We start from the raw sequence: 50,594 nt of genomic DNA on the forward strand, positions 1-50,594 counted from the left end.
AGTATTGAAGTCTATCAAATAACCTGTGTTCCTTCTCAGACAGGGCTTTAAATCTCAGATTAATTACTACTTGAGTGTTATTCACCAGAAAATCAAGCAGTAGTTATGAATATTGCGTGATCATATACCAACCATGAAAAAGCAGTTTTGTGCCTTTTCATTGATAGCTTGTGCTGTCAATGTTACATTACCAACCCCAGTATTTGCCGTTACTTTATATGGTGCTGGTAGTTTGCGAAATAGCCTCACGGAAGTAACACAAGCTTTTACAGCAGAGTATGGCATTCCTGTAACTACATACTTTGGACCTTCAGGTTTGACGCGAGCCAAAATAGAAGATGAATTATCTAGCAATGTTAAAACCGCAGATGTCTTTGCCAGTGCTGATTTAGGAAATCCCCAACAACTATTTCAACAAGGGTTGAGTCATCCTGTCCAAAATTTCACTAGCAATCGTATGGTTGCTGTTGTCAAACCAGGGTTAGCTGGCGTGACATCAAATAACCTCTTGGACTTCCTGCTTAATCCCAACATCAAAATAGGCACATCAACACCACTAGCTGATCCTTCTGGAGACTACGCCTGGCAGATATTCGAGAAAGCCGATGTGATTCAACCAGGTAGTTCTCAAATTCTCAAAGACAAAGCCTTGCAATTAGTAGGTGGGAATCCCTCTGCACCACCAGTCCCCACTGGAGAAAATAATCTCCTTTACTTCCTGAAAACAAATCCAACGGCAGATATTTTCTTAGCCTATTACACCAGTGGTAAAACTGCTCAAGAACTAGAAGCAGGCCAGGATTTACAAATAGTAGAGTTACCTGATTATTTAGCTACTAAAGCTGATTATGGTTTAACTATATTGAAAAATGCTAATCCCGACGGTGAGAAATTAGCTGCATATATTCTCTCACCAAAAGGGCAATCAATTCTAGCGAAGTATGGATTTAGTAGTCCTTCTACCTCTATTCCAGAACATCAGAGTGCGTATGGTACTGTACTAGCTTTAAGTGTGGCTTTTGCCATTCATAAAAAGTTATCTGTTACTAAAAAATCAACGGTTACAAGCAAAGTTTAACCATAGCTTTTATAGAAAAACTATCAATCTCTCAAGGAGTAACTGTGAATCAAATTATTTGGCAAAATATCAACAAACTCAGCCTTTCTTTTATAGCAGGGCTAGCATCTAGTATTTTACTTGCTCATCCTACTCATGCTGCTACATTAGGTCAAAATTTAATTATTAATGGTGATGCAGAACAAGGATTAGGAGATCCAATAGGTGATGCAGTAGGTGCTGACATTCCTGTTATCCTTGGTTGGAATACCAGTGGTGATTTTAGTGTTATCAAATATGGAGCTACAGGTTTTAACTTTGTCAATGCCTTTGGTAATTTAGTCAGTGTGACTTTACCTGCTGTTGGTGTTCCAGGCCCAAGCAATAGAGGTCAGAATCTCTTTTTTGGTGGTGCTAGTAGAGCCTCTTCTAGTGCTTCCCAAGATATGGATGTCAATAGTCTCGCTTCAGTGATTGACACAGGTAAAGCAGCCTTTGATTTGAGTGGTTGGTTAGGTGGATATGATGATGATGATGATAGTGCAACACTTAATATTACTTTCCTTGATCAGACAAACCAATCTCTAGGAATCGCTAGTATTTCTGCGCCAAATGCAGCAGAGAGAAATAACGTTACAGGTTTATTTCTGCGAGAAACTAATGGTTTTGTTCCTGTCGGGACACGTCAAATTAATGTAGTTCTGAATGCCAATCATGCAGGAGGTCGAGTCAATGATTCCTATGCTGATAACCTCTCCTTAGTAATTACTCAAGTACCAGAACCAACAATCTCAGGTTTATCATTGCTGATTGCATCAGGTTTTATAGCTGGAAAATTGCGGAGAACCCGCCGCCAATTTAATTAATTTTTGCAGTTGAATCTGTTCGTAGTAAGGACTTTAGTCCTGAATTACTAAGCACTAAAGTGCTTAGTACAAACTTTTTGTGTGTGAGGAATTGTTTTGAAGAAGTTTTCATTGTTTTGTTTAATTAGCAGTAGTGCATTATTTGTATTTCAAGAATCTGTAAAAGCACAGGCTCAGGTTACATCTACATCCCAAGTTTCTAATGTTGAAATTCCTCACGTTAATGAATTAGCTACAGTAGTTACTACTTCTACACCTTTATTAGCACAGGTGTTAAAGGTTACAGGAGTTAAAATTGACTCCACTACTACAGGAATTGAGCTTGTTTTAGAAACATCTACAGGCATTTTACCTGAGCCAATCACTACAACTGAAAATAATACATTAATTATAGATATTCCTAATACAGTCTTAACCTTATCTGATGGTAACGAATTTCGCCGTGAAAATCCTGCGCCGGGAATTAAATTAGTTAGCATTACCCAAAATGATGCTAATAATATTCGAGTCAGCATCACAGGAGAAACATCTGTACCGACAGCACAAATTATTTCCAGTGACAATGGGTTGATATTGAGCGTTATTCCTAGTGAAAATCAGCCGGATATAGAACTGACGGTTACAGGTAATCCCAATACAGCCACAGTTAACAAAACAGACACTCCATTACAAGATTTACCTTTCTCCGTACAAGTATTTCCACAACAGCTAATTCAAGACCAACGAGCCTTAAATGTTGGTGAAGCCGTGAGAAATATCAGTGGCTTTGCGCTATCAGGACGAGGGGGAGGACGCAATGAGTCTTCCTTGGTGACACGAGGATTCACGGCTGATCAGTTTCGGGATGGTTTCAGTGAAGGTAACAATGCTAATCGAGTCTTTACAGAAGTCTCTAACTTAGAACGTATTGAAGTCTTGAAAGGCCCGACTGCAACTCTGTATGGTCAGTCTGAACCTGGGGGAATTGTGAATTTGGTGACGAAAAGACCTCTGGCGAAACCATATTATCAGGCTGAATATATTGGTGGTAGTTTTGGTTTTAATCGGGGAAATTTGGATTTCACAGGGCCTTTGGATAGCAATCGTAATGCTAAATATCGCTTAAATCTCGCCTATGAAAATACTGATAGTTTCCGTGAAGGAGTTGAGACAGAACGCTTCTTTATTGCACCGAAGTTGACCTTTAACCTCAGTTCTCAAACCACACTCAGCGTTTTTGGCGAATATCTCGAAGATAGCCGACCGGTAGATTTTGGTTTAGTTGCTGTTGGTAACAGCGTGGCTGATATTCCCATCAGTCGTTTTCTTGGCGATCCTACCCGCAAAAACGACGTTTATCAACGACGTGCTTACATTTTCTTAGACCACAATTTTAGTGATAATTGGTCAATTAGTAGTGCTTTTCGTACTACATCCAGCGACCAAGATTTTTCTGCAATTTTCGGCAGAGGTAATGCTTTACAATTTAATAATCAAGTATTACCCCTACAAGCGCAAAATAATGACCTGTCTTTTAATACCAATACTTGGCAAACAAATCTAGTTGGTAAATTTAATACAGGCTCAATTAAACATACAGCCTTAATTGGCTTTGAGTGGGGTAATGAACGGAGAACAACAGTAGTAGAAAATGCCAACGCTGGCTCGATTAATATTTTTCGACCCGTTTATAGATTTTCTGTAGGTCGTTTTAATACAATCAGAAACCAAGACGAAGAAACTAATTTATTTGGCATTTATTTACAAAATGAAATTGCCGTCACTGATAATTTAAAATTACTCTTAGGTGGACGTTTTGATACTGTTGATTTTGATTTGCAAGATAATCTGAATAATATAAAAAGTAGCACCTACAGCGATGCTTTTAGTCCACGAATTGGCATTGTTTATCAACCAAGTAAACCAATTTCACTTTACGCCAATTTTAGCCGTTCTTTTGTCTCCCAATCTGGTAGTAGTTTTGATGGTACGCCATTTCAACCAGAGCGGGGAACTCAGTATGAAATAGGGGTAAAAGCTGACTGGTTTAGTGGTCGTCTTTCCTCAACTTTGGCATTTTACCAAATCACTAAAACTAATGTTTTAGTTACAGATCCCAATCGTCCTACCTTTTTTATTCAGACTGGTGAACAACGCAGTCGCGGTGTGGAATTGGATTTGGTGGGGGAAATATTACCAGGATGGAATGTAATTACATCTTACGCTTATACTGATGCCATCATTACTAATGATACGATATTTCCTGAAGGTAATCGCTTGGCGAATGTGCCGCGTAATGCTTTGAGTTTTTGGACAACTTATACAATTCCCCAAGGTGATTTACAGGGTTTAGGTTTTGGTACTGGAGTATTTTTTGCGGATGCTCGTTCAGGAGATTTAAATAATAGCTTTACTCTACCAAGTTATAGGCGTGTAGATGCTTCAATTTATTACAATTATCGAAATTTTCGAGCAGCTTTGAATATCAAAAATCTGTTTGATACCCGTTATTTTGAATCTGCTCAAAGTAGAACCGCAATATTTCCTGGTGCGCCGTTGACTATTCTGGGGACAATTTCTTTACAGTTTTGATGATATTAGAAATTGAGAAACCTGAATAAAAAATTATTCAGGTTTCTTATATTTTAGCTAGAGCTAAGGATTAAGAATCTAGTCAATAGCTAATATTACATCGCTTGCTTTTATAACCGCATAAACTTCTTTACCTTCAGCTAGTTGAAGTTTATCTGCTGATGACTTGGTAATAATTGATGTTACCTCAACTCCAGGTGCGATTTCTAGTGTTACTTCTGTGTTAACGGAACCAGGAATAACTTTCTTTACTGTACCTTTGAGAGCATTACGTGCGCTAACTTCCATATTTTAAATTTTCCTATATTTTTTAACTATTATTGATGATAACAATTATCACCATAAAAATCTATTTCTTTAGATATGAATTCTGCATTTCTTTACTATTTCTTAAGACAGTAAAATACTAAACATAATTTTTTAGGAATAGTTAACATTCAGAAATCTGAATAATGAATTATTTCAGACTTCTGGGACGTTTGCTATGAATGAGAATTACGGCGTTTTTGCTTTGTCCACAATATCAAACCAGATCCGACAACGCCAGCGATCGCACCAAATAACAAGTGCATCATTAAAGGATATACATATCCATTGCCAAACACACCATAACCCCAAATCCCTGCAACGCTAATAACAATGCGCGTGAGAGGTTTAATCAGATGAACTAACCCAGCTATCACCGCCCAAAACCATACTTGTTTACGCCATTTTTTGAGCGCATAGGCTAGATCCAACAATTCCCCAACTACAAGTAAGAAGAACCAATCAAAAGGATCGTTTCTCACACCAAACAACCACGAAAAACCAGCAGCACTTAACCCAGTAATCGAAGCCGCACCCAAGAAGGAAGTAGATAGCCTAGTAGCAACAAGTGGTGTTAGCCAAATCAGTCCGCGCCACCCTGGTAACTTTAAAGGTAAACGCAGATTTGCTTGCACTACAGCAATCAGCAACCCCAACCCTACCAAAGCCAAAATTTCCCACCATTTGACTTGGTGTACACCCTTAATATCTACGGATGATATCTTTGGGAGCCATTTCGTATTCATAGTTTTCCTCTCCGGTTACTTGTAAATCTTCACTAGCCTTGACTACCAGCATCACGGCTTTTCCATCTATCAATACTGGACGAGGCCAAGGACTGGTTCTAATGGTGCTATTGTCAGGTATCTTAATTTTGCTATCGTCCGATATCTGTCCACCTGCTAAATCTTGAATGCAGTCAATACTGATGCTTTGATAAAGTTGACTGGCTGTATAAACGCCCGAAAGTTCATACAAACCAGGAAGCCAAATAAATCGCCCATCATTCTCAGTTTTTCGCAAACCCACCGCCGCTAAAGCCCCGATAATTCCTTGACGAGTCCCAGTTAAACCTTCTAAAAATAGTCCTGCTTGAACGGCTACGCAATATGCTTGTGACTGAGTAAGGACTGTTTCTTTGGCTTGTTTACTAAAAGCTTGAACTGTCAGATTCACCTGATCCCAATTCGCTACACATAAGCCTACATCTGATCCTGCCTCACTATATTTCATGAGGTATTCTCGGCAGAAGTCAGTCAGAAAAGTCAGCTTTTCTGGGGTAGTTTCTACCATGATGCAGGCAGAACTATTATGTGAAGTATAGGGAATTTCGGGACTGAGAAAGAGTTGATGGCGACTGATACTAATGGTTTGAGCCAACTGTTGCTCAACAATTTCCTTTCTCAGGTGTCGTGCTAAATGACCTGTAGCACCACTGGTGATATTGTCAGTATCATCTATACCAATGAGTAAACGCATATACTATTGAAGTACGCTGTAGCCGTGATTTTTGTAAAGAGGTTTTGCTTGTTCGCTGAAGAGAAACTGCACAAAGGACTTAGCAGCAGCTTGGTTTTTACTATTATTTAAAATCGCCACTGGATAAACGACTGGAGAGTGAGAGGCTTCAGGGGCGATCGCTAAAATCTTCACTTTATTTGATGCTCTCACAGTGGTATCATGAACAATCCCCACATCAACGTTACCAGATTCCACAAAGTTGACGATTTCTAAAGCACTTCTGGTATAGACCAATTTAGGTTTAACTTGTTCTGTAATACCCAGATATTTAAAAACCTCCTCAGCATACACCCCTAGAGGTACACTACGAGGTTCACCGATGGCGATTCTTTTCACAGTCGGTTTTGTCAAATCTTGAAAGCTAGAAATACCCGTAGTATTTTTAGCGGTGATTAAAGCTATCCTACTTTTGATGAGATTTTTACGAGTTCCTGGTAACAACAATCCTTTTTGTTGCAACTCATTCATATTCTTGTTCGAGGCGGAGATAAAAATATCTATATTTGCGCCTTGTTCAATTTGTCGTTGCAAAACACCAGAGGCCGCAAAGTTGTAAGTAATATTAATATTCGGTTGCTGTTGTTGATAAGCTTTTTGAATATCCTCTAATACTGGTTTCAAACCTGCACCTGCTGATACTGTCAGAGTCACCGTATTAGGCTGTTGGGCAATACTCGGAGCTAAATTTGGTACAAGCCCTGCTATCACTGTCAATGCTACAGTAACTACTACCAAGCTTAAGTATAAAAAACGACGACCTAGATAATTACTCAATAATTTCATTTCAGACATCTAAAATTACCTACTCAGAAAATACCAAAAAAGTAGGTGTATAAATACATGAAAAACAATGTATTAGTAAATATTTTTGTTGTTCACATCATTGCTTGCGCCTAAAAGCTTTGTAAATAAAGAATTACAGCGAATAAAACAGTAAAAATGGAAATACCTTTTGTCATCATTTTTTTACCAATTAGGTTGGTAAAGTTACATAGCCTGAGTCCTTATTCTGACAAATTGCTATCGAATTTCAAAAATCTGTAACAATAGTAACATTTTCATGAATTTAATTGCTATACCCTTTTACCAATAAAGTTGGTAAAAATCTCAGGTATTAGTATCCAGCTTGCGTTAGCCTGGCTTGAGATGAAATCAAAAGCCGCTACCTCCTCTCCTACTTGTGTGTTTGGCGCAGATGGACTATTTCCATCTGCCAATTTTCTTAAAAATGCAGAGATAAATAATATGAAAGAGCAATCTGATTTTCTCTCTAATCTTTCTGACTTTCTCTATCCGCGCAGTTGTTATTACGGTCAGTTTAAACCAGAATACCTAGTATTCAACGCTAATCTTCAGGAGTTTGCCCAACGTGTGGGCTACATTAGCAGTCTGCAAACCAATGGTAAAATTTCTCCACAAGAAGCTTATGACCAAATCAAAACCCTGTGGAAACAATTGAAACGTGCGAAGAAGGAACTTGAAGCTACTTCAATCAATTTACAGAGTTTCTAAACCGAAAAAAGTATAAGTATGCTCCAGTTAGATGCTATTCGTCAGACATCCATGCAGGAAGTTCCGTATCACTGGGCTGTGATTGAAAATCTATTGTCTCAAGAAGCTAGTTTGGAACTAGCAGCTAGCTTCCCCCAAGAAAATTTTCGCTTATCGGCTGGGGAAGGATACGGTTATCTCTGGGGCGAGATGTTGGCTAGTAGTGATGATATGGCTTTAATGTACAACTTTGGTGAACTCTGGCGAGAACGCATTGCTGAGGGAAGATTATCATCAGACTTGCATCACCTCAGTCACAATTGGCAGCAACTTATACAAGTATTATGGCAACCCCAATACCGTCAAGCACTAACACAGATGTCTGGAATCGAACTCAAAGACTGTGCAATGGTAATTGGCTTTCGTCGCTACAATGGGGGACATTTACACCGTCCACATACAGATGAACCATCCAAAGCTTTAACACATCTAGTCTTTTTTAATGAGCAATGGCCTATAGAGTGGGGTGGTTGTTTACGCATTCTTAAGGATGAACAACCTGAATCGGTGTATCAAGATATTCCCCCACTGAACAAATTGTCAGCAGTGATTGTGCGCTCCGATAATTCTTGGCATATGGTAACACCAGTGACATCCTCAGTATCACAGCCTAGGCTAGTTCTCAGGATTGCTTTTTTCCGTCATCCCAGTATTGGCTTCTAGTCAGCTATTGAGTGCGTCGTTGTCTAGCCCAATTTCATCAATCTCAATTACCCAAGTGACACCCAAATTAACTGGCGGAGTAACATTAATACTTGCTGCATTAGCAAATCGTTTTAACTTTTGAGTCAAATAGGGAATAGTTGTCATAATGTTCTGATAACTTTCTATCTCAGGACAAATCATCACTAATACGAGAGTGCCACTTTGAATTTTGAAGTACCAATGACAACTTGCTAACAAAATTCGCGTTATGCGGTTACAAGCTAGGAAGAATCTTTGTTTAATAGCTTCTTCAAGTTGTCTGAATAGTATTTCACTCAAGAGTGTAGTTTGATTTGAAGGCAAATCATCAGGATGAATATCAGGCTGATTCATAAGAATAGAGAGTAGTGAATGGGGACTAGGGAAGAATGTCTATGGACTATTGACTAATAATCCAAAACAACTCTAACCATAAATTCGGATAGTTTTGCTTCATCTGTGACATGGGATCTCGCAACAAATTTGTTGCATTTAGGGACTTCCAGAAAATAAATTATCCAATTTACGAGAGAGAATATTTTGATTTTTCCCCTGCTCCCTGCCCCCTGCCCCCCTGCTCACCACAGCGATTGTATATTTTTTTAGTTGGAAGTCCCTTAAACAGACAACCTCAACAAGCCCCAAGTATTCTGCTACTTCTTTGAGCAAATTTTTTTCCGCGATCGCAGCTGCCATTAATTGTTCAGGACAGTAAATTCCTACATATCTGGCATTGGGAAGAGACCCTTTTTTGAGTTGAGGAGTAATCACCTTGACATAACAGTGACGTATTACTTCCCAGACGCGGGGGTGAGTATGCTCAATAATTACATTAAATTGTTGGGCTAAATCTTCTTCAGTAATCATTATTGACTCCAATAAATATAAAGCTAAAAACAGTTCTGTTCTCTGATTTCTGCACATCAAGACAGATACTTAACTATGCACAAATAGAGGTGCGGCGTATTCAGATGAATGAAATCATGATTGGCAATCAAAACGAAATTTACCCACCTGTCCACATGGGTTGGTATTTTGCTCAGGGCTAGATTGCTTGTCTATCAAGCATGAAAACCGAAAGTGAGTGAATAAAACTGTATCAATCGTATCATTTTACCAATTTAGTTGGTAAAAATCATAAATAAATTTAGTCCTCTCTTGATTTCTTGTAATACGCCACACGAATAATCAAGGCTTCAAACCCTTATCAGAAGATGATTTTCATAAATTACTCAAAAATTTCTAAAACTTTTCTTCCTTGGCGCAAGTAAATTAGCAAGCTGTATGTTATGCTTGACGTATAGGGAATCAAAAAAGCAAAAGTATGAGGTAAATTCCAGCCCTTTACTGTTGCCTTAGCACAGACAAGTAAATCCGCCACGGCTTTGTGTAAATGTAGCAAGAAATCAGCTAATGAAGCAGGATAGCGGCCTCCTTAATAACTTGAAATCAATCAGAACGCGCTTAGGGATGAGCCAGCAAGATTTGGCAAACATCGCTGGTGTGACTCGTCAGACAATTAGTGGTGTAGAGTCGGGACAATATGCTCCCTCAGTGGCGATCGCACTTCGCATAGCTAAGGCTCTTGGTTGTCAAGTTGAGGATCTATTCTGGCTAGATCAAGACTTACCGGAAATCGAAGCCATACTTACAAAACCTGTACCCACTAATCAATCTCTGCGCCTGAGTTTGGCAAGGGTAGGGGGACAATGGATAGCTTATCCCTTATTGGGTAAAGATGCCTTTCGTCAAGATATGATTCCGGCAGATGCGGAGGGTATAAGCCAAACAGGTAGCGGTAAAGTGCAGGTGAGGCTGTTAGATGATAACTTGGCAGCACTGCATAACACAGTGGTGATTGCTGGTTGTGCGCCTGTAATTGCTCTGTGGGCAAGAGCTACCGAACGCTGGCATCCACAACTGCGAGTGCATTTTACCTTTGCCAACAGCATAGATGCGTTGCAGAGTCTATGCAGAGGTGAAGCACACATTGCCGGGATGCACTTGTATGATCCCAAAACTGGGGAGCATAACGTGCCGTTTGCCCGTGAAATCTTGGCAGGAAGAGAAGCTGTGTTAATTACTCTGGGCTTATGGGAAGAAGGGCTGTTAGTCCCATCCGGTAATCCCAAGGGTTTCAAAACACTCAGCGATGTAGTAGAAGCACAAGCAACCATTGTCAATCGCGAAGTTGGTGCTGGTAGTCGAATGCTCTTAGAACAACAACTGCGACAAGAAAACATACCGTTTGAAGCAGTCAAAGGATTTGAGCAGATTGCCACTAGCCATCAAGATGTTGCCCAAGCTGTCGCACTAGGGTTTGTGGATGCAGGTATTAGTACAGCATCCGTTGCTGCTACCTTTGGCTTGGGTTTTGTACCTCTGCATCAATCAAGATACGATTTAGTAATTCTCAAGGAATATTTAGAAGAAGCACCTATACAACAGTTGTTGAGTACATTAGGTCATCGCCTGGTTCACTCACAACTAGAAGTTCTCGGTGGCTATGACATTACGAAAATTGGGGAAGTTGTAGCAACTGTTTAGGAAGTGCTGAGTAATGAGTGCTGAGTGGGGAGTATAGAGTAGGTATTTTCTCTCCTCTGCTTCCCCTACACCCCTGCTTTTTGAAAGGTCGGTAATAGTTGGAATATTGTACGAGCGATCGCACCTGTGAAATGAAGATAATATTGCGATCGCCTGACCGAAAAACTTCAATCACCACTTGAATATGTTTTGGATGTTAACTGCTGTGGCAGTAGAACGCGCACCTCCTAAGACGTTCTACAAACGGTCACGTCTGAACGCTTCATATTGCAGATCCACCAAGATTCAACAACAATTGCTGGGAGACTAAATCATTATGTCTGACGACAGAATTAGACAGATAGCTTTTTACGGGAAAGGCGGTATTGGTAAATCTACCACATCCCAAAACACCCTCGCTGCAATGGCAGAAATGGGTAAGCGAATTTTGATTGTCGGATGCGATCCCAAAGCCGACTCTACCCGCTTGATTCTCCACTGTAAAGCTCAAACCACCGTGTTGCACCTAGCTGCTGAAAAAGGTGCAGTTGAAGACTTGGAACTAGAAGAAGTCGTTATTGAAGGCTTCCGTGGTATCAGATGTGTAGAATCTGGTGGTCCCGAACCCGGTGTAGGTTGTGCTGGTCGTGGTATCATCACCGCCATCAACTTCTTAGAAGAAAATGGTGCTTATCAAAACCTAGACTTTGTATCCTACGACGTATTAGGTGACGTTGTGTGTGGTGGTTTCGCCATGCCAATTCGGGAAGGGAAAGCGCAAGAAATCTACATCGTTACCTCTGGGGAAATGATGGCGATGTTTGCCGCCAATAACATTTCTCGCGGTATTCTCAAATATGCTCACTCCGGTGGTGTGCGTTTAGGTGGCTTGATTTGTAACAGCCGTAAAACTGACCGGGAATGGGACTTAATTAGTGAATTAGCAAAACGAATCAGCACTCAAATGATTCACTTCGTCCCTCGGAATAATATTGTGCAGCACGCCGAGTTACGTCGGATGACTGTGAACGAGTATGCACCTGATAGTGATCAGGCTCATGAATATCGTGCATTAGCTACGAAAATTATCAACAATGACTTCATGGCTGTTCCTACTCCTCTAGAGATGGATGAGCTAGAAGACTTGTTGATTGAGTTCGGTATCCTCGAAAGCGATGAACAAGTGCAAAAATTGACCGCCACAGCACAAGCGCAAGAAGAACAAGAAAAGATACAAGAAGATGCTGAAGGCGAAGCACTGGAAGCGTTAGCAAAAGGTAACGTCGAAATCGTTTCTGGTGACAAGAAATAGATTTAATGTTGGCTACTAGCTACTAAATCTAGATAAGCAGAGGGTAGGTTATTCCTACCCCCCTATCTACAAGCATTCATCAAAATATGGAGGTACTCTATAGCTGAAATGAAGTTTTGGGTTTTTAACTTTACCGTCTTTTCCGCCATTTTTTCATTGTTTGAATACCGAATTAGTACCTTATTTTAGCTTTCTTCTCTGCTAAGTTGGTTATTTAATTTTCAGCAAATGGGAAACAAAATTTTCCCATTGCTGTTTTTTACTATAACAATAATTTGGGTGATTTAATCTACCCAATAATTTATTAACCTCTTATTTTTCCTGCTAAATTTGTCATATATGTTTGAATCCTCAAATAGCCTTCTTGACTAATAAAATTTGGATAAATCGAGTAGCAATCTGTCATTGATGCAAGATGTTTATCCCTAACGTAAATTCATCAAATTTAATCACTTCAGAATCAGGTTTACGGGTATCAAAACGATAGCTGCTAACAGTACCTGTGCCAGTATCAAAAATACTAAAAACTGTAATATCATTGCTGGCAATATAAGGCATTGGCTTTCCATCTTCTCCCACCAAAGGATTAATAGTTGGTAAAACAGGTTCTAAACCATTAGGATCACCAACTGCGGTGTAATCTTCATGATAGCCAACTGGCACTTCCCGCTTTTTACCATTCCAAGCAGCACCATAAGAATTACCAACATTGGATGTTTCTAAAAAGTGCATCCCACTGTCACTAATAAAGTGATTCCATAAATGGGAATGACCAAAAAATACCAGTTGCACCTTAGCAGCTTCTAGTAAAGGCATAACATCACGAATAATATAATCTGAGTGCTTAGGATACTCATAACGCACAGCTTTAATTTTTCCTTCAGCATCGCTTTCTATTATTTGAACAGGCTCTGTGTAAGCAGGTACGATATTATCACCTAGCGTATGGGGGGGATGATGAAACATCACAATTTTGTATTTTGCTTGCTGAAATTCTGGGCTATTAAGTTCTGTTTCTAACCAATTATATTGCTGGCTACCTTTAGCAATGGGTTCATAAATTATCTGCCCATAACCCCAATTTTCGGGATAATTTAAATCCTGCTCTACTTCTTGATATCTACCCTTATATGGTGCATCTAATTTAGCAGTCCGCCACATATTAGTAACGTAGAGTACCACTAAACGCACATCTCCAAAACTGACTGCATAATATCTTTTACCACCCTCTTTACTTTGAGGTAAAGTAAAAATTTCTTCGTAGGTCAGTGTATTAAAAGAATTATCTATTAAAGATTTACCGCTATAAAGTCTTTGGGCAACAGCACGGGGAATCGTATCATTGAATTCATCATCTAAACTGCCCGTTCTGCCCAACCTACCCATTACTTCATGATTACCAATGCAAGTAAATAACGGTGCGTGTTGAATGATTTGCCCACCAGTGTAAGTGATTTTCTGGTCGTTATCATTCATTTCATAGTGGGCGCGACCTTGTAAACCTGGAAATAAAGCATTCCCCCGATGATCATCAAACCATTCTGAGGCGCGATCAGGAACATTAACTAAATCACCAGCAAACCAAACTGCATCCACTTGTCCCACAGTTTCTACAACTTTTTGTAGGTTAGCAGCTGTCATTGGCTTAAGTTGATGATCGGAAGTCAGGAGAATTTTTTGCGGTGTACCTGATGGGGGATTGGGTGCAAGGGTAAAAATCTCGCTGCTAACACTTTCACCATTCTCTCTCACACTTGTCACCAGATAATTAACCCGTACACCAGGGGTTAATCCTGTCACCTCTGCTTCATGTCGCCAGATATGACGTTCTACTGGTTGTTGATAAACTTGGCCGGTTTGGGTTTGCTTTCCTACTCTAGAATTTTGGTCTTCCCGTGTGCGGCTGAGTTTGCTAGTGCTAGCTTTTGCAGTTTGTTGTAAATTTTCACCGTAGTTGACTGTATGCTGATTACCAGCAAATTCAGTAAACCAAACTACCCGCACTGAGTTCGCAGTTGGTAATTGCAAAAATGGGTCTGTCAGCAGTTGGGGTGCTGAGGTCATAATTGTTTGCCCAAATGAATGCACACTTATCAGATTAAGGCATAGGGAAAACAGAATGACATACATGAGCGGTTTTGTGCGTAAAAGCATAGTTTTGCCGCTAGTAAAGCTGTAATAGTTATTTTAGGGAATGCCAAACAGTAAAGTATCCGAAATTAATAGACCTCTCGGAAAATGAATGTAGAGACGTTCTATAGAACGTCTCTACAAGGGTTTCAAACCACGCACATTTAATTACCGGAGATGTCTACTACTTCTCTTAATATACAAGGGTGCGTCAGTGTGAGAAAACTAACCATATCAAGAGAATATTCATACTGACGCACCCCGCACCTATTTTTTCACGCCAATATTAAAAATCCTGGTACGTCTGCTATGATTATCCAAAAAATCGTAAAAAAGATTACATATGGGTAATGAAGACTTTCTCATTGATGAGCCAACTATCATTGTAGAATTCGCTCCTAGTCCGGGGATGAGGTCAGTTAGCGTAACTCCAGCAGATATTGCTAAAGAATCGGCGAAAGCATTAGATAAAGCCATGCTGACTATCCGGCAAATGGCACAAAAAACAATGGACACAATCGATACATTAGCTAACAAGCCATCGGAAGTGGAACTAGAATTTGGCATCAAGTTAAATACCGAAGCAGGTGCAATTATTGCCAAAACTTCGGGAGAAGCCAGCCTCAAGGTGAAGTTACTCTGGGAGCGTAAAGATTCCAATAATGAGCCAGATTCAAAATCTGCGTAACTTTACCGTGCAGATTCGTGGTGTCAATAATGTAATTGTTGGCACCGGTTTTGTAGTTTCCCATACAGGACAGATTGTTACCTGTTGTCATGTGGTGCGGGATGCAGGGGGACAAGTCGCTGAGGGAGTAGAAATCAATGTCTACTTCCCGAAAGCGAGAAACCCAGAACAGAAAGCGCACACAGCCACAGTTACAGCCTGTTTTGTAGACCATGATGATGATGTCGTTGTGTTGCAACTGGACACGACTACATTACCAGATGGCATAGAACCAGCAATTTTGGGGATGGCTGAAGGTTCTGCCGGTCATAAATTCAGGAGTTATGGCTATCGCCGTTTAGACCCATACCAAGGATTGTGGGCAGACGGTGATATATTAGGCTTTGTTGAAGCACCGGAGGATCGCATTTTGCATAGCGATCCTGTAATGTTGAGTAGCCAGCATATCGACAGTGGTATGAGTGGTTCAGCCGTTCTGGATATTGAACGTAATTTAGTAGTAGGTGTGATTGCGGAAACTTGGGACTCTGGAGCAAGTGAAAAAGACCGAGACACCAGTTTTGCTGTTGATTGTCGAGTCCTCACTTTTGATCCCATGTGCCTACCATTAGCAGATGCACCACCTACACACCCAAATATAATGAACTCAAACCCTACAGGAGTGCCACCAGTGTCTCAACCGGGGAGAGTCCTGAACCTGAATAATGCACCAGCACCTCTACAAGAATGGGTAGGTAGGGTAGATTTTCTCAATACACTCAATCAGGACTGGGTTGATCCCCATTGCTCAATCGTGGGACTCATCGGTTTTGGTGGCGAAGGTAAAAGTTCCCTCACCCGTCGCTGGCTGGAAAATTTGCTGCAAGATTCATCACTACCGCAACCTACTGGTGTGTTTTGGTGGGGTTTTTATGAAAAAGCTAGTGTGGATGAATTTTTTGAGGCGGCGCTAAGGTTTCTCAATGACAAAATTGATCCCCGTGTATTGACCTCAACTACTATTAAAGTCCAAGTGATATTGGCAATGCTCAACAGTGGGCGATATCTCTTCATCTTGGATGGGTTGGAAGTGCTGCAACAGCAAGAGGGAGATGATTACGGCGAGTTAACTAGCATAGACTTGCGGGAGTTTTTGCGCGAGTTTGCGGCTGGGAAACATGAATCATTTTGTTTAATTAACAGCCGTGCGCCACTGGTAGACTTGATTGATTTCACCACTTACACCCATCGAGATGTCGAACAGCTAACTGTCGATGAAGGTAGACAATTACTGAAAAAATTGGGAGTCAAGGGTACAGATGCTCAGTTAAACCGAGTGGTGCAGCAGTGGGATGGTTACGCTTTGGTTTTGAGTCTGTTGGGGTCTTATCTGGTAGATAATTACGGCGGCGAGATTGAACATATCGTCGAAATTCCAGCACCAACGGCTGATGAACCTCGATATGAGCGAGTGCGGCGAGTATTGCGACGCTATGACGAAAACCTCACAGCAGTAGAACAAAAATTAATGCGGGGGTTGAGTGCGTTTCGTCTACCAGTACCAGAGTCAGCATTACAGCAGGTATTTCCACAGTTTGGGGCTGGTTTGTCCACTTCCACCCCATCAGAACATACACCGTCATTAAATAGCGACTCCTTGCTGACAATAGTGCAGCGATTGGTCAACTATCGGATTTTGCGACACAATCAGCAAGAACATTACTACACCATTCATCCCCTCATCCGCGCTCACTATTTGGAAATACTGCACAATGATCTTCAGGAAGCAGAGTTAGTTCATCAAATAATTGCAGATTATTATCTTGACTCGGCTGGCGAGACATCAGAGAACCCAACCTTGGATGATTTAGCACCATTAATTGAAGCTGTGCATCACCTCTGCCAAGCGGGGAATTATGAGCAGGCACATAGTATCTACTGGAAGCGCATTTACCAGGGCGATCGCCGTGTACTTATCCATAAACTCGGAGCCTGCGAAACCAACTTAACCCTCATGCAGGACTTTTTCCCCAACGGCGACACATCCCAAGAACCACAGGTGAGTAATTCTGATAATAAATGTTTTATCCTCAACGAAGTAGGTTTGTGTTTGATGAGCCTGGGACGTATGGAGGAAGCACCAACTTTCTATGAGCGTTCCATTGCGATCGCTCTTAGCATGGAAGACTGGAAAAACGCCAGCATCGGCTACCGAAATCTAGCAGAGCTATATGCTTATCTCGGCAAACTCACAGCCAGTGCTGATGCTGCAAGGGAAGCATTGAGCCTTGCTCGTCGTGCTGAAAGTAAGATAGGTGAAACGAATTCATTGACTCGTCAAGGGCGGGCTGCCTACTTGCAGGGTGATGTTGAAACAGCAGGTACAGTCTTTCAGCAGGCAGAGGTATTGGAACGGGAAATTGACTCCAGTGAGCTTTATCTATACAGCTTGCGGGGTATTCAGCACGCTGATTACTTGCGGCGAGTAGGAAGTAGAGGCTATGCACGGCAGGTAACAGAGGCAAACCTAAAGATTTGTCAACGCAATAACTGGGTTAATAGTATCAGCAGATGTCATCGTGTTTTAGGCGACCTAGATGCAGATGCTGGGCAACACGAAAATGCTCGCGAACATTATAACGAAGCCCTCAAAATTGCCCGTAGTATTTCTCAACGCCCCGTCCTGATTGAAGCACTATTAGCACGGGGGCGTTGGGCGGCGCGTCAGGGTGAAGTTGCGGCAGCGCGTAGTGATTTAGAAGAAGCTCTGAATTATGCCTGTGCTGGTGGTTATCGCATCCACGAAGCCGATACTCGCATCGCCTTGGCGTGGATGCACCTAGCAAACCACAATTACCCAGCAGCAAAAGCAGAGGCACAAAAAGCACAATTGATGAGTGATGTAATGGGCTATTATTGGGGTCGAGTTGATGCCGATGAAGTCTTGCAAGCTTTAGAACAGAATTCCTGAAGTTTATGTTCTTGATTAAGTCTCATAGTTAGTCGTCCGTGAGTATTAAAGGCTCGCTCACGAGTATCAAAGACTCATCCGCGAATATCTGAGATTTGCTCACGAGTATTAAAGACTCATCCACGAGTATCAAAGACTCATCCGCGAATATCTGAGACTCGCTCACGAATATCAAAGGCTCATCCGCGAGTATCAAAGACTCGCCCACGAGTATTAAAGACTCATCCGCGAATATCTGAGACTCGCCCACGAGTATCAAAACCTCGCTCACGAGTATTAAAGACTCGCCCACGAATATCAAAAACTCCTCATCCTCTCTGCACACCAGTTGCTACAAGTCGGCGGAGCCGCCCACCGCACTGGCTCGCCTTTGCGTGAGGCAAAAAAAGATTTATGCAAGAAGTCTAATAAGTCTGATCACCTGATCCCCTATTCTTTTGATCCCCCCTAACCCCCCTTAAAAAAGGGTGGAACTGGAATCAAAGTCTCCCTTTTGAAGGGGAGCCACTGCGTTGGGCGGGTTTCCCGACTTGTAGCAAGTGGCGTAGATTTAGGGGGATCAGATTTGTGTGTACACCGTAGCCTGCAAGGAGAGGGGTTTGGGGAAAGATTCATCGCATTCAAGTTTTGCTGAACACAGACACACCCAGAAGATAATAGCGATCGCCTTAATACTCAGCAGCCGAAAATCTCGGAATTTGGGAAAATAATAGATTAAGTTGAGTATCACAAAACTCACTTGATTTCCTCATTTCCTCTAGGAAAATATGACTCATCCTTTCCTGAAACGCTTGCATAGTCCGGAACGTCCGGTTATCGTCTTCGACGGTGCAATGGGAACAAACTTACAAACCCAAAACCTCACGGCTGAGGATTTCGGCGGTGTGCAGTATGAAGGTTGTAACGAATACTTAGTCCACACCAAACCTGAAGCCGTCGCTAAGGTTCACCGCGACTTTCTCGCCGTGGGTGCAGATGTCATTGAAACTGATACTTTCGGTGCTACGTCGATTGTACTGGCAGAATATGACTTAGCAGACCAGACTTACTACCTCAATAAAACCGCCGCCGAATTAGCTAAAAGTGTCGCTGCGGAATTTTCCACCCCAGAGAAACCCCGATTTGTAGCGGGTTCTATCGGCCCCACAACTAAACTACCAACTCTGGGACACATCGATTTTGATACCATGCAAGCGGCTTTTGCTGAACAAGCAGAAGCACTGATTGATGGTGGAGTTGATTTATTTATCGTTGAAACTTGCCAAGATGTGCTGCAAATCAAAGCGGCGTTGAATGGGATTGAAGAAGTCTTTGCTAAAAAAGGGGAACGTATACCCCTCATGGTGTCGGTGACAATGGAAAGCATGGGGACAATGCTGGTAGGTTCAGAAATCAGCGCCGTCCTGACAATTTTAGAACCTTTCCCAATTGATATTCTGGGGTTGAACTGTGCTACTGGCCCCGACTTGATGAAACCACACATCAAATATTTATCTGAACATTCGCCGTTTGTGGTTTCTTGTATTCCGAACGCGGGTTTACCAGAAAACGTTGGTGGTCAAGCACACTACCGCCTGACACCTGTAGAATTACGCATGGCGTTGATGCACTTTGTTGAAGATTTGGGTGTCCAAGTGATTGGGGGTTGCTGTGGGACACGTCCAGAACACATTCAACAATTGGCACAAATCACCAAAGAACTCAAGCCAAAAGTTAGACAGCCAAGTTTAGAACCTGCGGCTGCATCAATTTATTCGACTCAACCCTACGACCAAGATAATTCTTTCTTGATTGTGGGTGAACGCCTGAACGCCAGTGGTTCCAAAAAGTGCCGCGATTTGCTGAATGCAGAAGATTGGGACGGACTGGTATCAATGGCGAGGGCGCAAGTTAAAGAAGGCGCACATATTCTAGATGTTAACGTCGATTATGTGGGACGCGATGGCGTGCGGGATATGCACGAGTTGGTTTCCCGCCTGGTGAATAATGTCACCTTACCCTTAATGCTGGACTCCACCGAATGGGAAAAAATGGAGGCGGGTTTAAAGGTGGCTGGTGGTAAGTGTCTGTTGAACTCCACCAACTACGAAGATGGCGAACCGCGTTTCTTAAAGGTGCTGGAATTAGCTAAGAAGTACGGCGCGGGTGTGGTCATTGGCACAATTGACGAGGAAGGCATGGCGCGGACAGCAGATAAAAAGTTTCAAATTGCCCAGCGTGCTTACCGTCAAGCTGTAGAATATGGTATTTCTGCCCATGAGATATTCTTTGATACTCTGGCATTACCCATTTCTACGGGGATTGAAGAAGACCGAGAAAACGGCAAAGCGACTATAGAAGCTATTCGTCGCATTCGTCAAGAATTACCAGGGTGTCACGTTATTTTGGGTGTATCGAATATATCCTTCGGTTTAAACCCAGCTTCACGTATTGTACTTAATTCCATGTTCTTGCATGAGGCGATGTCAGCTGGCATGGATGGAGCGATCGTCAGTGCTAGCAAGATTTTACCACTGTCTAAGATAGAACCACAGCATCAAGAAGTTTGTCGCCAATTAATTTATGATGAGCGCAAATTCGAGGGTGATGTCTGCGTTTACGACCCCTTAGCAGAATTAACTAAATTATTTGAGGGTGTCAAAGCCAAACGCAACACAGGTATTGATGAAAACCTACCCATCGAAGAACGCCTGAAACGCCATATCATCGACGGTGAACGCATCGGCTTAGAAGCACAATTAGCCAAAGCCTTAGAACAATATCCCCCACTGGAAATTATCAACACTTTCCTCCTAGACGGGATGAAAGTAGTGGGTGAGTTATTCGGTTCAGGACAGATGCAATTACCGTTCGTTTTGCAGTCAGCCGAAACAATGAAAGCTGCTGTAGCCTACCTTGAACCCTTCATGGAAAAATCCGAGGCGGGAAATAATGCCAAGGGGACAGTAATTATTGCCACCGTTAAGGGTGATGTTCACGACATCGGTAAAAACCTAGTAGATATCATCTTGTCTAACAACGGTTACAAAGTGATTAACTTAGGTATTAAACAGCCAGTAGAAAACATCATCGAAGCCTACAACCAATACAAAGCCGATTGTATCGCCATGAGTGGCTTATTGGTGAAATCCACCGCCTTCATGAAAGAGAACTTGCAGGTATTCAACGAAAAAGGCATTACTGTACCCGTAATTTTAGGTGGTGCAGCCTTAACTCCCAAGTTTGTCCATGAAGATTGTCAAAACACCTACAAAGGTAAGGTAGTTTACGGCAAAGATGCTTTCTCAGACTTGCATTTCATGGATAAATTAATGCCTGCAAAAGCATCTAGTAATTGGGATGACTTACAAGGATTCCTAAACGAACTCAAAACGGAAGCACCGGAAAACACCAATCAAAAATCCCCACTCCCCACCCCCCGCTCCCCACTCCCCACTCCCCACTCCCCACTCCCTCCAGACACCCGACGTTCCGAAGCCATAGCGGTAGATATTGAACGTCCCACGCCGCCATTCTGGGGAAGTAAACTATTACAGCCTAGTGATATTCCCATTGAGGAAATATTCTGGCATTTAGATTTACAAGCCTTAATTGCTGGACAGTGGCAATTCCGCAAACCCAAGGAACAATCTAGGGAAGAATATCAGGCTTTCTTAAACGAGAAAGTGTATCCCATTTTAGAAACTTGGAAGCAGCGCATCATCGATGAGAATCTGTTGCATCCCCAGGTAATTTACGGGTACTTCCCTTGTCAATCCGAAGGAAATACCCTGTATATCTATGAAAGCAACAGCCCAAACGCGAAAGAGGTGGCTAAATTTGAGTTTCCCCGCCAAAAGTCCTCAAAAAGGCTGTGCATTGCAGATTTCTTTGCGCCGAAGGATTCGGGAATCATTGATGTTTTCCCTATGCAAGCGGTGACTGTGGGTGAAATTGCTACGGAGTACGCCCAAAAATTATTTGCAGATAATCAATACACTGATTATCTGTATTTTCACGGTGTAGCGGTGCAAGTAGCAGAAGCCTTAGCTGAATGGACACACGCGAGAATTCGCCATGAATTAGGGTTTGCTGCTGAAGAACCGGATAATATTCGGGATATATTAGCACAGCGTTATCGTGGTTCACGGTATAGTTTTGGCTATCCGGCTTGTCCCAATATCCAAGACCAGTACAAGCAGCTGGAGTTGTTGCAGACTGACAGAATTAACTTATATATGGATGAAAGTGAGCAACTTTATCCTGAACAGTCTACAACGGCGATTATTACCTATCACCCAGTAGCGAAATACTTCACCGCGTAACCCTATCCTCTCCTTCTCACATATGTGAGGAGGAGAAATTTATTTTTTGGTGTTCCCCATAAATCTTGCACCTGCCTGATGTCCGCTCAGTAAGTAATCAAGCAAATATTGAGACGCACCAGAAATCTGAAAATCTAGTGTGTAGCATATAACTATGTAATCCTACCTGTGGGGGAGATATAGTTGTGCCAGTGATTGTAATTCGGGAAGAACGGCAAACAGACACCGAATTTGAAGCAATACTCAAATTTGATAGTGGGGAATACCGAGTGACAATTACTGATCCCTTCACTCCGCAGGAAGAAAAACATTTAGAGTGGTATTTTGAAGACTGGATCATCTTTCCCTTTGGTGATACTGCTATTGCAGAGAAAACAGCAGCCAGTGTCAAAACCTACGGTGAACGGTTATTTAAACAAGTATTCCAGACAGATATTAACGCTTACAGCATTTATTGCCAACTCCGCAGCAACTTAAGTCAAGTACAGATTGAAATTATTGGTAACAACCCAGAATTTCAAGCCCTGCACTGGGAAGCATTGCATGATCCAGAATGGACTCGTCCTTTGGCGGTAGAGTGTGTAATGCTGCGGAAAAGTGTTAAACCTGCACCAGTGTCAGCAAATGTGCAGATATCGCCCGTGATTAATTTGCTGGTAGTGGTAGCGCGTCCAGATGAAGAAAAAGACGTGGCTTATCGCACCATCTCACGTCCTTTGCTGGAGTTGATAGAAAATAGCCATTTGCGGGTGAATGTGGAATTGCTACGCCCAGGTACTTATGAAGCTTTATCTCAGCATTTGGAAGAGAAAGGGGCGGGGTTCTATCACGTTATTCATTTGGATATGCACGGCGCATTGATGACTTATGAACAAGTGGATAACCCCAGTAAGCGGAATCGCTATATTTACAAGGGGCGTTACGGACGGGGTGATTTGCAGCCGTTTGAGGGCGTGAAGGCGTTTTTGGCTTTTGAGGGAGAAACTCAGGGTAAGGTTGATTTAGTCGAGGCGGGAGAGTTGGCGGCGTTGCTGACAGGTAAGGGAATTCCTGTTTGTATGCTCAATGCTTGTCAGTCGGGAAAACAGGTGAAAAATTCTCTTCCCGCAGGTGAGGCGGAAGCGAAAGAAAATGAGGCGACGAAAGGGGAAGGGTTACGAGAGACTAGCTTGGGTAGTCGGTTGATGACGGCTGGGATGCAGATGGTGGTGGCAATGGGGTATTCTGTCACTGTTTCGGCGGCGACTTTGTTAATGGAACAGATTTATCGTCATTTGTTTAATAATAAACCCATCACTGAGGCGATTCGTTTGGGAAGGCGAGAACTATTTAATAATAAGGAACGTAAAGCTTATCACAACAAGTTTATTAGCTTAGAAGATTGGTTATTGCCTGTAGTTTATTATTCTCAAGTGGTGAATTTTAATTTACGGCAGTTTACACCGGAAGAAGAAGAGAAATATTGGGAAGTTGTCGGGAGTCAGTACAGATTTATCTTGCCAGAATATGGATTTATTGGGCGAGATTTAGAAATTCTCAAAATTGAGAAGGCATTATTAAAACATAATATTTTATTGTTGCAGGGAATGGGAGGAACAGGTAAAACTACTCTGTTAAATTATCTGCGGGCATGGTGGCAAAAAACGCATTTTGTTCGGGATGTATTTTATTTTGGGTATGACGAAAGGGCGTGGACTTTAGAACAAATCTTGCATGAAATTGGCAATTTGGTCTATAACCGCTTTGAACAGGCGAAGTTTCAGGCGATGAATCAACCGGCGCAGGTGCAGAAATTATCAGCAACATTGCGGACTGAAAACTATGCTTTGATTTTGGATAATTTGGAGTCAGTAACGGGACAGCAATTAGCAATTCAAAATACATTACCAGAGGCAGAGCGCAATCAAATTAGGGATTTTTTGGGGCTATTAGTTGGTGGAGCAACGCGGGTGGTGTTGGGTTCTCGCAGTCGTGAGGAATGGTTGCAAAAAGCAACTTTTAGAAACAATGTTTATGAATTGCAAGGGTTAGATAGAGAAGCGCGGACAGAGTTGGCGGAGAAGATTTTAGAACGGAATGTACCCGCCCATCGTCTTGCTGCTATTCCTCAAGATACAGACTTTCAGAAGTTGATGAAACTGTTAGCTGGGTATCCCTTAGCTATGGAAGTGGTGCTGGCAAATTTGCGTCATCAGTCACCCCAGAAAATTTTAGAGGCTTTGCAAGGCGGGGATGTAGATTTAGATGCTAAGAGTGATGATAAAACTAAGAGTATTTTAAAATGTGTGGAATATTCCCACAGTAATCTGTCACCTGAAGCACAGAAGTTACTGTTGTGTTTAGCTCCTTTTAGTGGGTTTATTGACCGTACTGATATCCCTAATTATGCCAAGAAACTGCAAGAGTTAGAAGCTTTTCAGGATTATAATTTTGCTAAATTTGATGAGGCAATACAAGAGGCAATAAACTGGGGTTTATTATCGCCAATGGATGAGGAAAATAGGTTATTAACAATTCAGCCGATTTTTCCTTACTTTTTGCAGAGTAAGTTAGATGTAGTTGAGTCATCAACCCGTGAAGGCTTACGAGAAGGGTTTAAAAATCACTATATTGGTTTGTCACGTTCTTATCAGCAGTTGATGAATTTTAAAAATGCTGAAGAACGGCAATTGGGTATATTTTTCTGTAGGCTGGAATATGAAAACCTTTATAAGGCGTTGCAAATTTGTTTAGAAAAACAAGAAACTATTGGTATATTTTTCTGTTTAGATAAATACTTTGAGCTAATTAATGATATTCAAAGTAACCTAAAGTTGGCAGAACAAGTTGATCAAGCTATAGATAAATATCCATCAGAATTTTTACAAACTGAAAATGGACAGGACATAGCTATTGCTAATGATTCACTAGCTCAGTGTTATTTGAAAACGAATCAATATCAAAAAGCAGAGCAACTATACCAAAAACAATTAGAAATATTAGACAAACTTACAAATTTAGAGTTAAGAAGTAAGAAACTATTTATTGCTAGCACCTACCACCAGTTGGGAATTGTAGCCCAAGAATTACGCCAATGGGAACAAGCCAAAACCTATGATCAACAAGCTTTAGATATCTTTATTGAATATGGCGATCGCTATAGCCAAGCTACCACCTACCACCAGTTGGGAAGAGTAGCCCAACAATTACGCCAATGGGAACAAGCCAAATCCTATTATCAACAAGCTTTAGATATCAAAATTGAATATGGCGATCGCTATAGCCAAGCTCGCAGTTACCACAACTTGGGAAGAGTAGCCGAAGAATTACGCCAATGGGAACAAGCCAAATCCTATTATCAACAAGCTTTAGATATCTTGATTGAATATGGCGATCGCTATAGCCAAGCTACCACCTACTACCAACTTGGTAGGGTTGCAGAGGAATTGGGAGAAATAGCACAAGCAACAGCCTATTATCTGCAAGATTTACAGATTACGTTTGAGTTTAATGACGAGCATGGTTTAAGTATTTCGGTGAGGAATTTTGTCCGGTTTTATCAAGCTACTCAAGATGAGAGTCTGTTACAAGGGGCAGCTAATGTTTTTGGGGTGACGGTGGAAGAAGTCAGGGGGATGATTGAGAGGGCGTTGGAATAAGAACTCTCTAACCCTCTCCCTGCAAGTGAGGAGGTTATGAATATTGCTTTTAATCCATTGCGTTAGCGGAGCGGGGCGGGAGCATCGTTGCGAATTGCGAATTGCGAATTGCGAATTGTTTTAGTTGGCTGGTGGTAAAGTTCCAGAGTTGTCTGTAGGTGGTTCGGTGTAGTCGCAAAAGATGTTTAACCCGACTTTGAGGATATACAAAACAATCACAGTAGCGATCGCAGGATCAAGGGGTAATCCATTTGATGTTGCTAAACCCACTAGGGAAACTATTAACCCTGTTAACAAGGGTGAACTACCTGGATTTCTTGAGTATTCTTTAATCTGTCCACGAAAACCATCATCGTCACACAGTTCTTTACGCAGTGCTTTTAGTGTTACTTGCCATAGAGATTTACCCTCTGGCATAATCACTATCCCATTTTTCTCAATCCATAAATCCTCAAAAGCATTTGCTACTCTGCCATTATGTTTTTCTAAATGCTCTAAGGCGTGCTGGGCTGGTGCATTATTCTGCAATAATTCCCTTGCAGTGTTGATTTCGTCAATAGTTAGTTGTATTTCCATAGTTAATAAGTAAGTCGGTGGGAAAAAACAGAACTGAGTTAAGAAAGGTAAACAAAGCCATAACCCTCTTCCCTTCTGCCTCCTGCCTCCTGCCTCCTGCCTTGCCATAGCGATAATTTTTAACACTGAGCTACTTATCAGTTTAAGCCTCTATTCCCCATAAGTGCCTAAAATCACAGCTAAACGCTTTTCAAACATCCTCTCACGTCTTCTGCGATGTAAATAAGCAAAAACTGATCAAGAAAGAGAATAACTTAGGGATTGCTGAGGGCGATCGCTTGTGTTAAAGCTACAATATCAGCCTTCGTCATCAAAATTGTAAGTTAGAGAAATCCTTAACTTTTTTATCGCGACTTTTATTTGTCTTTAATGTGGAAGTAGGAATATCAATATTAGACCTTTTGCAGGAATTCTAAAAACCCCCTCAACCCCTGATAAACAAGGGAAATATTTAGTTTCCTCCCCGTGAACCTACAGCGTACACACAAATCTGATCACCTGATCCTGCATTGTTTTGATCCCCCCTAGCCTGAATGGAAAAATAGAATCAAACGCGATGTGCAACTTATTTTTGAAACCCCTCTCCAAACCTCTCCCCTGCAAGGAGGAGCCACTGCGTTGCGCGGGTTTCCCGCGTTGTAGCAAGTGGCGTTAGAGGCTTTGATTCTTGCTCCCCTTCCCACTCCTTCGGAGAAGCAAGCTATGTAGGGAAGGGGTTGGGGGTTAGGTTTGAGAGAAAATTGCACACAGCGTAATCAAAGTCTTTTTAAAGGAAATTTAGGGGAATCAGACGACATTTTGCATCGTGTATGGGGATGTGTGTACACCGTAGTCTGTTAAACATTTCCTCAAAGGAAGGCAAAGCTATGCAACTTACTTACCGCGCTGCTAGTTATGAACGCAACTCTACAGAAGTGAAACCAGCTGCTAGTTTACGTATTGGTTGCTATCGAGGTGCAAAAATTAACTTTTATCTGCCTACAGCAACATCTCAGGCTAAATCTCCTGTGCAACTAAAATATCGTGGTGCAACTTATACTACTTGGCGATAAATTTGGCTGAAGGCGATCGCTACTATTTTCTCAACCAAAAACACATTTAGTAGGAGCGTAAAATTCGGCACTCCTACTATTATTTTAAACATCAATTTATAAAGTATTAGGTAATAAAATGCACACATTAGCACCTATAAAACTAGCATATGATTTCTTTTTGCTAGGATTAAACCTTTATACAAATCTGATATTAGTGATAATTATGACCACCTTTCAATAGCAATAATTATTACATTTTTTTCAATTTTTGAATTTACTTCAGAAATCCCTATCACAAAATAAGTAATCAATCAATCTCAAATTTAAAAACCATACCTAGATATATACAGCTTAGGGTGGAATAATTTTTTTGCTATCTAGAGTTTATTATTCCTTGTCACGTTAAATAATTCAGGAGAGTATTATCTCAAGCATCATCGAGCAGTTTTTTAACCTATTAACTGCTGTAAATTGAAGTATCAAAAAACAACTTAAAACTGTATCAGCCGTACTGTAGTAGCAGTATCAATAACTCAGAATGACCTAGGGAAGATTAATTCAAAATTCTCAACGATCAATTCTGAATTATTGCCTATAGCTCGAAATTTAACTCATGAGATTTAAGTACGCACTATTCCGGAATTAATTAATTTTTTCTGTCAAAGGAATTATGGGTGATAGTGATATCAAATACGATGAATGATATTGTCCTGCTGATGACGGGCGTATTAGCAACAACGCAACCACCTCCGTCTATTTTGCCCAAACAGCCTGTAATTCAGCTTGACAATGGCGTGAACGGGTCTACACAAATTCAGTCAGATCAGTTAGTGTCATCTGCAAACATCACGCCACCTGAATTTATAGAGCAACATGAAAGTTCCCCAACTATTAAATTAGCTTTCAAACCCGAAAATCAAAAAACTCTGATAGAAAAAACACATCTTATTAAAGATGATTATAGCGTAGATGAGTTTAACAATTTTCAGGCTGTTAAGGTAAAATTTACTAATGAAGCGCGTTTTTTAACTGCACAAATTCGCGAAGATGTTGTTATTGCCAGAAGATTTGCTAGACCTACTAGAAGTCTACCAAATTTACGTTTTGGTAACTCAGGTACATCTGTCAGAGTCTTACAACGGTTGTTAGTGGCTAATGGTTATGCCATTAGAATAGATGGGGTTTATGGAGCATTGACAGAAAGTGCCGTTAAAGCTTTTCAAGTACAGCGAAATCTTAAGGTAGACGGTATCGTAGGCCCAAATACTTGGTCCTCGCTGACGAGATCCTCACGATAAGGGTATGGGGTATTGGAGGCAGAAGAGGAATTGGGGCAGGGGGTAAGGTATTTATCCCTGCTCCCCTGCTTCTTCCCAACCCAGTCCTACCGATACTGATGCTGTTCTAGAAGTTGTTGCGCTCTGGGTTTATAAATTAAATAGAATAAAGCCTCAAGGTAGCGTAGCAAGTCTTCACGGTTCTCCTTAGAAATAAAGTTCCAGAAGCCATAAATCCGTGCTAAAGATAACAGCTTAGTTGTGTGAATCTTCCATGTATATGTACTAAATACACGGTTAATTGCTTGCTGAGAAACTGTTTCCCAATATTGGGGATTTTGTTGACATTTAATGACAAATTCGAGAATTTTCTGGGCTGTTTCTTCTAAATCAGTGGGGTTAATGTAAAAGCCATTGATCTTATCTTGAATAATTTCTAATGGCCCACCAAATTGAGTAGCAAAGGTTGGTAAACCGGAAATCATAGCTTCGAGAATTGTCAAACCAAAGGCTTCAAATAAGGCTGGTTGGACAAAGATACCTTGATGGTCTGCTATCACCCGATAAATTTCTCCAGAATCGGTTTTTGATAACCGCACACCTAACCAGCGAATTTTGCCATGTAGATTGTACTCATCAATGATGTGGTAAAGTTTGACGATTTCATCGCGTTCTTCGTTATCGTCTGATTCTTCAACACGCAACTTACCTGCAACTAAAATTAAGTTGCAATGTTCTTGCAAGTCTTTACTGCGACCAAAGCATTCAGCTAAACCAGTGAGGTTTTTAATCCGGTCGAGACGCGCCATTGAGAATATTGGACGCTTACTAGGATCATCAAGTTTACCGAAGATTTGACTAGGATCTTCTAAAGTAAACAACATTTCGGCAATGCGATCGCGATCGCTCTCTACACGGTCTTCAGTCCGAGTGTAGGGAAAATAAGCATTTTCATTCACTCCAGGCGGTACAACGTTAAACTTGGGACTAAATAATTCAATTCCGTTCACTACATGGTACAACTCTGGCATGGAGAAGCATTTGTAGGATTCGTACTGTCCAATACTATCCGGTGTGCCGACAATTTCTTGGTAGGTGCTGCTGATGATAAAGTTAGCTGCATTCATGGCAATCAAATCAGCAGTGAATTGCAAGGAGAAATGATATTTATCGTCTAAATCTTGCCAGTAGAGGTTACTAAATAAGTATTTGGATTTTTCCAAAGCGTGGGCGATGTTGCACTGGGTAATTTTCATCCGTCGCGCCAACAAGAACGCTACCAAGTTGCCATCGGTATAGTTACCCACAATTAAATCTGGTCTCCCTTGGAATTCCGCCAGCAGTTCCCTTTCTGCATCAATGGCGAAGGTTTCTAGATAAGGCCAAAACTCAAACCGGGAAATCCAGTTTTGGGTCATGTTGGGGTTAAAATCCCGCAGAGGTACGCGCAAAATCCAGGCGTTTTCTGTACCGTGGACTTTTTCTAGCCGTTGGTTGCACAGAGTACCATCACTGTTGGGAATCAGACGAGTTAAAATAATTACTTTCGGCTGGACGTTTAACCCTTCTAAACCAGCTAGGATGGCATCTTCTTGCAGTTGCTTTTCTAAATTCTTGGCTTGGTCAAGCACATACACCACCTGACCACCAGTATCAGGACGACCTAAGACACCCTCTTGTCCAAACCAACCATGTGCTGACACCAGGATGATTCTAAAAATCATCGGGATGCGAGAAATGAAGGCTTCTAGGGTTTGGGGGTCAGGAGAGTCGATAAGTTCATCAAGAATATTTAAGGTTTCCTGGACACGTCCGGCTGTGTTACCCCAACCCGGTTCAAAACCCATCATTTGCAATTGCAAGCGGAATTGCTCGTAAGGTTCATCACTAGGTCTTTGGCTGACTACAGCTAAGGCTTTCTTGACTTGTTGGGAAAGCTGTTCCTGCGATTGAATATATTGGTTAATCAGCAGTTGCACACCGTTGTATTGGTGTAGGCGCAAGAAATTAAATAAGCTTTCCAGCCATTGTTTTGGGTCTTGAAACAGTTTACTAGATAGATAACGGTTGAGAAACTGCACACCCTTACCAATGTTTTTTGGGTCACGGATGACTGGGGAATAATCGTAAAAGGGGCCAAAATCGAGTTCTAGCAGATCACCTTCTTGGGGGTGGAATTTATTGACGAAGCGATCGCGCAGATCCAACAGTTCCTGTACAGTCATCGATTCCACATCTAAATCTGCTGTCAGTAGGTAAATTTCTTGACCAGCAATCTTGGAGCGAATAATGAAACAAGTATTTGAGTCTTCTTGAATAATTTCCTGAGTATAGTAAATGAGTTTACCTAAACGAGAATAAGCATAAAATGTGTCTGGTTTTTCGGATTTAGAGCAATATTCACGATACTCATGCAATATGTCATTACGCAACAAATATTTCTGCTCTTTGTGACGTAATTGACTGACAAAGTTACGCAAATCACTTCTTTCTTCGCTATCCAAGATTGCTTGAATCAATTCTGACATAGTAACCCCTAAATAATGATTTTGCTTCTAGGGTAGCGTAAGCTGAAAACCTAGAATTTAAACACGTATAAACGCGAAAAAACACAGATCAATATAAATACCTGTGTTTTTATAAGCTTGATCAATTCGTGTTCTTACTTACTTAGAATAACGATGAGTATGTATTATCGGCTCTAACTAAAGACAGACTACTTTTTATACTATTGATATAAATGTAGCAAATATTTGCTTATACTTATGTTTATTTTTTATACAAAGAATATAAAATAAGTCTCTTAAATAATGAGTAACCAACACCAGAAAAACAATATAGCTGTAGACAAGGCGATTAGGACATGACTAAAAGCTCAAACTCATTCATGACATGGATTTTACTATTGCAAGAGTGCCTATTGCCTATTGCCTTCTGCTATAAATGATAGGGTGCTTCAAAGATACAAATGCTCATTCTATTAACCAATAACTTTGTCTGACGCACCCTAAGATTTATGAGCTTTTCCATTTGTGGGGTGATTCAGAGGAATATTAACAACGTTTTAACTGTGTTAATAACACTACCATTTCATCAATAGCTTGCCGCAAGACACTGGCAGGTTGTTCTGATTGATTCACCATAATACTGAAAGCCAAAGGCTCATATTCAGGTGCATTCATATAACCCGAAAGAGAAACTGCACCCCTGAGTGTGCCTGTTTTTGCTTGTACAATTCCCTCAGCCGGAGTGTTACGAAAGCGATTACTTAAAGTCCCACTTTTTCCGGCTACAGGTAAAGATGCACGATATACATTTGCGCCTGGTGTTTTTGCTATTCCCTGCAAAGTTTGTACCAACGCTTCTGGGGTAATTAAATTCCGCCGTGATAAACCGGAACCATCTGCCAACTGATAGGATGTGGGATCAACCCCCAATTTTGTTAAATTTGTCTTGATGGCTTCTAAGCCAAGAGCCTCAGAACTTTTATTTTGTAATGTTGGCGATCGCACAGCTAAAGCTCTCAACAGAGATTCTGCAAAAATATTGTTACTATTTTGATTAGTTTCTCTGAGTAATTCTGATAAAGGTGGCGACTGCACAGATGCTAATTCCTGTTGATTATTGCCAAGACGAGCTACTAAAGTCTGTCCTAAAGTAATTTTTTCTGTGGCTAAAGCTGTACGGAAACGTCTTAAAAAGTAATAATCAGGATCAACTACAGGTAAATCTACTAAATAAGGTGTGGAATTGGCTGCTAATTGTCCCTCAATTTGCAGTATCTTGCCGGTTAAATCACGGCTAACATTAATATAGTTTGGTTGATTTTCGGCAACTGTCACTGACCGATTAACTACTAACCATTGTCGTCTTTCGTTATCATCATTCCATACTAACTGCGGAGTTTTACCAAGTGTTTGGGGGATGAGCTTCAATCCAAAAACATTTTGATTGACAATAAAACTATTAACTGGCGCACCATAATCTGACTGTACATCTTCCCATTGCCAAGTCGAGTTAACAATATCTCCTTGAACATAACTATTATCAGCAATTAACTGTTGAATTTGAGTAATACCCTGCTGTTTTAGCTGTTGGGCGAGTGCTTGTAATTGAGTATCACTGAGGCTGGGATCTCCCCTACCAACAACACTAAAAACACCATTGCCATTTTGATAAATAGAGGTACGAAAGCGAAAGTCTGCACCTAGTTGTAGTAATGCCGCAGCTGTAGTTAGTAACTTGGTATTAGAAGCAGGAATAAAATACTTCTGGGCATCCCGACTATAGAGATTTTGTACAGATGACAGAGGTTTAACTAAAACTCCCCAGCGTACTCGATTAAAGATGGGGCGATTAATGATAGCATCGATGGCTGTCCCCAATTGGGCAGGACAAATTGATTGTGTGCTAGTTGATGCTGGGGTTGGAGTTTGTGCTTGAACAACTTGTTGGTTAACACTGACTTGAACACCAACAAATAACAGCATTAACCCAAAAGTAACTTTTTTGGACATGACTAGAGTGATGAAAACTACTTGATGATGATGATGATGATAACTTGGGATTGAGCATTGAACATTGGAGATAATTTCTCCCTTATCTCCCACCCTGCGGGAAGCTGACGCTACATCTCCCCCATCTCCCCCATCTCCCCAGCCCCCAGTCCCCAATCCCCAGTCCCCAATTCCTAAACCCTATTAGCATTAAAGAATCCTGCTGAATCATACAGCCGTTTGATCATTGCTATAATTTTCGTACCATAATCTAAATCGGCTGACCAACGTCCTGACAGTTGTTCTAGTAAGGGAGCAACACCACGGGTAACAAAACGAAACCTGGGATCGACAACTTCATTCACTAGAGGTTCTAGGCTGGCGTAGGCTTTGAGGTGTTGAATATGCGCCCTAACTCCAATTCTGGCACTAGGAAAGGAAGCTGCCTCTGCACCACCGCCAATAGAACCTAAACCCGCAAAGTTATTTTGCTGGGGTTTAATATCACCACCAAAGCGCAAAAATCCCGTTTCTAAGCACATTTGGCAGAAAGCGATATCATAGTTCACTCCTTCCATAGTGGCTTCTTCTCGATAGAGTTTTGGTAAGTCGGGAAACTGATTGAGGGCATTTTCATTGTTGTTTCTCAGAAATAGTTGTAACTCTACTTCCGAAGTATTACCATTTGACATAATGCGGTCAAATTGACCAGGGCAAACTATCAAATTGGAGCGCAATATGACAGTGCGAGTTGCTGCATCCCAGCCCACCGCAACATTAAAGTCTCGTAATTCAATAGCTTTGATATATACCACTTTGCGATAGGTAATCCGATTGACATTGGGTGCTTTTGACAAGTCAATCCGCAGACGATCTACTAAATCAATGGGAATGTAGGCATTACCGTTAACTAAAATGCCTTGCTCTGCATAATTTTGTCCGTTGATGTTGATGTTGATGGGTGGATAATTGGGATCTTGCGGAGTTCCAGGGGTGGGATCAATAACTCGGCTCCAAGATGCTAATCCATCAGCAATACCCAAAGCAAAATCTCGGCGACGATTTTGCAGCAATGCTCGATCCTCTGGATTGCTAATAAACCCGACTTGTAATAACAGAGAAGGAATTACCACCTGCCGACAAAATGCTAAACTCCCCAACCCACTATCTGTGTCTGGTTTAACTCCCCGATTTGGTAGTTGAGGCACACGGCGTAATAGTCCCACTAACAGCAATTCACCATTACTTTTACGCTCATTATTACTGGCAATGTAATAGACACTAGCTCCCCGTACAGTAGGACTACTAGCAGCATCTGCATGAGTTTCTAGGGCAACATCACCACGACGAACACGGGAATTGATCCAGGCAATAGTACCCGCAGCACTCAAATCATCAGGAACTGCTAATACTTCAAAACTCCGCGATCGCAGTTCTGTTACAATCAAATCTCGCAGTAAAATCATTTCTCTAGCTTCTGTTGTACCACCAGCTATAGAACCTGGATCAATACCCCCTGCTTCTCGGCCTCCGTGGGCTGCTGAAATAAAAATACGCCCCATTTACCGTATTTCCTCTTAAATAAAATTAAGCGTAAGCAATTCTATACAATATTCTTCGTCTAGCAACAACAATATAATATCCATCAGGAGCGATTTATAGAAGGCAGGGAGCAGGAGATGAGGGAGATGTAGCGTCAGTTTCTCTTACGATGGCGTAAGCCTCTACCCGTAGGGTGGGAGATGAGGGAGATGAGGGAGATGAGGGAGTAAATAATGACTATTGCCTATTGCCTAATAACTATTGCCTAAATTATGTCAATTCCACGCCTGCACCCAGACACAATTGAAGAAGTTAAACATCGCGCTGATATTGTGGATGTCGTATCAGAATACGTGGTTTTACGCAAGCGCGGTAAGGATTTTGTGGGCTTGTGTCCTTTTCATGACGAGAAAAGTCCCAGTTTTACTGTCAGCCAAACTAAGCAAATGTATTATTGCTTCGGCTGTCAAGCTGGGGGGAATGCGATAAAGTTTTTGATGGATTTGGGTAAGCAATCTTTTTCTGAGGTGGTGTTAGATTTAGCACGACGTTACCAAGTCCCTGTCAAAACTCTAGAACCAGAACAACGCCAAGAGTTACAGCGTCAATTGTCTTTGCGGGAACAATTATATGAAGTTCTGGCTTCCGCCGCCCAGTTTTATCAACACGCCCTGCGCCAATCTCAAGGACAACGGGCTATGCTATATTTACGCAGCGATCGCCTGCTGAATGAAGCTACAATCCAGCAGTTTGGTTTGGGTTATGCCCCTCCAGGTTGGGAAACTCTCCACCGCTATCTGGTAGAAGATAAGCACTACCCGGTGCAGTTGGTGGAAAAAGCGGGATTAATTAAACCCCGTAAGGAAGGAAGCGGTTATTATGATGTCTTCCGCGATCGCTTGATGATTCCTATTCGTGATGTACAAGGACGGGTGATTGGGTTTGGTGGTAGGACTCTCACCGATGAACAGCCCAAGTATTTAAATTCACCGGAAACAGAATTATTTAATAAAGGTAAAACTTTATTTGCCCTGGATCAAGCTAAAACTGGGATTTCCCAACTCGATCAGGCGGTGGTAGTAGAGGGATATTTTGATGCGATCGCTCTCCACGCTGCGGGTATTAATAATGCTGTCGCTTCCCTCGGTACAGCCTTGAGTTTGGAACAAGTCAGGTTGATGTTGCGTTACACCGACTCCAAACAATTGGTACTTAACTTTGACGCTGATAAAGCTGGGACTAACGCCGCAGAAAGGGCAATTGGGGAAATTGCTGATTTAGCTTATAAAGGTGAAGTTAAACTCAAAATTATTAATATTCCAGACGGCAAAGATGCTGATGAGTTTTTACGTTCTCATGGTCGAGAAGATTATGAACAACTATTAGCAAATGCCCCTCTGTGGATAGATTGGCAGATCCAGCAAATTATCAAAGACCGCAACTTAAAACAAGCTACAGATTTTCAACAAGTCACACAGCAAATTGTCAAATTACTCAAAAATATAGTTAATAGTGACACCCGCAATTATTACGTTTCCTATTGTGCAGAAATCCTCAGCTTAGGCGATACCAGACTCATACCCTTAAGAGTCGAAAATCTCTTAACTCAAATCGCTCCATCAAAAACTACATATTCTCAACCTGTAGCCTTAAAGAAAACGGGGAATGCCGTCAAACTTTCCCCACTCCCTACTACAGAACGAAGCCTTCTGGAACAAGCAGAAGCTTTACTACTGCGAATTTATCTACATTGTTGTGAACAGCGTCAAGCTATTATTTCAGAATTAGAAGAACGAGATTTAGAATTTAGTCTTTCTCACCATCGATTTTTGTGGGGACAGATTTTAGAGTTAACAGGCGAACAGATTAATATAATTTCTAGTTTGCAAGATAGATATTTAGAACTAGCTGAAGATATCGGTTTAATTTCTCATTTATTTCATTTGAATGAGAAAGCTAAGAAAGAAATTATGCGTACTCCCCAAGTTGTGCAAGCTGCGATCGCTTGTATGGAACGAGTGTTGAGAGAAAAGCGTTATCGTCACTTTTTGGAACTGTGGCAAGAAACTGATCCAGAAGCCGAACCAGAAAAATGGCAGTCATATTATCAAGCATTCTATGCTGAAAAGTTGAAGCTTCAAGAACTAGATCGTCAGCGACAATTTTCAATTACAGAATTGCTTTGAAGAAGACAAAAGGCAGAAGTAGGGTGTGTCAAGGCTTTAGCTTGACGCATCATGTTATATCGTATCCGCGTAAATCCGAGTTTAAAATGTTACCTTTTCCAAAATTTTTAGAGTGCCGCTACCCCAATCACGTAGCAATCAGGTTAGGATCTTGTCACAGTTACTTTTTAATTTGAGAAGTCCTATTTCAGAATTTTCTGGCTAAAATAGTATATCTGTTCTAGTAAAACTCCCAACCCCACACTTCTTAAATCCATATACTTATAGAGGCACGAATGGCTATCAATACCGATACTTCCGGCAAGCAAAAGGCGCTGAATATGGTACTCAACCAGATTGAGCGCAGCTTCGGTAAAGGAGCAATCATGCGCCTGGGAGATGCTACCCGGATGCGGGTAGAAACAATTTCCACTGGGGCGCTGACTTTGGATTTGGCGTTGGGTGGCGGTTTACCCAAGGGACGGGTAATTGAGATTTATGGGCCGGAAAGTTCCGGTAAGACGACTGTAGCACTTCATGCGATCGCGGAAGTGCAGAAAGAAGGTGGTATTGCTGCCTTTGTGGATGCAGAACACGCCCTTGACCCCACTTACGCAGGCGCTTTAGGCGTAGATATAGAAAACTTGCTGGTTTCCCAACCCGATACCGGCGAATCAGCTTTGGAAATTGTGGATCAGTTAGTGCGTTCCGCCGCCGTTGATATTGTCGTGATTGACTCCGTTGCCGCGTTAGTTCCCCGTGCTGAAATCGAAGGGGATATGGGTGATGCTCACGTTGGTCTGCAAGCGAGACTGATGAGCCAAGCTCTACGTAAAATTACTGGTAATATTGGTAAATCTGGTTGTACAGTTATCTTTATTAACCAGCTACGGCAAAAAATTGGTGTCACCTACGGTAGCCCAGAAACCACCACTGGCGGTAATGCGTTGAAGTTCTATGCTTCAGTGCGCTTAGATATTCGTCGGATTCAAACCTTGAAAAAGGGTTCTGATGAATTCGGCAACCGAGTTAAAGTCAAAGTTGCGAAAAATAAAGTTGCACCACCTTTTAGAATCGCAGAATTCGACATCATTTTTGGTAAAGGTGTTTCTACTTTAGGTTGTCTAGTAGACTTGGCAGAAGAAACTGGTATTCTGATCCGTAAAGGAGCTTGGTACAGTTACAACGGTGATAACATTTCCCAAGGGCGAGATAATGCCATTAAGTACCTAGAAGAAAAGCCAGAATTTACCGAACAAATCAAGCAATTGGTACGGGAAAAATTAGATAAGGGAGCAGTTGTTTCTGCGAACTCCGTATCTAAGGCTAATGAAGAAGATGAAGATGAAGAGTTGGATGAAGAAGAAGAATAGTATTTAATTTGATGGTGCAGTTATGTTTCAGGCGATCGCACCACCAAAATAGAATTATTATGTACTATAAAAGATTACTTCCATCGGAGGTAATCTTTTAATTTTTGACAACAAGACGCAGCATTCCCCAGTCTTTAATCCCCATTTCAACTAGACTTTTTACCGTTGTTGACAATCTGAGCCAGCATATATCCTGTGGAATCTAGTAATTGATCCAGCAAAAAACCAATGCTCCCTATGTAAATTATTGCTTCAAAAATGTCACTAACATTGACAGATTTATAACCATTCCAAGCCAGCGCACCCAATCCTTTCTCACCGAGCAACATTTCTGTAGTAATCACTGTAAACCATGCTACCCAAACACCAACTTTCAGAGCATGAAATAGATGAAAAATTGCTACTTTAAAGTTGTTATCTTGTCTGCGGAAATGTTGCATACCAATGGCGATGTTAATGATAATTGTCCAGAGAGTAGCGACAAAAATCACACTCACAACTGCTGATTCTTTTTCTTGCAAGATAATCAACAGGATGGGTAACAATGCTACAGGAGGAATGCTATTTGGTATTTGAACTATTCGTCTAAAAATTTGATAAATTGCGGCATTTATCCCAATCAAATATCCCAAAAAACAACCTAAAACAGCAGCAGGAATGTAACCTACAAATAATTTTTGTAGGCTATACAAAACATCTAAAAATATACTTCTTTCCATGCCTCAGTTCAATTTGGAACGTCTGAAAAATACTGCGGCAAGCACAAAAAAATGATAAACAGAAAAAATTATGGTGTGACGCTCTGGTTAATTACACTTTATCAGAATATGTATATTTTATATAAAAATTAAAGAAATATTTCCATATTGAGATTTTCGATAGTTTACTAATTAATCAGTAGTAAACCATCAAGAAAATTGCTGTCAAATTACATACCATTTTGAGATTTGATTTCTAGGAAATTAACCGTAGAGTAGGCAATGAAGACGACGTAAAATTACAGCAGATTCGATGTTTATGAAGTACAGCAACTAATTGAAAAAAGTAATGAGTAATAAGTAAATTTCTTACTCATTACTCATTACTCATTACTCATGATGTACCTCACTTACTTCAAAAGTGCTGTAATACTAGAGGTAATTTTCAGCATTGCCTACCTGACCAGAAATGCAATAATTATTTTCCCAAATTGCGCTTCATTTGTTCTAACTCGTCTTCAGTTTCCCAGCGACGAAACTTTTCTTCCAAGTCATCCAACCCGCTTGTATAACTGCTAGTGGGAGTCCACCAGCCGTTGGTTTCTAAGCGTTGCTGGGCTTGGGCTTTAGCGCGCGTTGTCTGCGCTTGTGCTGCCTTGGTTTGGACTTCTTGTCGCCGCACTTGTATTTTATGCAGGAGTTCTTGGGATTGTTTGATGCGTTCCTTTAAGCCTTGCATATGTCCCCAAAGCTGATTCCCTTCACGCAGTAAGGCTGCTTCTCTGTCTTGGGCTGCCGCCGCTAAATCCTGTCTACCAGCGTTTTGGGCTTTCTGCACACGGATATGCCAACGCTGAATTTCTTGAGCAGTAGAGAGAATATCTTCTTGCGATCGCTTCTCTTGCAACTGTAAATCTGCAATTAATTTTAATGTATCTTCCTCTTGCTGCCGCAGCTGTTCTAACAGCGCCTCTAATTCCAAATGCGGATTATTACGCAAGAATTCCTCTAAACGGTTTTCCAGAAACCGACTAAAATCATCAAATAAGCCCACTGTCAGAACTCCAGAGGTTAGATACATTACTACTTTATTGTAGTAATTATCATCGTAGGCGAACACCAGGTTAGAAAATTAAATATTTGATTTTTGCCAATCAACAGTTTGGGTAAACCACAGAGTAGGTAAAATAGGTTCTGGTGCTACCATTCCATCTATAGGTGAACCCGATTCAGAAGTTCCAGATTTACAGACTTTAGCTGATTTCATAATCCTTTAGTAGCATTAACCAGTGTCAAGAATTTGAAAAATAAAACCACAGACAAACATAGATAGTTTATCTATAGTTTGTCTGTGGTTGGATTATATGACTATCGTGCAGTTGACTCATTGCACTATTATTTACCAAATCTCAGCTGTACCCTTTTTATAAGGTTCCCCGCTAAAAGGTTGCACGCCAATTATAGGATAAGCGTCATCGGTAGGGCCAAAGATCCGCATTACGGCTTCAGAAATATACTGAGTGATGCTAGCAAGCATTTTAGTAATAGCCATAATCTTAGACTCCTTTTTGAGTCAATTTATCTTGGTTTCTATACTCTAATTCTGATAAGTTGTTCCGGCTGAGTTTCTCAATATATTGACAATATACGCAATGGTTTTTCAGATAGCTTTGCAATACTTAAACTTATTTACCAATTATTACTTTCTATATCTATTTTAATTCAAAATCACAATTAACTGAATGTGTTTCAGTTTTGTAAGATGGGCAATGCTGAAAATTCGTGCAAGCCTCGATTTTTAATTTGTTGATATATGAAACAGCCAAGGCGTTAGTTGAAAAAGCAAGAGAGAAACTGGGTAGGGATGAGTCGAGAAGCAGGGGATATGGGGGAGGGAGTTTGATGATTAACAACCTTACTGTAAAAACAATTCTCGAATCCCGGTGCTACCAATCTCTACAGCCAGTGCGGCTAACAGAAAACCTAAAAGCTGAGTCACAATTACCCCACCCTCAGCACCAATCAAACTATCAATCTTGTTTGCCAAGCGCAAAATCAACCAAGTCACAAACATCGCGCCTACAACCCCCACAACTACAGCCAGATGGGGACTCTGGGATTTGGACATTAACAACATGACTGTCGTGATTGTACCTGGCCCTGCTAGCAATGGCAAAGCTAAAGGTGTAATCGAGACATCCCGTCCTTGTTCGGTAATTGGTGTATTCAATTCTCCCCGCAGCATTTGCAAGGCGATTAACAGCAATAAAAGACCGCCAGCTACTCGCAACGAACCCATGCTAATTTCTAAATAGGTCAAAATATATTGACCAGTAAAGGCAAATATTAGCAGAACTGCGATCGCTACAATAATCGCCTTATCAATTACTTTATTTCTATCTTCTGGTTCCATACCCTGAGTTAAAGCTAAAACCACTGGTATATTACCTATGGCATCTGCTAGGACAAACACCGCAATAAAAGTTTGAATGAGAACAGAAGTATCCACAATAACACCAGTTAATCAAGGTTTGATTACAAGCTAACCTGAATGTAACCTGAGTTCGGCTGGTTGGTGTTAGCGGTAGCGAGGCGTTTAGCCGGTGCTGTTAGCGGTAGTGGGGCGTTGAGCAACGTGTTGGGGACTTTCAGAAAAAAACGGGCAACACAACAACATCCCCCCTCATCCTCTTGTCCCCTTGTCCTCTTTGTCAGATATTGAAGTAACGGTATATTTGAGTATCTATCTCACACAACTACACTGTTTCTTTAAGTCTATGAAGTCTTATTTAGCCGCCGCTATTCAAATGACCAGCGTACCTGATTTACAAAAGAATTTGGTACAAGCAGAGGAATTAATTGATCTGGCTGTGCGCCGAGGTGCGGAATTGGTGGGTTTGCCAGAAAATTTCTCGTTTATGGGGGAGGAAAACGATAAACTAGCACAAGCAGAAGCGATCGCTCGTGAAAGTGAAATCTTTATTAAAAAGATGGCGCAACGCTTCCAAATTACGCTTTTAGGTGGGAGCTTTCCAGTTCCCGTAGGCGATACAGGTAAAGTATATAACACAACAATTCTTGTTGATCCCAGTGGGCAAGAACTCGCCCGCTACAATAAAGTACATCTGTTTGATGTGAATGTGCCTGACGGTAATACCTACCGCGAATCTAGTACAGTTGTAGCCGGTCAGCAATTACCCCCCGTCCATTTTTCAGACACTTTAGGCAATATCGGGGTGTCTATCTGTTATGATGTCCGCTTCCCCGAACTCTATCGCCATCTGTCCCAAAAAGAAGTGGATGTCATATTTGTGCCTGCTGCGTTCACCGCTTTTACAGGTAAAGACCACTGGCAAGTTTTGCTACAAGCCAGAGCCATTGAAAATACTGCCTACGTAATTGCACCAGCACAAACAGGTAATAATTATGGTCGCCGTCTCACCCACGGACACGCAGTCGTCATTGACCCTTGGGGGACAATTTTAGCTGATGCTGGTGACAAACCCGGAATAGCGATCGCAGAAATTAATCCCTCACGCCTAGAACAAGTCCGCCGACAAATGCCTTCGTTACAGCATCGGGTGTTTAGTTAAGGTAGGGGACAGAGGAAGCAGGGGGCAGAGGAGATTTTACCCCAATGCCCCATTCCCAATGCCCAATTAAGATTCTCCCGACTCAGCACTAGGCTTTTGTGGTGTAATCCCATGAAGTTTAATAAAACTATCAAAGGAATACCAAGCTAAGACGTACCAGGGAATAATCTCAAACTGTAAACCTTTAATTATTAACTGTCTTACAGCCAAAAAACTCAGTCCCAAGGGAAAAAGAAAGCGGATATCAACAACTCCATCCGTCGCTTGTTTGACTCGTTTATTCAAATCTATCACTGCACTGGCTACAGTCGTTGCCGCTTCGGTATTACCCTCTGTAGTTTCTGCAAAAATTATCCCCAAATCTCGTAGTGTTGCTAGCACATCTTCTAAGCTGGCATCTGTACCATCATGCTTAATGACAATACTGCCATGATGAATATTAGTCCGTACTTTCTGCACAGTAGATTTAGCTTCCAGTGCATGAGCAATGTGTTGCATGATGTCTGGTTGGCGGTGAGATTGGGCAATTCTCAACCGTAGTCTACCTGGGGTATCACTAACAATTTTTGTAGATATAGATATTGGTTTGGATGGTGTTTTAAAGTTAATTTTCTGTTTTAATTTGGGCATTGTAGTCAGACTACCGTAATTATTTGTCAACATCAAACCATCCTCCGAATTTAATGTTTTTATTTGGTTTTTAATTAATTTCCAATTTGTAATTCAAAACTATAGACAACTGAGATTTTTTAAACTTAGATAAATCAATATTTCTTGTTTTTCTCTAATACACAAAATTAGCTGTATCAGTCCACTAGGATATTAAACTTAGAGATGGGTAAGCAACCCATCTCAATTAATTCCCAAAGCATAAGTAATCAGATTGGACAAGGTGAGTAATTGATCATGGAAAAGCAACCAATGAACAATTACTGATCACCCGTTACCAATTTACACACCATTATCAGAAACAGTATCAATGCTAGTGCTAGCAGCTTCAAAAACTGGTGTTTCTTTAGCTTCTGCTAGTTCAGCCTTAGCTTCTGCAACGATATCTTCCCAAGTTTCACCTAGTTCAGCAAAAGCGCCTTTGCTCTTTTCGTAGGCAACGATACCACCTTTGATGATTGACTTGGCTATGGGTTTACCAATTCCCGCTACTACAGGTAGGAGAACGGGAGCTAGAAGTACAGCTCCAATCCCAGCGATTAAACCAGGAGCGCCGGCTTCTTCAACAAAGTCAGTAATTTTAGGGGCCATAATTAATTCCTCCGGAAATGTGAATTTGAAAACTTGTAAGTATTAAAGCTTTCTAGCCTAATATGCCTAGATTTGCTACCTCATCTCCCTGATGGTAGAGCTGTTTTCATTGAATGTTTGATGATTGGGCGTAAGCCGTTGACTCCAGCCACGATGGTAGAGCCATTGTTGACTACGGTTGCTGCTAAGGGGTTCAATCCAAACAATACTGCTACCATTAATGCTGCCAAGTTAGGAATAGCAACAATACTGGTGTTTTGTCGAATTAAACTCTTGGCTTGACGGGCGATCGCGATCGCCTCCAATAATCCATGCAAGTCATTCTGCATTAACACCACGTCTGCTGTTTCGCGGGCGATTTCGGAACCGTGGGCAAAGGATACGGAGACATCGGCGTAGGCTAAAGCTGGGGAGTCGTTGATCCCATCTCCCACAAAGGCCACTGTTTTACCTTGTTCGTGCAGTTGACGTACTACCGTGGCTTTCTGCTCTGGAAAAGCTTCTGCGTGAGTATTGGCTGGCGCAATCCCCAATTCAGTTGCTACAGCTTGCGCTGTTCGCTTGTTATCCCCAGTCAGCATATGCACCTCCACACCGTCTACCGTCATGAGTTGGGAGATGACTTCCCGGCTCTCTGGGCGGAGAACATCACTATACTTTATTCTACCTTGAAGTTGCCCATTACTGGCTACATAAATTACCGAGGTAGCTTTAGAGCCGTTGCCGTTGAGCGCGTCCATGTTAATCTCTTGCTGGCGCAAAAATCTTTCACTCCCTACATAGACAGTCTCGCCATCAATCTCGGCTTTGACACCTAAACCCAGTTGATAATCCCACTTGCTCCGGCTGGGAATGGCGACTTTTTGGGTTTGGGCATAGCGAATTACAGCTTCGGCTACTGGATGTGTCAGACGCTGTTCGGCGGCGGCAGCTATGGCTAAGATGCGATCGCTAGATATTTCTGGGTTAAAACTTTCAACCGCAATTACCGATACTTCTCCTTGGGTGAGTGTGCCTGTTTTATCAAATACGACTGTATCAACTGCCGCTAGTTGTTCTAGGGCGCGACCGCTACGGATGAGAACACCTTGGCGGGCGGCATAGCTGAGTGCTGCTAAAACAGTTGTCGGGACGGAAACTCTAATGCCGGTAGCAAAATCCAGGGTTAAAACACTAGCAGCCCTTGCGGGGTTCCGCGTCAGTGCAAATACGCCTGCCCCTAGTAACAAAGTTGGCAACACAGCTTTCTCAGCAAATTTGATGGCGTAGTTTTCCATCCGGGTATCATGGACAGGAGCTTCCTGCATTAACTTGATACTCTGTCCGGCGCGGGTGTCGTTACCTACCCGTTCCACGAGGATGTAAACTCGGCCTTCCCTTACCAGAGTGGAGGCAAATACAGACTGTCCCTTGGTTTTCAAAATCGGCACAGATTCACCTGTCAGTTTTTGTTCATCTAGGAGTGCCTTACCTTTGATGATGCTGCCATCTACGGGGATTTGTTCGCCAGGGTAAACGATGACTGTATCCCCTGGATGTACTTGTTGGATGGGAATTTGCACCTTCTCACCATCGCGTTCTACCCAGACAAACTGGCCTAGGGAGTTCAATAAATCTAGGGTTTGCATTTTGGAGGAACGAGCCGTGCGATCGCGGATATTCTCCCCAATCTCAATTAAACTTAACATCAACGCCGGGGTGAGAAACTGACCTTGGACTGTGGTGATAGCGATCGCCATAAAGTCTAAAAAGTCGATAGTCAGTTTGCGTTGTGCAACAATCCCAATAAACGCTCTCTGCACTACGGGTAAAGTGGCCAGAGCAATAGTTCCTGCCGTCAAGATGGGGGGGATAGTTACGCCCAAAGGCCCACCCAGCAATGCTAAACCAGTGGCTAAAACCGAAAGTTGCAATCCCGGCCAAGATTGTTCTTCCTCATCTTCTGATTTAGCTAATGTCTGCTTGGTGTTGAGTGGTAAGATGCCAGGATCACTAGCAGCGACAATCAGACAACTGAGGCGCGATCGCATTTTGGCATCTTTAATTGCACTCACTTTGTAGGTGACAACTAAAGAGGCCGCAGCCGGCTTAATTCTGACATTTGTAATCAGGGTATCAGCTTCTAGTAAAGCTAAAAGACGCTGGGCATAATCAGCATCGTAGCGTAACCGAGGCACACGCCACCGCAACCTGCCCGGTACTGCATGGACAATACTATGCGTCACTGGAAGAATCTGCTTTGCAGAAGTAGTTGCAGTAACTTTGCCATGCTGTTTTTCGGCTGTCTGATAGGCAGAGATGGAAGTTACAGACACTTCCTCATGTTGTACCTCTACGACTTCTAAAGATTGAGGAGGAAGGGGTGACGCGAGTTGAACGGTTGTTTTTGCCATTGATGAATCCCTGAAACGGTGAATAAACTTGTGTTTGCAGTAGTCTCTTCAGTAAAAAAAGAAAATAAGTACCCCTAGGCAAGATATCTTTGCCATTGAACTTTCAGCACTATCCCCCATCTGAAGAGATGAGATAACTGAATGCAGATTTATGATTTTGTTAATTGTGGTTAGCGTTAGCAGTGATCCCCGCCGATTGAATTAGATCCTGTAGATGGGTAACTGCGGCTGTAAACACACTTTGCATTTGTTGGTGGGAACTTCGGAACATTGTCGGTTGATAGGTAATGACAACTGATGCTGCATCTCGATTAACTCGTTCACTTTTCACTACTGGATCTGCTTGTAATACAGCCTCTAAACGTTGGACGTATGCTGGATCTGAGGCGATTTGCGGCACATGAAACCGCACTCGTCCGGGGATCGCATGAACGATGTTACAGGCGACTGTTGCAGGTTCTTCAGTTGTTTGTGGGTTAATGCTAGGCTGAGGCGGAGAGGATGCAATCTCTGGTTTTACTTGTGCGTGATCAGCTGCTTGCAGTAAATTAGCCAGATGCGATCGCATCTCAAAATCTGACATTAATCCTAGCTTGTAGGTAATGACTACTGATCCCGTATCTCGATTAGCTTTCTGACTGATGATCTCCTTTTCCTGGGCTAGCAACTTGCAAAGTCGTTGCAGGTATGTGGGATCTTCACTAATCCTTGGTACACAGAATGTCACCTGCCCTGGTAGGGCGTAAGTAATGCTGTAAGCTACTTGTGTCGGATGTGTGAGTTTTTCGCGTCTCGGTCGCGGAACAGAGTCTGATGATGCAGAATCTTCCATCTTGATTCCTCCAGTATTCCTGAGTTGGCAAATATTTACAGTGGCAAGTTCGCCATAAAAGCTAGAGAATAAGACAGTGCAGCAGGCTTCATCTCAGCCCACCAACTGGAGATATATACAGTATTGTTGCCTTCAGATTCAGATATTTTTGCTTCTGTTAGCTCAGTTATTTGATTCACTATTTCTGGTGCAGATGTCGATACTGTGGTTGGTGGTGTTGGCTGTGGTGTTGGACTGACGGGAACTGTAGGGGTAGTTGTTGTCAAGGCTGATTCCATCAGACTCACCCAATGGCATACAGCTATTTCTGCCCTTGGGTTGTAGGTAATGGCAACTGAGGCGGCATCACAATTGATTCGCACGTTGTTTACTAGAGTATCGGTTTGCAACAACCTTTCTAGCCGCTTTGCATAGGCGCGATCGCTAGCTATGAGTGGTAGATTAAACCGAATTCTTCCAGGTATCTGATGTACAACACTATAGGTCACTTTGGCTGACCACTTTGTTGTCTCGCTATTTTTATTAACAATAGGAGTTTGATTTTCTGCGTGTGCAGATTTATCATCTGCATCTGCACTTTTACCGCTTACTGATCCAGAAATGCGTGGTTTGATATAATCTATCACCCGTCGGGTAGCATCGGCGGTAATCATATAGACGGGAATTGACGCTAGACCGCTAATTCCTAATCTGCCTGTGACTGCTAACCCAGTCATCAAGGGAATAAAAGATATTGTTTGCTCTTTCCAAAACTCAACAGATTTCCAAGGAGCGAAGGGATCTGATAGCGGCGAATTTGGGGAGGTTTGAATATTTAATTTTTGTAACACACCCAACATCTGCGACAGTGACAGTTGCTGCTCATCAAAGCTAACTATCATACTGCCTGCTTGCTCATTTGTTACAACTTCTTTTACACCAGGACACTGCCGTAAGTATTGGGTGATCCTCTGGAAGTTGGAGCTAAAACTACCGTCAGTCGCTTTAATACGTATGCGCCCATTGGTTGCGTGTACAACTTGCATACCCGTAGCAGAGAGTTCTAATTGTGGCTGTATCACTACTCTACTGCTATTTGTATTCACTTTTATTTCATCGCTGTGACGCTGAGTAAAGGTTAAGTCAGAAAACCTTGGTAGATGAGGACTTAACCCTTCGCGACTAATAATAGTTTGTGCCATTTATTTCGATAGCTACACCCGACTTGAGGTTAACAATAGGTTAAGTATACATCGAAAAAACTTGTTAGGTATCATTCTTAAGAAGAATTTTTGTTTATGTAGTTTGGGATACAATTTTTTGGTATTCCTGCTCAGTGATCATGTCGGAAGGATTTTCTATACGGTCTATGAAGAGTACACCATTTAAATGATCAAATTCGTGTTGAAATATACGAGCCACAAAATCAGTTAGCTCTTGCTGTTGTAACTGACCATGACGGTTAGTGTATTCAACTGCGATCGCTTGATACCTGGGAACCAATCCCCTCATCCCAGGAACACTGAGACAACCTTCCCAACCTTTGACAACCTCTTTTGAGTGAGCCACTATCTTAGGGTTGATCATCGCCGTTGGTTTCATTTCTGGAGCGTTGGGATACCTAGGATTGGGACGAGAAGCCACAATAAATAGACGATAAGACTGTGCCACTTGTGGTGCAGCAATTCCCACACCGTTAGCTTGCATAGCAGTGGCGATTAAATCATCAATGAGTTGTTGAAAAGCTGGAGCATGAATATCTTCCACCACAGCAGCTTGGTGGCGTAGTGTAGGATTGCCTACGTGAATAATGGGTAATGATGCTGTCATGTGTGAAACTTGGGGATTGGGGAGCAGGGGAGCAGAGGAGCAGAGGAGAATAACTATTGCCTATTGCCTACTGCCTAATATCACCCTTCCCTCTGCACTGGTAAAGGCGCAGGGCGGACTGCCAGTTGGGTGATTTGTCCATTGCGTTCTATTTCAACGGATAGAGGGCTACCTATTTGGCTATCTTCTACTAGCTTTTGTACTTGTTCTACTGTGGTGACTGGTTGATTATTGATTCTTTGAATTACGTCTCCAGTTCTGAGTCCGGCAACGGCTGCGGGAGAGCGAGGTACAATGCTCACTAATAAGACACCTTTCTCGGCTGTAATATTGACGCGATCGCCAAATCTTTGATTAATTCTTTCTTTAATTTCTGGCGTGAGTGTCACCATTTGAATCCCCAAATAAGGATGATCAACTCTACCTTTAGCAATCAATTCTTGAGCAATTTTCTGCACAGTATTAATCGGAATAGCAAATCCTAAACCTTGTGCGCCTCGAATAATCGCTGTATTCATCCCAATTACCTGACCATTGGCATTTAATAAGGGTCCGCCAGAGTTACCAGGGTTAATCGCCGCATCTGTTTGGATATAGTCAACGCGCTTATCACTAGCACCAATATCACTACCAGAACGACCTGTGGCGCTCAGAATTCCAGAAGTTACAGTATTATTTAAACCCAGGGGATTACCAATAGCAATTACTGCTTCTCCAGGTTGTAAACTGTCAGAGTTGCCTAAAGAGATAGTTGGCAAATTATTAGCATCAATTTCAATCACAGCTACATCTGTCACCGGGTCTTCACCCAGCACTGTCCCATCATAGGTTCTGCCATCTTTGAGGGTGACTGTCACCTGATCGGCACCATCTACTACGTGAGAATTTGTCAAAATCTGACCAGAAGAATTAATAATAAATCCTGAACCGCTACCTCTTTCCACCCTTTGTCTAGGTTGTGGAACAGCATCACCAAAAAAGCGCCGGAAAAAGGGATCGTTAAATTCACTCGGTACACGGGAAGTCACAGTTCTAGCAGAATCAATCCGCACCACAGCCCCGCCCACCCTCTGCACTACTCGTACAACAAAATTGGGATCTCCAGATGCGGCAATAATTGGTGGGGGTGCAACTAGGGGATTGGTATCATTTGCCGTTTGGGCTGTCGTCTGAGACTGGACTTCATTGGTTTGTGTTTGTAAATTCTTAGTGGGTAAAACAGCGCAACCACCCAAGAACAGCAAACCTACCCCACTCAGGAACATCAAAGATTTTGCCGACAATTCGGCAAGATTTGTACCTTTGTGCCTTCTGCCTTTCTTCTGATCAATATTTTTTAATTTACTGCTGTACTGTGTCGTCTTCATGTGTCTTTGCTTCTCCGTGTTGGTCAGGTGGTGCTAGGATATTGCCTACCGGGTGTGTCCCAAGATGATTACAAC

General features: G+C 41.9%; 39 protein-coding genes. 16 read left to right on the forward strand and 23 right to left on the reverse strand.

Going from position 1 to position 50,594, the window contains the following annotated elements; translation table 11 throughout:
* The first annotated feature begins 133 nt into the window (after positions 1-133).
* From NOS7524_RS26940 to NOS7524_RS26950, 3 genes are all read left to right on the forward strand, one after another.
* On the forward strand, positions 134-1,078 hold the full coding sequence (locus NOS7524_RS26940; protein WP_015141646.1) for a molybdate ABC transporter substrate-binding protein: 945 nt from the start codon (positions 134-136) through the stop codon (positions 1,076-1,078).
* Between the two features lie 44 nt (positions 1,079-1,122).
* The gene (locus NOS7524_RS26945; RefSeq protein WP_015141647.1) at positions 1,123-1,923 is read left to right on the forward strand and encodes a hypothetical protein; all 801 of its coding nucleotides are present in this window, start codon (positions 1,123-1,125) and stop codon (positions 1,921-1,923) included.
* 96 nt (positions 1,924-2,019) lie between these two features.
* Positions 2,020-4,494 (forward strand): TonB-dependent siderophore receptor, encoded by a 2,475-nt coding sequence (locus NOS7524_RS26950; protein ID WP_015141648.1) that lies wholly within the window; start codon positions 2,020-2,022, stop codon positions 4,492-4,494.
* A 78-nt stretch (positions 4,495-4,572) separates the two neighbouring features.
* Here NOS7524_RS26950 and NOS7524_RS26955 read toward each other — a convergent pair whose 3' ends face one another.
* From NOS7524_RS26955 to modA, 4 genes are all read right to left on the reverse strand, one after another.
* On the reverse strand, positions 4,573-4,782 hold the full coding sequence (locus NOS7524_RS26955) for a TOBE domain-containing protein (RefSeq protein ID WP_015141649.1): 210 nt from the start codon (positions 4,780-4,782) through the stop codon (positions 4,573-4,575).
* A gap of 194 nt (positions 4,783-4,976) precedes the next feature.
* Positions 4,977-5,546 carry a hypothetical protein gene (locus NOS7524_RS26960; protein WP_015141650.1) on the reverse strand — a complete coding sequence of 190 codons (570 nt, stop codon included), beginning with the start codon at positions 5,544-5,546 and terminating at the stop codon, positions 4,977-4,979.
* A complete protein-coding gene (locus NOS7524_RS27955; protein WP_015141651.1) occupies positions 5,503-6,279 on the reverse strand; it encodes a hypothetical protein in 777 nt (258 codons plus the stop codon). The genes NOS7524_RS26960 and NOS7524_RS27955 overlap by 44 nt, the downstream gene beginning before the upstream one ends.
* 3 nt (positions 6,280-6,282) lie before the next feature.
* Entirely contained in the window at positions 6,283-7,113 is an 831-nt protein-coding gene (gene modA / locus NOS7524_RS26970; protein ID WP_015141652.1) for a molybdate ABC transporter substrate-binding protein, read from the reverse strand.
* Between the two features lie 453 nt (positions 7,114-7,566).
* Here modA and NOS7524_RS26975 point away from each other — a divergent pair, with 453 nt between their 5' ends.
* Positions 7,567-7,833 carry a DUF7219 family protein gene (locus NOS7524_RS26975; protein WP_041555988.1) on the forward strand — a complete coding sequence of 89 codons (267 nt, stop codon included), beginning with the start codon at positions 7,567-7,569 and terminating at the stop codon, positions 7,831-7,833.
* Between the two features lie 18 nt (positions 7,834-7,851).
* Complete coding sequence (locus NOS7524_RS26980) at positions 7,852-8,535, forward strand: 2OG-Fe(II) oxygenase (protein ID WP_015141654.1); 684 nt, start codon at positions 7,852-7,854, stop codon at positions 8,533-8,535.
* On the opposite strand, the gene NOS7524_RS26985 is transcribed toward NOS7524_RS26980, so the two are convergent.
* The gene (locus NOS7524_RS26985) at positions 8,536-8,910 is read right to left on the reverse strand and encodes a hypothetical protein (protein ID WP_015141655.1); all 375 of its coding nucleotides are present in this window, start codon (positions 8,908-8,910) and stop codon (positions 8,536-8,538) included.
* Between the two features lie 138 nt (positions 8,911-9,048).
* On the reverse strand, positions 9,049-9,423 hold the full coding sequence (locus tag NOS7524_RS26990) for a hypothetical protein (RefSeq protein WP_015141656.1): 375 nt from the start codon (positions 9,421-9,423) through the stop codon (positions 9,049-9,051).
* A 546-nt stretch (positions 9,424-9,969) separates the two neighbouring features.
* Between NOS7524_RS26990 and NOS7524_RS26995 the strand changes: the two genes are divergently transcribed.
* Both NOS7524_RS26995 and nifH read left to right on the forward strand, forming a co-directional pair.
* Entirely contained in the window at positions 9,970-11,103 is a 1,134-nt protein-coding gene (locus NOS7524_RS26995; protein WP_083882638.1) for a substrate-binding domain-containing protein, read from the forward strand.
* 316 nt (positions 11,104-11,419) lie between these two features.
* The gene (nifH, locus tag NOS7524_RS27000; protein WP_015141658.1) at positions 11,420-12,394 is read left to right on the forward strand and encodes a nitrogenase iron protein; all 975 of its coding nucleotides are present in this window, start codon (positions 11,420-11,422) and stop codon (positions 12,392-12,394) included.
* 402 nt (positions 12,395-12,796) lie between these two features.
* Here nifH and NOS7524_RS27005 read toward each other — a convergent pair whose 3' ends face one another.
* Entirely contained in the window at positions 12,797-14,458 is a 1,662-nt protein-coding gene (locus NOS7524_RS27005; RefSeq protein WP_041555469.1) for a purple acid phosphatase family protein, read from the reverse strand.
* 409 nt (positions 14,459-14,867) lie between these two features.
* Here NOS7524_RS27005 and NOS7524_RS27010 point away from each other — a divergent pair, with 409 nt between their 5' ends.
* The 4 genes from NOS7524_RS27010 to NOS7524_RS27030 all read left to right on the forward strand — a co-directional run bounded on the left by NOS7524_RS27010 (position 14,868) and on the right by NOS7524_RS27030 (position 26,104).
* Positions 14,868-15,212 carry a CU044_2847 family protein gene (locus NOS7524_RS27010; protein WP_015141660.1) on the forward strand — a complete coding sequence of 115 codons (345 nt, stop codon included), beginning with the start codon at positions 14,868-14,870 and terminating at the stop codon, positions 15,210-15,212.
* On the forward strand, positions 15,187-18,162 hold the full coding sequence (locus NOS7524_RS27015) for a tetratricopeptide repeat protein (protein WP_015141661.1): 2,976 nt from the start codon (positions 15,187-15,189) through the stop codon (positions 18,160-18,162). Before NOS7524_RS27010 ends, NOS7524_RS27015 begins: the two co-directional genes overlap by 26 nt.
* Positions 18,163-18,929: 767 nt before the next feature.
* Positions 18,930-22,466 (forward strand): methionine synthase, encoded by a 3,537-nt coding sequence (gene metH, locus NOS7524_RS27025; protein ID WP_015141662.1) that lies wholly within the window; start codon positions 18,930-18,932, stop codon positions 22,464-22,466.
* Positions 22,467-22,651: 185 nt separating this feature from the next.
* A complete protein-coding gene (locus tag NOS7524_RS27030) occupies positions 22,652-26,104 on the forward strand; it encodes a CHAT domain-containing tetratricopeptide repeat protein (protein WP_015141663.1) in 3,453 nt (1,150 codons plus the stop codon).
* Between the two features lie 120 nt (positions 26,105-26,224).
* Here the strand turns inward: NOS7524_RS27030 and NOS7524_RS27035 are convergent, their stop codons facing one another.
* Entirely contained in the window at positions 26,225-26,680 is a 456-nt protein-coding gene (locus NOS7524_RS27035) for a hypothetical protein (RefSeq protein ID WP_015141664.1), read from the reverse strand.
* Positions 26,681-27,546: 866 nt separating this feature from the next.
* On the opposite strand from NOS7524_RS27035, the gene NOS7524_RS27040 reads away from it, so the two are divergent.
* Together NOS7524_RS27040 and NOS7524_RS27045 are read left to right on the forward strand one after the other, a co-directional pair.
* Positions 27,547-27,732, forward strand: a complete 186-nt coding sequence (locus tag NOS7524_RS27040; protein ID WP_015141665.1) for a DUF4278 domain-containing protein — start codon at positions 27,547-27,549, stop codon at positions 27,730-27,732.
* A 677-nt stretch (positions 27,733-28,409) separates the two neighbouring features.
* On the forward strand, positions 28,410-29,012 hold the full coding sequence (locus NOS7524_RS27045; RefSeq protein ID WP_015141667.1) for a peptidoglycan-binding domain-containing protein: 603 nt from the start codon (positions 28,410-28,412) through the stop codon (positions 29,010-29,012).
* An 86-nt stretch (positions 29,013-29,098) separates the two neighbouring features.
* Here the strand turns inward: NOS7524_RS27045 and NOS7524_RS27050 are convergent, their stop codons facing one another.
* The 3 genes from NOS7524_RS27050 to tftA all read right to left on the reverse strand — a co-directional run bounded on the left by NOS7524_RS27050 (position 29,099) and on the right by tftA (position 35,049).
* Positions 29,099-31,519 (reverse strand): sucrose synthase, encoded by a 2,421-nt coding sequence (locus NOS7524_RS27050; RefSeq protein WP_015141668.1) that lies wholly within the window; start codon positions 31,517-31,519, stop codon positions 29,099-29,101.
* 525 nt (positions 31,520-32,044) lie between these two features.
* The gene (gene dacB / locus NOS7524_RS27055) at positions 32,045-33,508 is read right to left on the reverse strand and encodes a D-alanyl-D-alanine carboxypeptidase/D-alanyl-D-alanine endopeptidase (RefSeq protein WP_015141669.1); all 1,464 of its coding nucleotides are present in this window, start codon (positions 33,506-33,508) and stop codon (positions 32,045-32,047) included.
* A gap of 173 nt (positions 33,509-33,681) precedes the next feature.
* The gene (tftA, locus tag NOS7524_RS27060; protein ID WP_015141670.1) at positions 33,682-35,049 is read right to left on the reverse strand and encodes a hormogonium tapered terminus morphoprotein TftA; all 1,368 of its coding nucleotides are present in this window, start codon (positions 35,047-35,049) and stop codon (positions 33,682-33,684) included.
* 252 nt (positions 35,050-35,301) lie between these two features.
* Here tftA and dnaG point away from each other — a divergent pair, with 252 nt between their 5' ends.
* The gene (gene dnaG / locus NOS7524_RS27065; protein WP_015141671.1) at positions 35,302-37,215 is read left to right on the forward strand and encodes a DNA primase; all 1,914 of its coding nucleotides are present in this window, start codon (positions 35,302-35,304) and stop codon (positions 37,213-37,215) included.
* 275 nt (positions 37,216-37,490) lie between these two features.
* On the forward strand, positions 37,491-38,567 hold the full coding sequence (gene recA, locus NOS7524_RS27070; RefSeq protein ID WP_015141672.1) for a recombinase RecA: 1,077 nt from the start codon (positions 37,491-37,493) through the stop codon (positions 38,565-38,567).
* Positions 38,568-38,713: 146 nt separating this feature from the next.
* Here the strand turns inward: recA and NOS7524_RS27075 are convergent, their stop codons facing one another.
* The 5 genes from NOS7524_RS27075 to NOS7524_RS27090 all read right to left on the reverse strand — a co-directional run bounded on the left by NOS7524_RS27075 (position 38,714) and on the right by NOS7524_RS27090 (position 41,774).
* Positions 38,714-39,286 (reverse strand): ABC transporter permease, encoded by a 573-nt coding sequence (locus NOS7524_RS27075; protein ID WP_015141673.1) that lies wholly within the window; start codon positions 39,284-39,286, stop codon positions 38,714-38,716.
* A gap of 457 nt (positions 39,287-39,743) precedes the next feature.
* Complete coding sequence (locus NOS7524_RS27080) at positions 39,744-40,346, reverse strand: TIGR04376 family protein (RefSeq protein ID WP_015141674.1); 603 nt, start codon at positions 40,344-40,346, stop codon at positions 39,744-39,746.
* Positions 40,347-40,397: 51 nt separating this feature from the next.
* A complete protein-coding gene (locus NOS7524_RS31050; protein WP_015141675.1) occupies positions 40,398-40,532 on the reverse strand; it encodes a hypothetical protein in 135 nt (44 codons plus the stop codon).
* 132 nt (positions 40,533-40,664) lie between these two features.
* On the reverse strand, positions 40,665-40,817 hold the full coding sequence (locus NOS7524_RS27085; RefSeq protein WP_015141676.1) for a hypothetical protein: 153 nt from the start codon (positions 40,815-40,817) through the stop codon (positions 40,665-40,667).
* A gap of 363 nt (positions 40,818-41,180) precedes the next feature.
* On the reverse strand, positions 41,181-41,774 hold the full coding sequence (locus tag NOS7524_RS27090) for a MarC family protein (protein ID WP_015141677.1): 594 nt from the start codon (positions 41,772-41,774) through the stop codon (positions 41,181-41,183).
* 268 nt (positions 41,775-42,042) lie between these two features.
* Here NOS7524_RS27090 and NOS7524_RS27095 point away from each other — a divergent pair, with 268 nt between their 5' ends.
* A complete protein-coding gene (locus NOS7524_RS27095) occupies positions 42,043-42,858 on the forward strand; it encodes a carbon-nitrogen hydrolase family protein (protein ID WP_015141678.1) in 816 nt (271 codons plus the stop codon).
* 66 nt (positions 42,859-42,924) lie between these two features.
* On the opposite strand, the gene NOS7524_RS27100 is transcribed toward NOS7524_RS27095, so the two are convergent.
* The 7 genes from NOS7524_RS27100 to NOS7524_RS27130 form a co-directional block, all read right to left on the reverse strand.
* Positions 42,925-43,521: an HMA2 domain-containing protein gene (locus NOS7524_RS27100; protein WP_015141679.1), complete on the reverse strand. Its 597-nt coding sequence runs from the start codon at positions 43,519-43,521 to the stop codon at positions 42,925-42,927.
* Between the two features lie 288 nt (positions 43,522-43,809).
* Positions 43,810-44,118 carry a DUF5132 domain-containing protein gene (locus tag NOS7524_RS27105; protein WP_015141680.1) on the reverse strand — a complete coding sequence of 103 codons (309 nt, stop codon included), beginning with the start codon at positions 44,116-44,118 and terminating at the stop codon, positions 43,810-43,812.
* 80 nt (positions 44,119-44,198) lie between these two features.
* Entirely contained in the window at positions 44,199-46,511 is a 2,313-nt protein-coding gene (locus NOS7524_RS27110; protein ID WP_015141681.1) for a heavy metal translocating P-type ATPase, read from the reverse strand.
* Between the two features lie 160 nt (positions 46,512-46,671).
* The gene (locus NOS7524_RS27115; RefSeq protein WP_015141682.1) at positions 46,672-47,343 is read right to left on the reverse strand and encodes a hypothetical protein; all 672 of its coding nucleotides are present in this window, start codon (positions 47,341-47,343) and stop codon (positions 46,672-46,674) included.
* Between the two features lie 35 nt (positions 47,344-47,378).
* Positions 47,379-48,524 carry an HMA2 domain-containing protein gene (locus tag NOS7524_RS27120; RefSeq protein WP_015141683.1) on the reverse strand — a complete coding sequence of 382 codons (1,146 nt, stop codon included), beginning with the start codon at positions 48,522-48,524 and terminating at the stop codon, positions 47,379-47,381.
* 94 nt (positions 48,525-48,618) lie between these two features.
* The gene (def, locus tag NOS7524_RS27125; protein ID WP_015141684.1) at positions 48,619-49,152 is read right to left on the reverse strand and encodes a peptide deformylase; all 534 of its coding nucleotides are present in this window, start codon (positions 49,150-49,152) and stop codon (positions 48,619-48,621) included.
* A gap of 80 nt (positions 49,153-49,232) precedes the next feature.
* A complete protein-coding gene (locus tag NOS7524_RS27130) occupies positions 49,233-50,519 on the reverse strand; it encodes an HhoA/HhoB/HtrA family serine endopeptidase (protein WP_015141685.1) in 1,287 nt (428 codons plus the stop codon).
* Positions 50,520-50,594: the final 75 nt, after the last annotated feature.

Source organism: Nostoc sp. PCC 7524, from assembly GCF_000316645.1.
In the GTDB taxonomy this organism is placed as follows: domain Bacteria; phylum Cyanobacteriota; class Cyanobacteriia; order Cyanobacteriales; family Nostocaceae; genus Trichormus.

Bases quoted from the DNA above. Each gene is read 5' to 3' on its own strand.
- modA (WP_015141652.1), bottom strand. From the start codon at position 7,113: ATGTCTGAAATGAAATTATTGAGTAATTATCTAGGTCGTCGTTTTTTA.
- NOS7524_RS27100 (WP_015141679.1), bottom strand. From the start codon at position 43,521: ATGTTGACAAATAATTACGGTAGTCTGACTACAATGCCCAAATTAAAA.
- NOS7524_RS26985 (WP_015141655.1), bottom strand. From the start codon at position 8,910: ATGAATCAGCCTGATATTCATCCTGATGATTTGCCTTCAAATCAAACT.
- NOS7524_RS27010 (WP_015141660.1), top strand. From the start codon at position 14,868: ATGGGTAATGAAGACTTTCTCATTGATGAGCCAACTATCATTGTAGAA.
- NOS7524_RS26980 (WP_015141654.1), top strand. From the start codon at position 7,852: ATGCTCCAGTTAGATGCTATTCGTCAGACATCCATGCAGGAAGTTCCG.
- NOS7524_RS31050 (WP_015141675.1), bottom strand. From the start codon at position 40,532: ATGAAATCAGCTAAAGTCTGTAAATCTGGAACTTCTGAATCGGGTTCA.
- NOS7524_RS27955 (WP_015141651.1), bottom strand. From the start codon at position 6,279: ATGCGTTTACTCATTGGTATAGATGATACTGACAATATCACCAGTGGT.
- NOS7524_RS26955 (WP_015141649.1), bottom strand. From the start codon at position 4,782: ATGGAAGTTAGCGCACGTAATGCTCTCAAAGGTACAGTAAAGAAAGTT.
- dacB (WP_015141669.1), bottom strand. From the start codon at position 33,508: ATGTCCAAAAAAGTTACTTTTGGGTTAATGCTGTTATTTGTTGGTGTT.
- recA (WP_015141672.1), top strand. From the start codon at position 37,491: ATGGCTATCAATACCGATACTTCCGGCAAGCAAAAGGCGCTGAATATG.
- NOS7524_RS26960 (WP_015141650.1), bottom strand. From the start codon at position 5,546: ATGAATACGAAATGGCTCCCAAAGATATCATCCGTAGATATTAAGGGT.
- NOS7524_RS27080 (WP_015141674.1), bottom strand. From the start codon at position 40,346: ATGTATCTAACCTCTGGAGTTCTGACAGTGGGCTTATTTGATGATTTT.
- NOS7524_RS27095 (WP_015141678.1), top strand. From the start codon at position 42,043: ATGAAGTCTTATTTAGCCGCCGCTATTCAAATGACCAGCGTACCTGAT.
- NOS7524_RS27035 (WP_015141664.1), bottom strand. From the start codon at position 26,680: ATGGAAATACAACTAACTATTGACGAAATCAACACTGCAAGGGAATTA.
- NOS7524_RS26975 (WP_041555988.1), top strand. From the start codon at position 7,567: ATGAAAGAGCAATCTGATTTTCTCTCTAATCTTTCTGACTTTCTCTAT.
- NOS7524_RS26940 (WP_015141646.1), top strand. From the start codon at position 134: ATGAAAAAGCAGTTTTGTGCCTTTTCATTGATAGCTTGTGCTGTCAAT.
- NOS7524_RS26995 (WP_083882638.1), top strand. From the start codon at position 9,970: ATGAAGCAGGATAGCGGCCTCCTTAATAACTTGAAATCAATCAGAACG.
- tftA (WP_015141670.1), bottom strand. From the start codon at position 35,049: ATGGGGCGTATTTTTATTTCAGCAGCCCACGGAGGCCGAGAAGCAGGG.
- NOS7524_RS27130 (WP_015141685.1), bottom strand. From the start codon at position 50,519: ATGAAGACGACACAGTACAGCAGTAAATTAAAAAATATTGATCAGAAG.
- NOS7524_RS26990 (WP_015141656.1), bottom strand. From the start codon at position 9,423: ATGATTACTGAAGAAGATTTAGCCCAACAATTTAATGTAATTATTGAG.
- NOS7524_RS27115 (WP_015141682.1), bottom strand. From the start codon at position 47,343: ATGGAAGATTCTGCATCATCAGACTCTGTTCCGCGACCGAGACGCGAA.
- NOS7524_RS27040 (WP_015141665.1), top strand. From the start codon at position 27,547: ATGCAACTTACTTACCGCGCTGCTAGTTATGAACGCAACTCTACAGAA.
- NOS7524_RS27120 (WP_015141683.1), bottom strand. From the start codon at position 48,524: ATGGCACAAACTATTATTAGTCGCGAAGGGTTAAGTCCTCATCTACCA.
- nifH (WP_015141658.1), top strand. From the start codon at position 11,420: ATGTCTGACGACAGAATTAGACAGATAGCTTTTTACGGGAAAGGCGGT.
- NOS7524_RS27085 (WP_015141676.1), bottom strand. From the start codon at position 40,817: ATGGCTATTACTAAAATGCTTGCTAGCATCACTCAGTATATTTCTGAA.
- NOS7524_RS27015 (WP_015141661.1), top strand. From the start codon at position 15,187: ATGAGCCAGATTCAAAATCTGCGTAACTTTACCGTGCAGATTCGTGGT.
- metH (WP_015141662.1), top strand. From the start codon at position 18,930: ATGACTCATCCTTTCCTGAAACGCTTGCATAGTCCGGAACGTCCGGTT.
- NOS7524_RS27075 (WP_015141673.1), bottom strand. From the start codon at position 39,286: ATGGAAAGAAGTATATTTTTAGATGTTTTGTATAGCCTACAAAAATTA.
- NOS7524_RS27045 (WP_015141667.1), top strand. From the start codon at position 28,410: ATGAATGATATTGTCCTGCTGATGACGGGCGTATTAGCAACAACGCAA.
- NOS7524_RS27105 (WP_015141680.1), bottom strand. From the start codon at position 44,118: ATGGCCCCTAAAATTACTGACTTTGTTGAAGAAGCCGGCGCTCCTGGT.
- dnaG (WP_015141671.1), top strand. From the start codon at position 35,302: ATGTCAATTCCACGCCTGCACCCAGACACAATTGAAGAAGTTAAACAT.
- NOS7524_RS27110 (WP_015141681.1), bottom strand. From the start codon at position 46,511: ATGGCAAAAACAACCGTTCAACTCGCGTCACCCCTTCCTCCTCAATCT.
- NOS7524_RS27050 (WP_015141668.1), bottom strand. From the start codon at position 31,519: ATGTCAGAATTGATTCAAGCAATCTTGGATAGCGAAGAAAGAAGTGAT.
- def (WP_015141684.1), bottom strand. From the start codon at position 49,152: ATGACAGCATCATTACCCATTATTCACGTAGGCAATCCTACACTACGC.
- NOS7524_RS27005 (WP_041555469.1), bottom strand. From the start codon at position 14,458: ATGACCTCAGCACCCCAACTGCTGACAGACCCATTTTTGCAATTACCA.